This is a genomic window from Deinococcus sp. NW-56 (genome assembly GCF_002953415.1).
Taxonomy (GTDB): Bacteria; Deinococcota; Deinococci; order Deinococcales; family Deinococcaceae; genus Deinococcus.
The window spans coordinates 434,202-489,596 of sequence record NZ_CP026516.1; the positions used below are offsets into that span (position 1 = coordinate 434,202).

Genomic DNA, 55,395 nt, shown 5'->3' on the forward strand with positions numbered 1-55,395 from the left:
ATTGGGTTCGGTCTTCGGCCCCAACTTCTCGGCGTGGCGGCGCAGCGCCCGCACCGCGTCCTCCACATTCACAAAGGTCGTGATCGGGTTCGCAAATCCCTTGCGGCGGGGCACGTAGCAGTACGCGCAGCTCAGCGCACACCCGTTGGCGAGACCCGGCGCGATCCAGTCCGCGCTGCGCCCGTTCTCGCGCAGGGCGAAGGTCTTGCGGACCCCCAGCACCAGCACCTGCCGCTTGATCCGCACCCACTCGCGCACCAGTCCCGCGTTGCCGTGCAGCCCCGGAATGTTCCAGTGCGAGTCCACCAGCGTCCGCTCAGCGTCTGGAAACCGCGCCAGAATCTCCCGCCCCCGCGCGTAGTCCTCGACCCTTGGCTCCAGATAGATGTGCCGGATGTCGAGCAGTGGGCGCGTCATCCGGCTATTTGACCCCAAGCAGGCGCAGGATTCTGTAGCCTTCGCGCCCTCCCAGCGCCAAAAAAAGCCCCCAGCCACGAAGCCGGGGACCTTGGATTGCTGACCGCCCTACCGGTACTCCGCCGCCCGCTCCCGCGCTTCCTCCCGCAGGGCAAGTTCCTCGCGCTGCACCCCGGCGACCGCGTCCGCGAGGGCGTCCTTGAGGTCGGTCAGGCCCAGGGCCTTCAGGGCACTGACGGGAATGCCGCCGGTACGCTCCACCTCGCGCTCCAGCACGTCCGGGTCGGCGGCCTCGGCCTTGTTCAGGGCAACCACAGTGGGCATCTCCCGGAAGCCGAGGTCCTCCAGAATGCGGTTCACCGCGTCTAGGCGGGTGTCGGCCCCCGGCGCCGCCACGTCCACCACATGCAGCAGCACGTCGGCGTCCCCGATTTCCTCCAGCGTGGCGCGGAAGGCGCGGGCGAGGTCCTTGGGCAGGTCGCGGATAAAGCCCACGGTGTCGGTCAAGACCACTGGGCCGATGCCCTCGATGTAGCCCTGGCGACTCGTCGGGCGCAGGGTGGCGAACAGTTTGTTCTCGGCCAGCACCCGGCGCGGTTCCTCGGCCGCGTGGGTAAAGGCGTTGAGGAGGGTGGACTTGCCCGCGTTGGTGTAGCCCACGATGGACACGACGGGCACGTCGTTGCGGGCGCGGCCCTTGCGCCGTTCCTCGCGCCGCACGGCCACTCCCTCCAGTTGCTTCTCCAGAAAGGCGAGGCGGTCGTTGATGCGGCGGCGGTCCAGCTCCAGCTTGGTTTCACCGGGGCCGCGCGTGCCGATGGAGCCGCCCGCCGCGCTGCCCGCCGAGCCGCCGATACGCGAGAGGGCTGCGCCCGCGCCGAGCAGCCGGGGCTTCATGTAACGGAGCTGCGCGAGTTCCACTTGCAGCCGCGACTCGACCCCCTGCGCGTGCAGAGCGAAGATGTCGAGGATCAGTTGCGTGCGGTCCAGAATCTTCAGCCCAGTCGCCGCCTCGATCTCACGGGCCTGAGCGGGGCCGAGTTCCTGCCCGAAGATCAGCAGGTCGGCGTCGAGGTGGTAGGCCTTGCTGGTGAGTTCTTCCAGCTTGCCCGCCCCCACCAACGTCCCGGCCTTGAGGTGGCGGCGGTAGACGAGTTCCTTGTGGACGACCTCGGCCCCTGCGGTGCGGGCGAGTTCGGAGAGCTCCTCCAGCCGCTCCTCGGCGTCGAACTCGCCCTGGTCGATCTGGACGAGGATGGCCCGTTCGCGGTCCTTTTTCGCCTCGCGGGTGCGGGCGGCGCGGGCGATTTCCTCCTCCAGCGCCGACACCTGCGCTCCGAGGTCGAACTCGTCGATCTGGAAGCTGGGCACCGGGTCGAGGATGCGCCAGTCTTCTTCCTCGCCCACCGTGCCGGGCGGGGTGAGGTGCGCGGTGTGGACGAGGCCGGGCTGGCCTTCGTTGCGAACCTCGATGGCTGCCACGGCGTCGAGCCGCTTGAGGAACAGCGTGGAAAGGTCGCCCTTGCTCAGCGCCCCGCCACGCGGGTGGGTGTGCAGCAGGTGGAAGCCCGCCAGCCGGTTCTCGCCCAAACGGAGGTCGGGCAGTTCGGCTCCCTTCGCGTCGGCCACGCTGACCGAGAGCACCCGGCCCCGGCGGTCGATCAGCACGCTGATCTCGCGGCGGATATCAAACGAGAGTTCCGCGAGGTTGCGGGCGAGTTCGGGCGAGCCGACCCGCCCCGGCTCGATGCGGCGGCGGTAGAGGTTCCCGAGGGACTTCAGTTGGGCCGGGCGCAGGCCCGACGTGTTGCCAAGCACTTTATCTATGTGAGGTCACATCCTTTGCAGGGGTGAGAGGGGTGGAAAACACGCACTCCGGGCCGCGCGGTAGGCACCGGGCGGCGGGAGGGAGGCACGTTCCGGCATCACCCCAGGGTACGGCGGGGGAGCGGCGGAAAAGGTGTGCCTTTACTTCAGGAGGTTGATCATCGTGGGGCCAGGATGCCACGTGGGCCGAGGCCAGGGTATCCGCCGGGTGGCCTACCGCGTGGGAGAGTCGAGCAGCACCTGCGACAGCGCGTAGCGCGACCGCGCCACCATCGCCGGGTTGGTGTGGAGGTAATAGGGAATCTCGGCGGCGGCGATGGAGAGTGCCCACCCGCGTCCCCTCGCCCAGGTCGCCCCGTCGCAGGCCACAGCCTCGCGGAACACCGGCCGCGATTCGGCATCCAGCCAGTTCCACGCCACCGCCAGCTCGCACGCCGGGTCGCCCACCCGCAGCGCCCCGAAGTCGATCACGGCGCTGAGTCGTCCATTCTCGGCCAGCAGGTTGTCGGACTTCAGATCGCCGTGAATCCAGACGGGGGCATCGTCCCAGACCGGGACTCGGAGCGCGGCCTCCCACGCCGAGGTGAGCGCCACCCGGTCCAGATCGTCGGGCAACTGGGTGATGTTCTCGCGGGTGAAGGCGTCGCGGCTCAGGAGCGGAGCACCGCGCTCCCCGCTGATTGGGTCTGCCACCGGGCCACCTGCGGTGTCCAGCCCTTGCAGCGCCCGGATAAAGCCCGCCAGGTCCCGTGCCGCCTGTGGAGGGTCGGTCAGGTTTTCCCAGAACGCGGGTTCGCCGGGCAGCCAGCGGTATACGCCCCACGTCAGGGGGTAGCCCTCGCCTGGCTGACCCAGGGCTAGCGGCATAGGGACCCCCAGCGGGAGGTGCGGCGCGAGTCTCGGCAGCCACGCCAGCTCCTTTTCCACCTGTCCAGCCGCCTCGGGCATGCGGGGGAGGCGCACAGCGAGGTCGTCGCCCAGACGGTAAATCGCGTTGTCGCTGCCCGCCGAGGCGAACACGCGCACGGGCAGGTCTGCCCACCCCGGAAACTGGGCGGCGAGCAGGCGCCGCACCAGCCCCGTATTCGTCTCGATCTCGTCGGCGTGGAGGCGGACCGGAGCGTCTGTCATTGCAGCCCAGGGTAAGAGGTCGCCCGTTCGGACCGCGCCCGCCAAAGGGCTTACCGACCACGAAAAACGCCAACCCCTGTTCAGGGCTGGCGTTCCTTTGGCGAAGAGGGTGGGATTCGAACCCACGGTAGCCTTGCGACTACTTCGGTTTTCGAGACCGACCCATTCAACCACTCTGGCACCTCTCCGCGTGTGGCTTTCCGGCTGGGGCCGGTGGGCGACCGGGAGCATAGCACGGCAGTGGGGGGATGTGGAGGGGGGGATATCAGATTTGCGGCCCCGACGCGGCCCTCGCTGCGGCACAGTGGGCAGATGCGGCGACCTCTCCTTCTGCTTGTCAGCGTGGCGCTCTCCAGCATGGCGCTGGCGGCAACCCGTGTGCCCGGCACCTTCACCTACTACTCGGCAGCCCGCGACCCCATCACCGACGCGAATACGGGCAGCGTGGTCATCGACGAGGCCAACGACACCTCCGGCCAGACGCGCTTCGCCCTGCGCTGCGCCGACCGCGACCGCCCGGCGCTGTGGGCCACCCTGACCACCAAGAATGCCCTCCTGAGCGAGGAGGAGGCCTACGCGGGCCTCAAACCCGCCGTGACCCTCCGGCTGGGGGACGACCCCGCCGTCGTGCTGCGCGACTCGGACCTCGTGAGCGTGGTGGACACCCGCGAGAACGTGCTGACGCGCAATATCGGGCTTCAGGGGGCGGTCGTGCGGCAGATCGCCGCCGGGCTGAACGCGGGCAAGCGGCTGGTGGTGCGGGTCAACCGCCGGACCGGGGGACAGGCGCTGACCTACACCTTCCCGGCGCGGGGCTTCGATGTGGCCTGGGCAGGAGTCAACGGGTGCCAGCCCTATGGCCGGGCGACGACGGCCACGCCGCGGGCCACCACCCCAGCGACTTCGGCAGCCGGTGCCCCCAAGTTCACCGAGTGGTACTTCACGACCTGCCGCGACACGGTGAGTGGGGCCTCCCGCGCCGGGCTGGTGGCGGGGCGGGCGCACCTGTGCGACCTCGTCATCGAGACGGTGCCCAACGGGGCGCGTCCAGTCGCCGCCGAGTTCCGCTACGAGCTGGAGTACCGCGAGGGCGGGCGCACCGGCAAGCTGACCCTGCCCGGCGTGGACCGTTGGCCCTCTGCCGGGGGCACCGTGACCCGCTTTCGGCAGGAGGGGAGCCGCCTGATCTTCACCCTGCCGCTGAACGTGCGCGTCCGGGCTGAGCGGGTGTACACCAGCATCAACGTGACGGGCAAGGTGACCTTCGACAACGGCAGCGTGAAGAGCGTGTACGAGCCGCTGCCGGTGCGTCCGGGAAACTGAGCGCCAGGGCGGGCGGCGGGAAGTTGATCCCCGGCCCGCTTGCACTACAGTTGGCCCCGTGACCGTTCCGCCCGCCGCCCCCGATCCCAGCCCGCCGCCCCAGGGTCCGGCCTCGCCCGCTCCGGCTCCGGCCCCCCGGCGCTCGCTGCGGGTGAACACCCTGATCGTGATGGCGGGGACGCTGGGGTCAAGGCTCTCGGGCATCGTGCGGCAGCAGATCATCAACCTGTTCGACGCGACCCTCACCGACGCCTTCACGGTCGCGGTGCGGGTGCCCAACCTGTTGCGGGAACTGCTGGCGGAGGGGGCGCTCGTCAACTCCTTCATTCCGGTGTACAAGACGCTGGACACCGTCGACCGCAAGAAGCTGGCGCAGGCCTTCAGCGGCGTGCTGATCGCGGTGAACCTGCTGCTGATGGCGCTGGGCATCTTCGCGGCCCCGTGGATCGTGGACCTGCTGACCGCCGCGAACTCCAACGTGGACCCGGCGCTGGCGACCTACATGACCCGGCTGGTGATGCCTTTCCTGATGCTGATCAGCCTCTCGGCGGTGGCGATGGGCCTCCTGAACGCCGACGAGCATTTCAAGGAAAGCAGCTTCGCGCCCGTGGCCTTCAACCTCGCCTCCATCGTCGCGCTGCTGCTGTTGCCCGATACGGCGACGTGGTTGGCCTTCGGGTGGCTGATCGGCGGAGTGGCGCAACTTGTGGTGCAGCTTCCGGCGCTCTCGCGCTTCGGGGTGCTGCCCACGCCCGCGCTGCGCGGCCACCCGGCGCTGGGGCGGGTGCTGCGACAGATGGCCCCCTTCACGCTGACGGCGGGGGCGCGGCAGTTCCTGAACGTCTACGTGACCCGGTTGCTCACCAACAGCAGCCAGTTTCCGGTAGGGACCCAGACGGGCTACGCCAACGCGGAGGCCCTCTTCACGATGGCGAACGGCCTCTTTGTGGTGTCGCCCGTGCTCGCCCTCTTTCCGCGCTTCTCGCAGTACGCCGCCGACCGGGACTGGGCAGCCTTCCGGGCGCTGACGGTGCAGGGCCTGCGGACCACCACCTTCTTTGCCGCGCCCATGAGTGCGCTCCTCGTCGCGCTGGCCCCCTACGCCGTGAGCCTCTTCAACCTCAGCCGGGATTTCGAGGCCCCCAAGTTCGCGGCGGGGTCGGGCATCCTAACCGGGTGGGCGCTGGCGCTGGTGCCCTGGGCGGTCGTGACCGTGCTGCTGCGGACCTTCTACGCCCGCGAGCGCACCCGCGAGGCCGTGGTCGTCAGCGCCGTGGGCTTCGTGCTGGAAGTCGGGCTGTACAACCTGCTGGTGCCCCGGCTGGATTTCCTGGGATTTGGCCTGAGTACGGCGATCAGCGGCGTGCTGATGGCGGGAGCGCTGGTACTCATGTACCGCCGCGCCCTGGGCTTCCCCTCGCGGGAGGTCGCCGCGCACCTGCTGCGGGTGGTGCCGCTCGCTGCCGCCGCTGGACTGGCCGCGTGGCTGGTGTCTCTGGTGATGCCCGAGCCCGGCTTTATCGTGCCCGGCGTGATCGGTCTGACGTTGGCCGGGGGTGTGGGGCTGGCCGTCTACCTCGCCGGAGCGCTGGCCCTGCGGCTGCCGGAGGTGGCGGGGGTGCTGCGGCGACTGGGGCGGTGAGCCGTATAGCCCGGAGAGGAGGGTGGGAGACGTTCCGAAGCGTCTCCCACCCTCCTCTATCGCACCCCCACCACCGCATACCCCACCAAAGCCAGCCGCTCCCGCAGCAGGTAGCGCCCGGCGGGGGGCCGACTCAGCGGGCTGGGGCTGGCGTTGGCGGTGACGCCCAGGGCGTGCGCCAGGCCCAGGGCGCGGGGCGTGTGCGCTGGGTCAGTCACCAGGGTCAGCGGCGTGGCAGGGGGCAACAGGGCACGGGCGCCGCGCAGGTTCTCGACGGTGGTGCGGCTGGCCGTCTCCGCGACCAGGGCCGAGGCCGGAACCCCCGCCGCCCGCAGGTACCGCACCCCGACCTCGCCCTCCGAGTGGGGGTCGCCGGGCCGCCGTCCGCCCGTCACCACGACGCGGCGCACTCCACCCGCCCGGTAGAGCGCGAGGGCGTGGTCCAGTCGCCGGGCAAAGGCCGGGCTGGGTGTGCCCGCGTACTGCGCGGCCCCGAGAACCACGACGGTCGGGTAGGGCGCTTTCACCGGGGTCGGAACGCGGGGAAGGAGCAGGAAGCCGAGAACCAGGCCGAGCAGCACCAGCAGCGGCAGCAGCGAAGCGGTGGACCCCCGGTCACGCATGGGAGGCGAGCGTAGCACGGGGGCGGGTGGCCCTTCCTGAGCGTTTGGGACCCTCTCCGCCCCCTCTCCCTGGCGCAGACCGCAATCGCATTCCGCGCCGCCGTCCGTCCCGGAGAGAGCGTGCTACGCTCGGCGCACTTCGCCCCGGTGGAGCCCCCTCTTATGCCCAGAACCCTCGTGATCGTCGAGTCGCCCGCCAAGGCGAGAACCATCGAGAAGTACCTCGGAAAGGGGTACGCGGTGGAGTCCTCCATCGGGCATATCCGCGACCTGCCCAAGAGCGCCGCCGACATCCCCGAGAAGTACAAGGGCAAGGCCTGGGCGCGGCTCGGGCTGGATGTGGAGCATGACTTCCGGCCCCTGTACGTCGTCGCGCCGGAAAAGCGGCAGCATGTCGCCCGCCTGAAAAAACTGGCCGCCGAGGCCGACGAGATCATCCTGGCGACCGACGACGACCGCGAGGGCGAGAGCATCGCCTGGCACCTGTATCAGGAACTCAAGCCCAAGGTCCCGGTGCGCCGGATGGTCTTCCACGAGATCACCAAGGAAGCCATTCAGCAGGCGATCCAGAACCCGCGCGACATCGACACCAACCTCGTGGAGGCGCAGGAGGCCCGCCGGGCGCTGGACCGCCTGTACGGGTACGAGGTCAGCCCGGTCCTGTGGAAGAAGGTCGCGCCCAAGCTCAGCGCGGGCCGCGTGCAGTCGGTGGCGACCCGGATGCTCGTCGAGCGCGAGCGCGAGCGGATGCGCTTCGTGAGCGCGGTGTGGTGGGACCTCGTGGTGACGGGGCGCACGGCGGCGGGGGCCACCTTCCCGGCCCGCCTCACCGACGTGGACGGGGTGCGGCTGGCGACGGGCAAGGACTTTGACCCCCTCACCGGGCGGCTGAGGGACGGCGCGGGCGTGCGCCTGCTGGACGAGGCGGCGGCCCGCGCCCTCGCGGACGGCCTGACCGGGCAGCCCCTCCGGGTGACCTCGGCCGAGGAGAAGCCCTTTACCCAGCGGCCCTACGCGCCCTTTATCACCTCCACGTTGCAGCAGGAGGGGAGCCGCAAGCTGGGCTTTGCGGCCACCCGGACGATGCGGGCGGCGCAGCGGCTCTACGAGGGCGGGTACATCACCTACATGCGCACCGACTCCACCAACCTCTCGACCGAGGCGGTGACAGCGGCCCGCACCCAGGTGAGGGCGATGTACGGCCAGGACTACCTCTCGCCCCAGCCGCGCGTGTACGCCAAGAAGGCCAAGAACGCGCAGGAGGCGCACGAGGCGATCCGGCCCGCTGGGTCCAGCTTCCGCACACCCGACAGCCTGCGCGGGGAATTGTCGGGCGACGAGTGGCGCCTCTACGACCTGATCTGGAAGCGCACGGTGGCCTGCCAGATGGCCGACGCGCGGGGCCGCAGCCTGCGGGTAAAGCTCGCGGGAACAGCGACGACGGGCGAGGCAGTAGGTCTGAGCGCCTCGGGCCGCACCATCGACTTTCCCGGCTTCCTGCGGGCCTACGTGGAGGGAAGCGACGACCCCGCCGCCGCCCTGGAGGACCGCGAGACGCCGTTGCCCCCGCTGAAGGAAGGCGAGCGCGTCACCGCCGAGTCGGTGAAGGCCGAGGACCACGAGACGCAGCCCCCCGCCCGCTATACCGAGGCCTCGCTGGTGCAGGCGCTGGAGGGCGCGGGGATCGGGCGCCCCAGTACCTACGCGAGCATCCTGCACACCATTCAGGAGCGCGGCTACGCGGTCAAGAAGGGGCAGGCGCTCATTCCCACCTGGACGGCCTTCGCCACCTCCGCGCTGCTGGAGGGGCATTTCGGGAATCTGGTGGACTACGACTTCACCGCCCGGATGGAGGAGGCCCTCGACGACATCGCGGGCGGGCGGGCGCAGCGGGTGCCGTACCTGCGGCGCTTCTACCTGGGCGAGGGCGGCGAGGGGATGGCCCTGCGGCCCCTCATCGACTCCAAGATGGGTGAGATCGACGCGCGGGGCATCGCCACCATCCAGGTGCCCCGGCTCGCGGGGAGCGGGATCGAGGTCCGGGTGGGCCGCTACGGGGCTTACATGCAGCGCGGTGAGGAGAAGGTCAACCTCCCCGACGATCTGCTGCCCGACGACCTGACGCTGGAAAAGGCCGAGGACCTGTTCAGCCGCCCCACCGGGGACCGCGTGCTGGGCGAGGACCCCGCGACCGGGCACCCAGTAGTGGCGCGGGCCGGGCGCTACGGCCCCTACGTGACGCTGGGGGATGAAACGCCGCCCATCCGCTCGGCCAGCCTCTTTCCCGGCGATGACCCCGCCACCATTACGCTGGAGCGGGCGCTGCGGCTGCTGAGCCTGCCCCGGCTGGTCGGCGTGGCGGAGGGCGAGGAGATCTGGGCGCAGAACGGCAAGTTTGGGCCGTACCTCAAGCGCGGGAACGACTCGCGCAGCCTCGCCACACACGAGCAACTGTTCACCGTGACGCTGCCCGAGGCCGAGGCGATCTTCATGCAGCCGCGTTTCCGGGGCAAGGGAGTCGCCGCCGCGCCGCTGCGAACCTTCGAGTACGGGGGGGACCGCGCCCCCATCCTGCTGAAGTCGGGTCGCTTCGGGCCGTACCTCACCGACGGCGAGCGCAACGCTACCCTCCGCAAGGGCGAGGACGAGGCCAGTCTGACCGCCGAACGTGCGCTGGAGATTCTGGAGGAGCGCGGCAAGGAGCCAAAGAAGAAGCCGGGGACGCGGGCGGCCCGAACCGGGGCGAGGGCCGGGGCCAAGACGGGCACGGCGAAGAAGGCGGCACCCCGCAAGGCGGCCTCGGGCACCGCGACCCGCAAGACAACGGGGAAAGCCACGGCCAGCAAGACCGCCGCGAAGAAGTCCACGACGAAAGCGGCTGCACCCAAAGCTCCCGCCCTCACTTGGGCCGATCTGAAACCGCACCTCGGCGTCCTGAGCGACACCGAGCGGGCGCTTGTCACCGCCACGCGCGACCAGGGGCGCAAGGTGGAAGACGTGGCCCCGGAACTCGGCCTGGACGTGAAAAAGGCCAAGGGCATGGCCCTGCAAGCCAGCAAGAAGCTCAACCAGGCGGCACGGGGAGGCTGAGGGTTGCCCCTGCGTCCCGCCCGCCCCGAGCCGCCCCAGGCCCTGCACCTCGCGCGGCTGGCGGGAGGCACGCCGGGCGAGTGGGTGGCCCTGCCCGGCGGCGGGCTGCGGGTGCTCGCGCTGCCCGGCAAGGTGGGCGGTCCCCCCGTGACGGGCTGGCTGACCTGCCTCGCGGGAGAGGCGGTCCTCGACCTGCCGCACGGCGAGTTCGTGCGGCTGCGGGCCGCCGAGGGCTACCGGGTCACGCCCGCCGAACCCTGGACCGCCCTTCCCGTCAAGGCGGGAACGGTCCTCCTGCTCGTCCCCGAGGGTGAGGGCCGGGACGCTTGACGCCCCCCGGCGGTGCTAGCGTGCGGGCATGACGGCGGACGTGCGCGTAGGTGTCGGAGTGCTGGAGAAGGCCGCCTCCGGGGTGCGGCTGGAGGCGCAGGAGCTGGAGGCGCTCTACGCCCTGCCCCTTCCCGAGGTGGCGGCGGTGGCGCACGGGCTGCGGCTGGAGCGCTCCCCCGCCGAGGTCGTCACCTTCCTGATCGACCGCAACATCAACTACACCAACATCTGCAACGTGGGCTGCAACTTCTGCGCCTTCTACCGCACCCGCCGCCAGAGCGACAGCTACGTGCTGGACTACGAACAGATCAGCGCCAAGATCCGTGACCTGGAGGCGGTGGGCGGCACCCGCATCCTGCTTCAGGGCGGGGTTAACCCAGCGCTGGGGCTGGATTATTACACCGGGCTGCTGCGGCATGTGCGCGAGCATCACCCCACCATCCGCATCGACGCCTTCTCGCCCGAGGAAGTTCTGTTCATGGAAAAGAGCTTCGGCCTGAGCCTGGACGAGCTGCTCGATACCCTGATCGACGCCGGGCTGCATGGGCTGCCGGGGGCAGGCGGCGAGATTCTGGAGGACGAGGTGCGGGCCAAGGCCGCCCCCGCCCGCATCCGCAGCGCCGACTGGTTCCGCATCATCGACGCGGCGCAGCGCAAGGGGCTCTATACCATCGCCACGATGGTGATCGGTTTCGGTGAGACGGTCGCGCAGCGGGTGCGCCACCTCACCCGGTTACGCGAACAGCAGGACCGGGCGCTGCGGGAGTACGGCGGCAACGGCTTTTCGGGCTTCGCTCTGTGGACCCTCCAGACCGAGCACACCCGCCTCGCGGGCAAGGCGCCCGGGGCCTCCGCCCACGAGTACCTCCAGCAGCTCGCGGTCGCGCGGATCGCGCTGGACAACTTTCCCAACCTGCAAGCGTCCTGGCCGGGGCAGGGCTTCAAGGTCGCGCAGGCCGCGCTGTACTACGGGGCGAACGACCTCGGCTCGACCATGCTGGAGGAGAACGTCGTCTCGGCGGCGGGCGGGCACGGGCGGCACCGGGCCACCGTGCGCGAACTCGTGCGGATCGCGGTCGACGCGGGCTTCACCCCCGCCATTCGCAACAGCCGCTTCCAGATCATTGAGTGGCCTGACGCGGACGCCGTGCTGGGCCGGGCGGCGACCAACCCCGAGGCAGAGCGGGCGGTCGGGGCGTAGGGCGGGGGTCCCTCACCCCCTCGCTGCGCGAGGCCCCTCTCCCAGAGGCAGAGGGGTCTTTGCCTCTACTCCCCACCTGCGGTCAGGCCGGGTGCCCTCCACGCGGCCGGGCGGAGTGCGGCGGGAGTCTTCTCCCAGGCCACCGTCGGGGCCGAGGTTCAGCCGGGCCTGCCGGGCGGCGGCGTGGGCCATCAGCGCGAGCAGGACCATCAGGACGAGGAGTGCGAACATGGGACCAGCCCAGGGGGCGGGCTTCTCATGTGCCTTGCCAGGGCCTGAAGGACGCGGGGGGTCTGGCGGGGGAGGCTGGGTGAACCCCCCCCGAACGCCCCCTCATGTGGCGGCGGGAAGCCGCCCCGCAGACTGACCCCTGTGAATACGCGCATCGCGGGAAAGAAAGTGCTTGCCATCGTCCTCGCCGGGGGCAAGGGCAGCCGCCTCGCTCCCCTCACGACCGAACGGGCCAAGCCCGCCGTGCCCTTTCTGGGCACCTACCGATTGATCGACTTCTCGCTTTCCAACCTCGTCCACAGCGGCGTGCAGGACGTGTGGGTGATTGAGCAGTACCTCCCGCACGGTCTCAACGACCACCTCTCGGGCGGGCGGCCCTGGGACCTCGACCGCACGCGCGGCGGGCTGGTGGTGATGCCGCCCTTTTCCAGCCCCGAGAACGAGGACGGCGAGTTCGCGCAGGGCAACGCCCACGCCCTCGCCCAGCACGTGCCCCTGATGCGCGAATTCGCCCCCGACGTGGTACTGGTCATGAGCGCCGACCACATCTACAAGCTGGACTACTCCGACGTGATCCGCGAGCACGTCCGCCGGGAGGCCAGCGTCACGATGGTGACGACCGACCTCGAAGACGAGGCGCAGGCCACCCGCTTCGGCAACGTGCGGGCGGACGGCGAGGGGAAAGTGACCGAGTTCGCCTACAAGCCCGATGAGCCGCTGGGGAAGACCGTGACCGCTGAGGTCTTCGTGTACGACGCGGCCATTCTGATGGACACCCTGGAGGAGCTGGAGCGGCAGGGCGAAGTGGGCGATTACGGCGAGGAACTGTTGCCCGCCCTCGTCGCGCGGGGGGACGCCTACGCCTTTCCGCTGGAGGGCTACTGGATGGACGTGGGCACGCTGGACGCCTACATGCAGACCCATCAGGACTTTCTGGACGGCCAGGGCTTCCCGCTGGACACGCCCGACTGGCCCTTTATCACCAGTTCCATCGCCCGGCCCCCCACCCGGATTCACGGCTCGGCGCGGCTGGACCACGCCTACGTCTGCGGCGGCGCGGTGATCGCGGGCGAGGTGATCGGCAGCGTGGTCGGCCCCAACGCGGTCGTGGAGGAGGGGGCCAGCGTGCGCGGCAGCATCGTGCAGCCGGGGGCAGTCGTGAAGGCTGGGGCACGGGTCAGCCGCGCCATCGTGGACGTGGGAGCCGTGATCGAAGCAGACGCGGTCGTCGGGGGCCAGAGCGCCAACAGCCGCCTGAGCGTGATCGGGGCGCACAGCGTCGTGAAGTCGGGCGCGAAGGTTGGCCCCGGCCTGATCGTGGAGCCGCGCCAGACGGTCCGCGCCGGGCGGGAGGACGAGGTCGCGCAACCCGCCGAGCGAGACGACAAGGCCGGAAAGTAAAGGCAGAGGAGCTGGGGAGCCGTGGGCCAATGCCTGCGGTTCCCTTCCCATTTGGCCCCGCGCCCACCCCGTACACTGCCGGGCGATGAGCGCCGCCTCCCGCCCTCCCCACACGCTCTCGGTCGCCCCGATGATGGACTGGACCGACCGGCACTGCCGGGTCTTTCACCGCACGTTGACCCGCCGCACCCTCCTCTACACCGAGATGGTCACGACCGGCGCGATCCTGCACGGCGACCGAGAGCGGCACCTGGGGTTCTCCGGCATTGAGCACCCGCTTGCCCTGCAACTCGGCGGCTCGGACTCGGCGGCGCTCGCCGAGTGCGCCCGCATCGCCGAAGACTGGGGCTACGACGAGGTCAACCTCAACTGCGGCTGCCCCTCCGACCGGGTGCAGAGCGGCGCATTCGGCGCCTGCCTGATGGCGACCCCCGACGTGGTGGCCCGCGCGGTGGAGGCGATGCGGGGCGCGACCCGCCTGCCCGTGACGGTCAAGCACCGCATCGGCATTGACGATCTGGACAGTTACGAACATCTGACCCGTTTCGTGTCCACCGTCGCGGCGGCGGGCTGTGAGACCTTCATCGTCCATGCGCGTAAGGCGTGGCTCTCCGGCCTCTCCCCGAAGGAGAACCGCGAGATTCCCCCTTTGCGTTATGAGGTCGTGCGACAGGTCAAGGCCGACTTTCCGGGGCTGACAGTGGTTCTGAATGGGGGCGTCCTGACCCTGGAGGCCGCGCGTGAGCACCTGGGCTGGGCCGACGGTGTGATGATCGGGCGGGCGGCTTACGGGGACCCCTACATCCTGGCGACCGCCGACCGCGACGTGTTCGGGGAGGACGTGGCCCCGCCCACCCGCCGGGAGGCGATTGAGGCTTATCTGCCCTACGTCGCGGCACAGCTGGAGACGGGCCAGCCCCTCAACCGGATGATGAAGCACACCCTGGGCCTGTTCGCGGGCCAGCCAGGAGCGCGGCACTGGAAGCGCACGCTGAGCGAGGAGGGCCACCGCCCTGCTGCTGGGCTGGACGTGGTGCGCCGGGCGTTGGCGGGGGTGCCGGACAGCGTGCTGGACGCTCGGCCGGGGGTAGGGGAGGAGCAGGCGGTTTGACCGCTGCAAACCTTTGACAGACGGACAGCAGCGAAAACAAAAAACCCCCTCACCAGTCGCCCAGTGAGGGGTCTTGCTTCGTCTACCGTTCTAGCTCTGCTTCCCCGCCCGGCGCAGCACCACGCCTGCCACCACCGTCCCGGCGAGGCTGAACAGCGCCGCCATGTAAAAGGCCGCGCCGGGTTCGTGGTACGGGTTGCCGGGCCGGGTAAACGCCGCGAAGACGCTGGTGGCGACCAGCGGCCCGACCACCCCGACGAGGCTCTGCACGCTGGTCAGGGCACCCTGCACCCGCCCCTGCTCGGTGGGGTCCACCCGGCGGCTGATCAGGCCCTGAATGGACGGCCCCGCGATCCCCGCCAGCGACCCCAGGACGATGGAGGCGTACAGCATGGCGTCCGTGCGGGCCGCGCCCAGCAGCAGGTACTGCACGACGCCCAGCAGCAGCCCGGTGATGATGGCCCCGCGCTCGCCCAAGACCCGCACCGCCGTGCCCACCAGCCCCGCCTGCACGACCGCCGAGAGCAGGCCCACCAGCGCGAGCGCCAGCCCGTTCTGGGTGGCTGACCAGTCCAGCACCCGCTCGGTGAACAGCACCCAGGTGCTGAAGATGACCTGCTGCGCCATCCCGATCAGCACGAACGCGGCGGCGAGGTTGCGCACCAGCGGGTAACGCCCCAGCACGGTCAGCGGCGCGAGGGGATTGAGGCGGATGCGCTCGGGCGTGCCCCGGCGCTCCGGCGGCAGCGACTCGGGCAGGATGAAAAAGCCGTAGGCCGCGTTCAGCAGCGCGAGCACCGCCGCCACCAGGAAGGGCAGCCGCGCGTCCACGTCGCCCAGCACCCCGCCCAGGGCCGGACCTAGGATGAACCCCACTCCGAAGGTGGCTCCCAGCAGCCCGAACGACCGGGCGCGGTTCTCCGGCGCCGTGACGTCCGCCAGGTAGGCGTTCGCCACCGTGATGCTCGCCCCGGTGACCCCGGCGATGACCCGGCCCACAAAGAGCCACCACAGGTTCGGCGCGAAATACAGCAGCAGGTAGTCCAGCCCCAGCCCCAGCAGGCTGAGCAGCAGCACCGGCCGCCGCCCATAGCGGTCCGACAAGGCCCCCAGGATGGGCGCGAAGATGAACTGCATCAGCGCGTAGACGGCCGTGAACACGCCCAGCAGCCGCGCCCCCTGGGTGGGATCGCCCGCGAGGTCGCTCACCAGCCCTGGAAACACCGGGATAATCAGCCCCACCCCCATCACGTCCAGCAGGACGGTCAGCAGGATGAAGGGCAGCGCGGCACGCCGGGCCGGAGCCGGGGAGGGGAGAGGGGGGGAAGTCACCCGCCGAGTGTAGGCGCGGGGCTGGCTGTCGGCCATCCGCCAAAACGCCATGTGCCCAGCGAGCGACCCCGCCGCAATCCGGTCTCAGCGCAGGAACTCCTCCCCGCCCTCCAGCCGCCGAATCCACGCGGCGATGATGTCGGTGCAGGCCTTCACGTCGCGGACGTCCACCATCTCGGAGGGCGAGTGCATGTAGCGGTTGGGAATGCTCACGACCGCCGTGGGCACGCCGGAGCGCACCAGCGTCAGGGCATCGGCGTCGGTGCCGGTGTAGCGCCCGCTCGCGCTGAGGGTGTAGGGAATGCCTTCCTCGCGGGCGGCGTCCTGCATCTGGCGCAGGATGGCGGGGCTGGTCATCGGCCCCACGCTGAGGTTCGCGCCCGAGCCGAAGGGCACGGTGCCGTACTTCTTCTCGGAGACGCCGGGCTGCCCTGTCTCGTGGGTCACGTCCACCGCCACGCCCGCGACCGGATTCAGGCGGTGCCCGCTGACGTGCGCCCCGAACACGCCGATCTCCTCCTGGCTGGTGCCCACGGCGACCACCCGGTGCTTCAGGTCGGTGTCCTTCAGCGCCCGCAGGGCTTCGAGCACGATGAAGCCGCCCACCCGGTTGTCCAGCGCCCGGCTGACGATCTTCTCGCCCACCCGGATCGGCCCCTGCTCAATGACGCCGTAGGTGCCCACCGGAACGCGCTGCTGGACCTCCTCCTTACTCAGGCCAACATCGATCCAGAGGTCTTCGAGCTTCGAGGCGTTCTTGCGGTCCTCGGGTTCCATCACGTGAATCGCCTTCTTGCCGATCACACCCAGAAGGTCCCCGCCCGGCGCGAGCAACCGAATGCGCTGGCCGACCAGCACCTGCGGGTCCCAGCCACCCACGCCCAGCACGCTGATCAGCCCGTGGTCCCCGATGTGCGACACGATCAGCCCGATCTCGTCGAGGTGCCCCATCAGCGCAATTGTCGGGCCGTCCTCTGGGCCGAGTTCGGCGTACACGTTGCCGTAGTGGTCTTCCGAGACGCGGGCAAAAGAGGCCGCTTCCTGCTTCCACACGTCGGCGGCGCGGCGCTCGCAGCCGCTGGGGGCGGCCTCGCGCAGCAGGGCGAACAGGAAGTCCTCGTTGATGGTGGCGGGGGCACTGCTGGTCGGATTGTCCTGGGTCACGCGGCCCAGTCTAGGCTCCCCGGCTATCCTCGCCCCATGAGCCATCCTGCCTATGCCCCCACCCCCGACGTGCGGGTCCGCGTGGAGGTGAGTTATCTCGCCGCGCATTCGGCGGCGGGGCGGCACCTCTTCGCCTACGTGATCCGCATCGAGAACCACTCGGACGACACCTGGCAACTGCTCGCCCGGCACTGGGACATCGTGGACGGTTCGGGCCGTCACACGGTCGTGGACGGCGAGGGCGTGGTGGGCGAGCAGCCCGTGCTGGCGCCCGGCGGCGTCTTCGTCTACGACTCCTTCGTCACCCTGGAAGACCCGCCCGGCCAGATGAGCGGCCACTACGTGATGCAGGACGCCTGGGGGGTGCGGGCGCGGGTGCCGATTCCGGCGTTCGGGCTGGTGGGGGAGGCGGGGGGGCGGACGCTGAACTAGGGAGTACTCAGCAGGGGTTGAAGCTCGCGCCACTCGGGGTTGAAGTCGTCCTGCCAGGGGTATAGTCCCTCGCTATCCGGCCACACGCATTGCAGGGCCTCAAAAGGTTGTTGCCCGTAGAGCCACAGGGCAGTCCCCAGATACTCCGTGAAATGGCCCGCCGCGACCCTGACAAAGGCGCAGTCATAGCCCTCCAGAAGTTCTGGGGACCGCTGACCATCCTCGAAACCCTGCTGTCCAGTCTGCACGGCGTCGCCAATGAGGTTGAGGACGTGGTGCATCAGGTCAAGATCGAGCCCTACCATGACCATTTCCGGGTGGTTGTAATTGCCCCACAGCCCCACTGTGAAGGCAAAACCTGGGCCTTCCTCGTCCTCAGGAACTTTAACGACCGCCCAGCCATACGTTTGAATGTTGCTGAGCAGTTCGCGCTCGAAGTCGTCCTCGGGAATGGGAAAGGCGAACGCCATCCGGCAGTCTGGCATGGCCGCTCCCAGGAGGCCCTCACGCCTGCGGCACCTCCGCCTCCACCAGCGTGCCGTGCCCCGGCTCGCTGAGCACGCGGTACTTCCCGCCCCGGCTCTCCACCCGTTCGCGCATCTGCATCAGGCCCAGGCCCCCGGCGCTGCTCACGCGGCCCGACACCTGCTCAGGGTCGAAGCCCGCGCCGTCGTCCTGCACGCGCAGGGTGACCCGGTGGCCCCCGTGCAGGCTGACGGTGACCTCGCGGGCGCGGGCGTGTTTGGCGACGTTGTTCAGGCTCTCCTGCAGGATGCGGAAGACCACCGCCTCGTCTCCCGGCGCGAGGTGGATGTCCCCGGTGATGTTCAGGGTGGTGCGGACATCATTTTGCTGGCCGAAGTCCTCGACGTAGCGCCGCACCGTCTCCAGCAGCCCGTAGCGCTCGAGGTCGATGGGCCGCAGGGCGAAGATCGAGCGCCGGACCTCCTTGATCTGCTCGCGCAGCAGGACGGTGGCGGCGCGGACCTCCTCTTCGGCCTTTTCCGGCTCGCTGTGGACCTGCCGGGCCACCACGTCGAGCTTGAGGGCGGCAAAGGCCAGCGACTGCGCCACCCCGTCGTGAATCTCACGGGCGATGCGGGCGCGTTCGTCGCTGATGGCGAGTTCTTCCGAGTAGAGGTAGGCGCGGGCATTGCGCACGCCCAGCGCGGCCTGCGCCGCCAGCAGCGCGAGGAGGGGGAGGCGGGCGTCCTCAAAGGCGCCGGTCCGCTCGTCGCCCAGCACCAGCACGCCCACCAGCCCCTGCTCGTCGCGCATGGGAAAGCCCAGGGCGGAGGTCGCGCCGGGAAAGACCTCGGCAGCCTCGCCGTCCTCCGCGACCAGGGGAGTCCCGGCCTCGGCCACCCGCTCCACGAAGGCGGGGGCCAGCGAGCCGCGCCCGCCCTGCTCACCGGTCCAGTCCTCGGCGTATTCCAGCCGCAGCAGTCCGTCCTGATCGCGCAGGTAGGCCGCCCGCGCCCCCGCCTGCACCCGCTCGGCCATGTTGCGGGTCACGCGGGCGAGCAGGCGGCGCATGTTGCGCTCGGCGCGGATGGATTGGTCCACGCTGTAGAGGGTCATCAGGTCCAGGGTGCGCTGCCGGGCCGCCTCCACCCCGGTCGCCACCTCGGCGGCGATGGCCTGCGCGAGGGCCTCGGTCTGGGGGGTCGGGGGTTCGGTGAAGTGCAGCGCGAGTGCTCCCCCGCCGGGGATAGGCACCCGCAGCGGAAAGCGGGCCTCCCCCATCCCGCCCTCGCCTGCCGCCGCCGCGCTGAGGCCCCCCGGCACCGTCAGGGTGGCGTGTGCGGCCCCGGTCGCCCGTACCGCGCCCCGCGCGGCGACCTCCACCACCGCGCCGAGGTCCGGTGCCCCGCTGAGGTCACGCATCAGCTCCTGCACCGCCTGAAGCTGCCCGTGCGAGGCGCTGAGCTGCGCGTAGGTGGCCCGCAGTTCACGCTCGGCCCGCTCGCGGGCGCGGGTGCCCTGCGCGATCCACTCCACGCTGAAAAAGGTCGCCGCCGGGCCGACCAGTCCGTAGAACAGCAGGTGTGCCCAGACCTCGGACCGTGGATTCTGAAGGCCCGCGATCAGCAACTCCACCACCGCCACCACCAGCACGATCAGGGGCGGCAGCACGTTGCGCAGCAGCCGCACCCGGCGCGACAGCGGCCAGTCCCTCACCGGGAGGGCGGCGGGCGCGGCAGGGGGGGCAGGCAACTCGGTCATGGGGGACAGTGTAGGGAGGGGGTGGTCCCGCGCTCCGTAATGCTCGGCGCCGTGGGCGTCAGTCCGGAGTGGCCCCGTCCGCCGGAGGGGTGGTGGTCCCCTTCCCCTCTACCGTGCCGCGCCGCGCCGCGTCCCCCACCTTCCACTCCACCTGCCGCAGCAGCCCCCGGAAGAGGCGGCTCTCCGCGCTGCTCATCAGCGAGCGGTCCAGCATCGCCCGCCACAGCCGCAGCGTGTGCCGCGCCCGCACTGCGTCGGTGTAGCCGATCAGGTGCATGGTCTGGTGCAGGTGGCTGTACATCGCCTCCATTTCCTCGCGGGTCGCCGTCTTGCGCTCGCTGGCAGGCACCTCATCTTGCGCCTGCAAGAACTCGTAGCACACCAGCAGCACGGCTTGCGCGAGGTTCAGGCTGGCGTAGTCCCCGGTGGGCACCCGCACGGTCACCTGACACTGCTCCAGGTCCGAGTTCACCAGCCCCGTCTCCTCCGGCCCGAACACCAGCGCCGGGGCCGAGGCCGCCCGCACCAGCGGCCGCACCTGCGCGGGGTGGCGGGGCGCGGGGAGGTCCGCGCGAATCCGGGCCGAGGTCCCCACGCTGAGGTCGCGGTCGGCCAGGGCGTCGCGCAGGGTGGGGTAGACGCGGGCTTCGCGCAACAGGTCCGCCGCGTGGACCGCCATCGCCACCGCCTGCGAGTCGAGGTGGTCGCAGCGTGGGGCGACCAGCCGCAGGTCGCGGGCGCCCATGTTCAGCATCGCGCGGGCCGCCGAGCCGATGTTGCCGGGCGTTTTAGGAGACACGAGGACGACGGCGAGGTTCACGCCCGGGATGCTAGCGCGGCCCGCCCGGCTCAAGGCCCGCTCAATGGCCCTTCCGCTCCCGGCGCCCTAGCCTGACTCCATGACCGCTCCTGCGCCCCGCACCGTCCTGCTCCTCCACGCCTACCCCCTCTCCGCCGCCATGTGGGACGACCAGCGGGCGGCGCTGGAGGCCGAGGGATTCCGGGTCGTCGCGCCCAACCTCCCCGGCTTCGGGGGAGAAGAGGGGGCGATCACGACGCTGGAGGACGCGGCCCGCGACCTGCTCGGGACGTTGCCGGAAGGTGACCCCCTCGCCGTGGTGGGCCTGAGCATGGGCGGCTACCTGGCGATGGAACTGCTACGCCAAGCTCCGGAGAGGTTCACCCGCGTGGTGCTGGCCGACACGTCCCTGCGGGCCGACGACCCGGAAAAGGCGCAGGACCGCCGTGATCAGGCGGACCGGGTGGAAGACGAAGGCCGGGACTTCATCCTTCACGCGGCGGACAAGGAACACTCGCCCGCGACCTTCCGCCGGGTGCGCCCGATGATGGAGGCGGCCACCCGCGAGGGGATCGCCGGAGCGCTGCGGGCGATGGCCGTGCGGGGCGAGCAGCGCGACACCCTCCGGGGGCTGGAGGTGCCCCTCCTCGTGCTGGTGGGCGAGCAGGACCAGATCACACCTGTGGAACTCGCCCAGGAGATCGCGGACGCGGGGCGCGGTGAGCTGCGGGTCCTTCCGGGGGCCGCGCACCTCTCCAACCTCGACAACCCGGACGCTTTTAACGGGGCGCTGCTGGCTTTCCTGCGCTGACCCTGCCATACAGGTCGAGGTAATGCCGGGCGGGGTTCTCCCAACCGAAGTCCAGTTCCATGCCGCGAATCATGCGGGCTGCCCAGGCGGGGCGGTCCTCCAGTTCCCGGCGGGCCTCGGCGCACGCGGCCGTCAGCGCCTGCGGGCTGGCCTCGCTGAACAGGAAGCCCACGTCGCCCGGCACAGTGTCCACCAGTCCCCCGGTCGCCCGCACGACGGGCAGGGTGCCGTAGCGCAGGGCGATCATCTGCGACAGGCCGCAGGGCTCGAAGCGGCTGGGCATGGCAAAGGCGTCCGCTCCCGCGTAGATGCGGTGCGCGAGGGGCTCGTTCATGCCCGACACGAAGGCCACGCGCGGGTGGTGCCCCCACCCCGTCAGCGCGGCGGTCAGCAGCGGGTCGCCCCCCCCTAACACGACCACGTTCCACTCGCGCACCAGTTCGGGCAACGCCATCAGCAGCAGGTCCATCCCCTTCTGGTCCGCGAGGCGGCTGACCACCCCCAGAACCGGGGCCGTGTCCAGCCCGAACTCGGCCCGGAGACGCTCGCCGTTGGGCACCTTTCCCGCCGGGTCACGGAAGGGCTGAATGTCGGGGTCGGTCGCCGGGTTCCAGCGGTCCTGGTCCAGCCCGTTGAGGATGCCGCTCAGCCGCCCTTCCAGCGTCAGGCGCACCAGCAGGCCGTCCAGCCCCTCCCCGTACTCGGGCGTGGTGATCTCCTGGGCATAGGTCGGGCTGACCGTGGTCACCGCGTCCGCGAAGGTCAGCCCCGCCTTCATCAGGTTGAGGTCCCCGTGAAACTCCACCCCCTCGGAGGAAAAGGCCCACTCCGGCAGCCCGGTCCACGTGCGGGCCTCGGGCAGATTCCAGCGACCCTGGTACTGGAGGTTGTGGATGGTGAAGGCGGTGCGCCAGCCCGCCAGATGGGCATGCGCGACGACCAGCCCCGCCTGCCAGTCGTGGCCGTGCAGCACGTCCGGCCGGGGGTCCAGCGCCTCCAGCACCGGCAGCGCGGCCCGTCCAAAGGCGCAGAAGCGCTCCACGTCGTCCGGGTGGTAGAGGCCGGGGCGGTCAAAGGCAGGGAGGCCCAGGAACAGGAAGCGCACGCCGCCCTCCCGCAGCTCGCCCACCCGCGCGGGGCCGACGCCGGGCACGTCGCCGCGCCAGACCTCGTCCGGCTCGCCCGCCAGGGCCGCGTACCACGGCGAGAGGACCGCCACCTCGGCCCCCAGCCGCGCCTGCTCGGCGGGAAGGGCCGCCAGCACGTCGCCCAGCCCGCCCGACCGGGAGTAGGGAAAGACCTCGGACGCCACGTGCAGGACATGCATGGCCCGCACGCTACCACCCCGGACCTGGCCCCAGGTTTGACAAGGGGCGGCCCCCCCCGGTACACTTCCCCTCGCTCGCCCGGCCCAGGGGCTCTTAGCTCAACGGTCAGAGCAGTCGGCTCATAACCGATTGGTTGCCGGTTCAAATCCGGCAGGGCCCACCACCAGCTTCAGCATCAGGGCGGTTAGCTCAGCGGTAGAGCACTCGCTTCACACGCGAGGGGTCGTAGGTTCAAATCCTATACCGCCCACCACACAGAAACCTCGGCTCAGCCGGGGTTTTTTCTTTTGTTGCGTGCTGTGGCCAGAGCCGCGTGACAGACAAGTGACAGACAACGGGCTTTTATGCGCCCTGCCTTGCATACGTCCGAGATCAACCGACCCGGACACCCGCAGATGTGCGTCACCGGATGACGCCCGGACGTGGCATGGTAAAGGAGCCATGAACATGAGCAGCGTCCGGCCCATACGGAGGCCGGTCTGGAAAAAAGGGAGCGCCCGATGAGCGCGGCCCGTTACCTGATGTCGGGTGAGGAACCGGAACCCAGGTCAACCTCCGTCCCGGTGATGACTGTGGAGGAACTCTCGGAGGTGCGGCGTGTGCTGGACCCGCAGACCAAGAGTCTCCAGCCGCGTTTTCAGGGCCGTCAGGGCCTCGTGGATGTGCGCCAGAGCCGTCTCGCGCTCTTCCAGCCCAGTGTAGGTGAGGTCGATGTCGACCGAGAGCCGGGGCAGGTCCTGCACAAAGAGGTTGATGGCGGTGCCGCCCTTGAGGGCCAGCCGGTCCTGGTCGCCCAGCTCGGCGAGCACACGCACCAGCAGGCGGACCTGCGCCTCGTACATCTCAGAAGCCATGGGCCTCCTCCCGCCGTGGCACCGTGATCAGGAACTCCGGGTCCAGGGTGCCGCCGGGCACGAGCTGCCGCTTGCCCTGTCCCAGGTCAAGGGCGTCCAGATCCAGCCGATCCAGCCAAGGATGCCCACTGGTACGGGCGAGGTGCAGGAAGACGCGGCGGGTGACCTTCCTGGTACTCGAAGTCAGGAGCTGCTGCACCAGGGCCGGACGGAGCGTCGTCAGGCCGGTGAACGTTTCGTAGGCCATGTCCCAGCTCTCGCCACGGGTGAGGCCGGCGGCGAGTTCGATGGCGGCCCGTTCCGGTGACGAGGTAAACACGGTCCAGCCATCCTGAAGTACAGGGACGATGCCAAGGAGGCTGGCAACGGAGACGTCGAAGCGAGGCTCACGCAGGTTGTCGGAGACACGCTCCGCTGGGAGGGTTTCGCGGATGACCGTTTCGTGGTGCCAGAGTGCGGGGAGTGGCAACCGCTGGAGCCACTCTGGCGGCCGGGCGCGCATATAGAGGTGTGCGGGTGTCTCCTCGCCGAGTGGCAGGTAGTGGGCCATACCCTGCAGGCTCAGAGCACTGAGGTGGCCCAGGTGTACAGCTGAGCCCGTCTGCTGGGCGCCGTAGAGCACGGCAGGCCAGGCCAGTGGAGGCCCGGGTCGCTGATAGGCACGCCCTGGCAGGGAGTGCAGCCACCCGCCCTGCACCTGGGCGTACACCGCGGCGCTGCTGAGGCCCAGCATCCGTAGCCAACCTATAGGTACAGGAACGCCCTCCGGCAGGCGGGTCTGCAAGAGGGCAAGTGGCTGGAGCATGGTTTAACTTTAGTTGAGAAAGTCGATACTGAGTTGATATAGCTGCAACTTTTTAAACTCGCCTCACTGGTTGGAGTGGGTTGGTGAAAAAGGCCTCCTAGCCCAGACCCATCTGCCGGGCTGCCGCCGCCGTGACGGCGATCTGCCGACTGCGTGAGCGCTGGGCGTACCGGAGCGTCATGGTGATGCTGCTTCCTGTTTCACCGCCAGTCGCCGGTAGGCCGCCAGCGCTGCCGCTTTTGCCTCCTGCGCCACCAGCGGGAACGTGCCCAGGATGTGGGTGAACTCGGCTTCCGTCAGGCCGTAGAGGTGTGCGACCCGAGCGTCTAGTTCAGCGCGAAGCGCGGCGCGGTCAGCCTCACCCTTCACGCCATCCATGTGACCGCGCAGGCCCGCTGCCCTCGCCAGATCATCGAACTCCGGCGTCGTGCAGATCAGCCGCGCCGCCGCCGTCACGATGGGCTGGAACTCCGGGTCGGCAGCGGTGAGGCGGGGAACGGGGAGTTGGTAGACGTAGAACATGTTGATGTTGGCCGACACCTTCTGGCGCAGGAAGTAGTCCAGCACGAAGCTGTTCATTACAGCGGTGAAGGCCAGGAACTCAGCAGGATCAAGACCCTCGCCGAGGTTGAAAGACTCCGAGGCAAAATTGTTGCTGGGGATGAGGGTGGATATCAAAGAACGCTCATTGGTGCTGCTTGCGATGCGTCGCATGGCGAAGCGAATGGACTGATATCCCAGTACTTGGCCTATATCCTTCTCTCGGCCCAACACGCCTTGCCGCCCCTCCGTCTCATTAACCCAATAGCGTGGCTGGCCCCAGTCATGTCGGAATTGGTGCATCATCTTGCCCTCGAATAGCGGCAGGCGGCCCGGTCCAGGCTCGGTGCGAAAGAGGTGGCTGTCGTTGGTCATGTCGAACTCGCGGGTCAGCTTCAGGTTCCAGGTGCCATCCAGTGGCTCGCCCAGCAGCGGGAAGCGCAGCATCTTCTCGGCGATCTCGGCGTCCTGCTCACTCTTGAACTCCATCACGCTCAGGCTGCCCGGCGAGAGGCGGCGCACGGTGTCCACGCTCAGTGTCATGCCCACGCCACCGGGGAAGTCCTGCAACTCGGCCACGTCATGCCGCATAAAGGCCGCCGGGAACTCGGTGGTCGCGCCGCCCTTGCGGAAGCTCAGGACGACGAACTTGAAGCGGCTGTCCACGTTCTCGAAGATCGTCTTGCGGTTCTCGAAGCAGAACAGGCCCGTCACCTCGGTGGCGTCGAACAGCAACTCGCGTAGACCCTTGGCACCCAGGTCGGTGTAGATGCCGCTGGGGATGACGATGCCGCACTCGCCGCCGTCCCGCAGCAGGCGGTAGCTCTGTTCCAAGAAGAGCTTGTACAGGTTCAGGTCGCTGCCGGTCTTGCGCCCGTTCACCGTGCTGCTCTGGTGCGTGAACTGCGGCGCGGTAGTAGGCGCTGACGTGCGGGAAGGAGGACTGGTAGGCCAGCCACTCGGCGCGGATGGCGTCGTCCTTCATCAGCTTCAGCTTTTCCTTCTCGAAGTCCTTGATGGTCATCTTGTTCTTGCTGACCGCCTGCGAAAAGGACTCCAGGAACTCCTTGCCGTTGGGCTTCACGATGTCCCAGGGTGGGTTGGCGATCACTGCATCGAAGCCTCCGCGCTCCATCACCTCGGCGAACTCGAAAGCCCAGTGAAAGGGCTTCAGGGCCGTGATGTCGGCCAGGGTGAGCGCCCGCTTGGTGGGCTTGCCCTCCTTGCCCTTCGCTGCGTCCCAGGTCGCCTGCTCGAACTTGATGCCCAGATCGTGGAACTGCTTGTGCAGCAGGGCGTCGAGCGTCTGGTAGGCGGTCTCCCGCTGCTGCTCGATCTCCTGGCGCAGGGCGGTCAGGTCGCGGATGCCCAGGCGGGCGGCGTGGCGGTAGTCGCGCAGCAGGCGCTGGCGCTCCTGTACGATGTCCCGGTAGGTCACGGCGCCCACGCCCAGCATCGGCGTCATGGCCGCGCCCCGGCCCCCGCCGCGCTGCGCGTTGTACGCCCGCTCGTCCACCTCCAGCAGACCCACCAGGCTGTTGCCCGCGAGGATGTTGAAGTCGATGTTGGGCAGGGGTTCGAGGTCGTCCAGCGTGTGGGCGCTGCTCACCAGGCTCAGGAAGAGGCGCAGCTTGGCGATCTCGGCGGCCTCCTCCATCAGGTCCACGCCGTAGAGGTTCTCGGTGATGATCTTCTTTTTCAGGTTGTAGTGGGCGCTCTGGTGGCCGCCGCGCAGCTTCTCTTCCCAGTCCAGCAGGGTGCGGTCGTTGAGCGAGACGATGCGGCCCATCAGGGCGCTGTAGATGTCCAGCAGGGTCTTGAGGGCCGCCACCAGAAACGCACCGGAGCCGCAGGCGGGGTCCAGCAGGCTGACGCTCTTCAGGCCGTCCTCGGCCAGCAGCAGCGAGCGCACCAGGTCCGCGTCGGCGCGGGCGATGGCGTCGTTGAGGTTGTGGTGCAGGTGGTGCTCCAGGGGGCGGCGCTCCCGGATCTTGTCCAGCACCAGCCGCCGCACCGTCTGCTCGCAGAGGTACTCGGTGATCTCCGGGCGGGTGTAGTACGCCCCGAAGCCCTTCTGGTTGATGTACTTCTCGAAGATGTGCCCGAGCACGTCGGGGTCCAGGCCACCCGCGTGCTTGTCCTGGTCACTGAGGTTCCAGGTGTAGCGCCCGAAGAGGTCCAGCACCTGCCCGAAGGCCCGGTCAGGGACGCGGATGCCGGAGTACTTCAACTCGATGCCGTGCCGCAGGAAGAGGCCGCCGTTGAGGTAGGGGATCTGACCCACCATGGCGCTGACCTCGGCGCTGCGCTGCTCTTCTGGAGCGGCGAAGGCGTCGAAAAAGAGGGTGCTCAGAAACTCGCTGTAGTAGCGGTCCGCCCCGCGCTTCTTGCTGGCGGCCAGGTGGTTCTGCAGGTACTGCCGGTCGCCGTCGCTGCGTGGTGTGGGGCGGCCCAGGAAGCCCTTACCCTGCAAGAAGTAGATGAACATCAGGCGGTTGAGCAGCACGCTCGCGTACCAGGCCCGGTCGCGGTCGTCGGAGATGCCGCCGATCTGGTCGGCGAAGTCCTCGCGCAGGGTGCGGAACTCGGTGTAGAAGCGCTTGACGACGCCCTCGGTGTCGAGTGCACTGCTCAGCCGCCGCGCCGCCTCGGTGACGCTGAGGTCCCCCTCGTCATCCAGCTCGGCCAGGTCGACGAACAGCCCGCTGAGCTTGGCCACGAAGAGGTCGTCGGGCTGGCCCTTGACGTAGGTGTGGGTGCGGGGCTGCACCTTGCGCTTCTCGCCGTCCAGCCCTCGCTTGACCCAGTACCAGTGGCTCTGGGTGCGCCCGGCGTCCACGAAGATCAGGACGTGCTCGCGAGACGTCTTGACCACCTCGTCGCTGACCTTGCGGCGCACCGGCTCCAGGGGCAGGGCAGTGGGGTCCTCGCCGCCGGTGACCTCGATGACCTGCACGCCGCCCAGCTGCGCGACGGGGGTCAGGCGGAAGGTCTGGCCGTCGGCGGTGACGGTGCGCGCGCCGCTCGCGCGGTTCCAGCCCAGGACGTTCATGACCTCGGCGAACTCGAAGGCACGCAGGTGCCCGCGCAGGGTCTTGAGTTCGGTGGTGCTCAGGGTGGCGTGGCTCATGGGGGGTCCTTTCTGGGGAGGGTCAGGCGGGGCGCAGGCCCAGCGAGCAGATGATCTGGGGTTCCTGGGGGGCTTCGTCGTCCTCAGCCCGCAGGCTCAGGCGGTCGTCATCGCGCAGGCTCAGGACCAGCGCGGCGAGGGTGGCGTCGTCGATGCCGGTGCGCAGCTGCCGCGCCAGGGTGTCGGCGGCCGCCGCGCGCAGGGGATGGCGGTAGATGTCGTCGATGGCGCGCTGCAACTCCGGGGAGGCGTAGAGCGACCCTTCCAGGCTCTCCCAGTAGCGCTTGAGCCGCTCGTAGGTGCGCGCGCGCGGGCCGTTGGGCCGGCCCAGCTCCCCACCCGCCAGCCCGGCTTCCTGGGTGGTGATGTGCTCGACGCCCTGGCGCACCAGATCGTGGTGGTGCGGCAGGCGCGGGACGGCCGGCGTGTCTGGGGAGCACTCGGCGGCCTGCAGCACCCGGAGCTGGCTCTGGGTCACGCTCTGGCCGTGCTCGTCCATCCAGGCCAGGGCGTCGTAGCCGCTGGCGGTGCGGGTGTAGACCAGGACGCCGGGGGGACCATCTTCACCCGGCGCCAGGGCCTTGGTGCTGTAGACCACGTCGGGCAGCGCCGGAATGCGGGCGTTGAGGGTGGGATCTGCCTTGACCGCGTTCTGCCAGATCTGGAACGCATAGCTCGCCAGGTCCACCTCGTGGTCGGGTTCGCTGTCCAGCAGGCCGGACTTCTCGTTGTAGAGGTCGACCAGCTTTTCCGCCTCGTCGTCCTCGAAGAAGCGCTCGTCGGTGCCGACCACCTCGGCGTTCTCCTGAAGGCGCTGGCGAACCCGCGAGCGCAGCTGGATCAGGCGCTCCACGCCCTCGGCCGGCAGGAAGGAGTACACCTCGATCTCCCGCGCCTCCTGCCCGATGCGGTCCACGCGCCCGGCGCGCTGGATCAGGCGGATGATCGCCCAGGGCAGGTCGAAGTTCACGATGATGTGGGCGTCCTGGAGGTTCTGGCCCTCGGAGAGCACGTCGGTGGCGATCAGCACGCGGATCTCCTGATCGGGCGGGTAGCTCTTGCCGTTGCTGCGCGGGGAGAAGCGCCAGGCCAGGGCGGTGGGGTCCTCACTGGCCCCGACCGCGCCCTCGACCTGGGTCAGGCCGCGGGCGCGCAGCTGCTCGACGAGGTACTGCACCGTGTCGGCGAACTGGGTGAAGACCAGGACCTTTTCCTGCGGGTGCCGGGAGGTCAGCAACTCGACCAGGGCGAGCAGCTTGGGGTCGCTCTCCGGGTGCCACGCGCCGGCACTGGCGAGCACGCCCATCAGGGCGCGGGCGTCCTGACGCAGGGCGGTCGCGAGCTTCTTCGTGAACAGCTCGGCGCGGGCCCAGCGGAAGCGCCGCTTGTACAGGGTTTCGTAGCTGGCGTAGACCTGCGCAGCGCGCGTCCGGTAAGACGCCTCGGTGGGGGCGAGCGCGTCCAGGTCCTCACCCACCACGGTGTCGGCCAGCTCGCCGGGCGCGGTCTCCTCACCCTCGGGGCTGAACAGCGTCTCCTCGTCGTCGTCGCGCTCGTCGAGCAGCTCAGCGTTCTGCGACCCGATGGGCAGGGGCTTGCCGGCTTCCAGGGCGTGCAGGAACACGTAGTTGCGCAGGATATGGCGCTCGAGCGACTGGACGAAGGTGAAGCCGCCGCTTTCCAGGCGCTTGAACAGGCCGGTGCGCGAGAAGCCGATCAAGCGCTTGCCGGCGCGGCCCAGGTTCAGGAGCAGTTCCTTCTCGGCGGGCGTGGCGCTCCCGCGCGTCTTGTCGTTGATGTAGTTGCCCAGCCCATACCGGGGCAGGGCGAGCTGCCCGATGGTCTCGACCACGGTGGGCGCGTACAGGCGGGCGTAGGCGTCGTCCGGGTTGCCCTCGTCGACCGTGAAGGTCACGGTGCGTGGCCGACGTACCGGAAAGTACGCCCGGCGCCCGTCCCCGAAGGTGAGGTAGCGCCGACTGTCGGTGTCGTCGACCTCGGCATAGTTCGCCTGCACGAAGCTCCGGGTGCGCCGGACCAGGTAGAGCCGCATCAGGTCGCGCCAGTCGTCGGGATAGGCGCTCTTCTCGAAAGCGGCGATGCTGCGCACCGGCGCCTGGTGCTGGGCGCGGAAGTCCGCCTCTCCCACCTCGCGCATCAGCAGCTCGGGGCGGATACCCAAGTCGGCGTCCTCGGGCACGAAGAGGCGCAGCTGCGCGCCTAGGTCCGCGTAGCTTTTGTTGTAGGGCGTGGCCGACAGCAGGATCACCTTGCTCTCGTTGAAGGCGACGTACTCCTGGATCGCCCGGTAGCGACGTCCCTCGCGGTTGCGCAGGTTGTGGCTCTCGTCGATCAGGACCACCTGGTAGCGCCGCTCGTCGGGCAGGACCGTGGTGACCCGGCTGATGGGGAGCACCTTGGCCAGGAGGCCGTAGCGGTGGACGTAGTCCTGCCACATCGGCACCAGGTTGACCGGGCAGATGATCAGGGTGCGGACGTCCTGCGCTTCTTGCATCACCCGCACCAGGGCGGTCGCCATCAGGGTCTTGCCCAGGCCCACCACGTCGCCCAGCATCACGCCGCCGCGCTTGTTGAGGTGGTGCGCGGCGATCTGGACGGCGGCGGTCTGGTAGGGGAAGAGGATGCGCGCCAGGTCGCGGGGAATGCGGAACCCGCCGACGCCGGCGCGCGCCTCGCGCGAGAGGTGGTAGGCCATCTTCAGGTAGATCTCGTGGGGCGTGTGGCCGCGCTCGCTCGCCCAGCTCTCATCGATGATCTGCGCGAGCTCCAGGGTGATGTCCAGCGCCCAGCGGTCGTGCCAGCGGTCCTCGAACCAGTCGGCGAGCTTCTTCGTCGAGTCGCCGTCGAGCACGTCGACGTTCAGCTCGCCCTGGCGCTTGAGGCCCGCGAAGCTCAGGTTGCTGCTGCCGACGTAGGCGACGCGCGGCGCGGCGTGGTCCTGGCGGTGCAGCAGGTAGAGCTTGGCGTGCAGCAGGTGGCCGAGGAACAGCTTGACCACGACCTTGCCGCTCTTGAGCTGCCGGCTCAGCCGGCGCAGGCCCGCCTCGTCGCTGTCGGTGGGGGCGCCCAGCATCAACTGCTCGCGGAAGGCCTCGGCGGCGCGGCGCTTGAGCCGGGCGGCGGCCTTGTTGTCCAGGCCGCCGGGCTGGTCGCGCAGGGTCAGGGCGGCCCGCAGCTCGTCCTTGGGCAGCTCCTGCATGCCCACCAGCAACCGGGTGCGGGCGTCACCCTGACCGCTCCACAGCTCGGTGAGGTCGTCGATCAGCTTCCAGCCCCGCAGGTTGAAGTAGCCGACGCAGAAATCAGCGCGCACGGCGGACTGCATCGACACGCGCAGGTCGTCGATCAGCTTGAGGTCGATGTTGTCGAGGATCTTGGGCATGCCGGCTCAGGGGCAGGCTATCCCAGGAACTCCGGGAAGGCGTGCCAGGTTGCGGCGTGGATCGCGGTGCGATCTGTAGCTCCAGATGCGGGATCCAGTGACATGGAGCAGAGGTGGGGCAGGCGGGTTCGCCAGCTTCCTTACTTCATCGGGCCAGGTCGCATGATGGAGCCATGCCTGCGTTGCGTCTGCCTCTGCTGCTCGCCGCCCTGCTGTCGCCGGTGCCCGCGCAGGCGGGTGGGCAGAGCAGCCCGGCTCCAGGAGTGTCCCGCATGACCCAGACCACCCTGAACACCGCTCTTCTCGCCGCCGCCGAGGTGGGCGACGCCGCCCGCGTCCAGACCCTGCTGCGTCAGGGAGCCTCGCCAAGTGCCCGCCGTGCCGACGGCCGGACCGCCCTGACCACCGCGGCGCTGGGAGACCATGTGGAGGTCGCCCGCCTGCTGGTCGGCGCCGGGGCCGATCCGGAGCCGCAGGACACGGACCGCAACAACGCCCTTCTCGTGACCGGACAGACGGGCAGCGTGGCGATGTTGCGCGAGGTGCTGCGGGCGGGACCCGACCTGACGCGCACCAACCGCTTTGGCGGCACGGCCCTGATCCCAGCGGCGGACCGCGGGCACGTCGAGTACGTCCGCGAGATCCTGAAGACGGGGATCGACGTGGACCATGTCAACAACCTGGGCTGGACTGCGCTGCTGGAGGCGGTGATCCTGGGCGACGGGGGCGCACGGCATACCGAGATCGTGCGGCTGCTGCTGGAGGCTGGGGCCGACCCGAACCTGCCCGACGGCGAGGGGGTGACAGCCCTGGATCATGCCCGGTCACGGGGCTACGCGGCGATGGTGCACCTGTTGAAAGAAGCGGGCGGACGCTGAAAAGTCACAGACCTTCCCGGGTGTCGTCTGATTCCAGCAGGAACCGGAGACGCTCTCCGCTGACCGGAAGGCCCAGGGTAACGAGACCGTCGGCCACGGCCTGCGGGCTCATCGGCGGCCTCTGAAGAGCTGTGCTCAGACGCCTGACCACGGCCACGACCTCATGCGGCCACTCTTGCAGCCAGGCCAGCAGGGCCGCATCCGGGTGGACAGGCGTGATGCCGTGGGGCTGGAGGACGGACACCGGAAAGTCCCGGAGGTTGAAGGTCAGCAGATGGGTCGCCTCGCCGGTGATGGCCGCGGCCAGGACGTGACGATCCTCCGGGTCGGGCAGGGACAACGTGGGGACGAGGGGCTCGTACCCGGTGACCCGTGCACCCTCCACCGCTCCTTCCATCCGCTGCCGGGTGCGCTCCAGGGCGGCTGGGGAGAGGTCCGGTCGGTGCTCCAGCAGGTTGCGGATCCACTCGTTCTGAACCTCGTCACTCCAGCGCAGCTCCACGAGGTCAGCGCCAGCCAGCCGGATCAGCAGATCCCGCAGGAGGGAGGGGTACAGCACGTTGGCGTCGCAGAAGACTCGCCTGGTCACGTCAATACAGGCCCATCTGCTGTGCCTCGGCGGTCAGCTCGTCGGCCAGCGCCTGGCGGCGTTCCTGCTCGGCCTGGTAGGCCAGCAGGTCCGAGAGCGCGATGCGCCGGTGACTGCCCACCCGGTGGTGGGGCAGCTTCCCGGTGTCCAGCAGCCGGGCGATCAGGAACGGGCGGCTGACGTCCAGCAGGCGGGCTGCCTCGTGGGTGGAGAGATGCTGCTCGGTGGGGATCAGGGTGACGGCGTGACCACGGGCGAGCTCCTGCGCGGCCTCCTGGAGCAGGCGGGCGAGGGTCGGCGCAACCGCAAGCCCTCCTGCCTGCCCAGGGATACGGAGCTCCAGCGTGCCGTCCTGCTCACCCAGGGCCTGCACCAGGGCCATAAGCTGGGCCTGTTCCTGCTGATCTGGAAGGTAGGAGGCGGTCATGCCTGAGTCTGACATAAGTGCAACAAGTGCAACATGGTGCGGCTTACCTCCCCTCCTCGTTGACAGACCGTTGACAGACAAGTGACAGACAACGCTCTGCCGCATACGGGTGAGCCCTGAGGCGCTCTCATCCAAAAAGTCCAGAAACACGGTGTCTTGCGGCGGGCTGAGGCAGAAAAAGAGACCCGACGCTCGCTTCACACGCGAGGGGTCGTAGGTTCAAATCCTATACCGCCCACCACACAAAAGACCTCGGCTCAGCCGGGGTTTTTTCGTCGGTGTATGAGCTTCGGCGACATGGAGGCCCGTCTGCCCCCTGCCGCCGAGTACGCTGCCTTTATGTCCCTGCTGCTGCTCTCGCTGCTGGTGTTGGGCCTCGCCTCGCTGGTCCGCCTGTCGGCCCTGGGCCGGGAGGTGCGGGGGCTGCGTGACCGCCTGGAGGCGCTGGAAGCCCAGGCGGGGGCGCGGGTCGGCGTCTGGGCGCCCGCACCGGACGCGGCGGCCGACCCGGAGCCGGTCGCTCCTTCCGCTGCCGCGCCGCCTTCCGGGTGGCCGGAGGACCAGCGCAGCGGAGCGTCGCCGCGTCCTGCCCGCGCTCCTATCCCGTCGCGCACGGTGTTTGCGGTGCTGGGGGCGGTGGTCACGCTGGTGGGGGCGGCGTGGTTCCTCGCGGCGCTGGCCCGCAGCGGCGTCCTGACCCGTGAGGTGCTGCTGGGCCTGGCCGCCGCGCTGGCCGTAATCCTGTACGCGGCGGCGGGACGGGCCGCGCCGGTCATCGGGGAGGCGATGCGGGGGTTGGGGTACGGGCTGCTCGCCCTGTGTCTGGGGGCGCTCGTGGGGGCAGGGGTGGCCTCGGCGGGCACCGTCCTGGCCGCGATTCTGGCGCTCAGCCTGGCGGTCGGGCTGCACGGGGCCGCGCGGGGCCGACTGCTGGGAACGGCCACGGCGCTCAGCGGGGCGAGCCTCTCGACCTGGCTGCTGGCCGACAACCTGGGGGAGCCGACCTTTCCGGGGCTGGCGTTGCTGGGGGTGGCCGGGGCGACGGTTCTGGCCGAGCGGCGGCTGCGTCCTGCGGGCAGCGGTGTGCTGGCCCCCCTTCCGGCGGTGGGGCTGCTGGGGCTGGTCGTCACCACACAGCTTCATGGGCAGCCGGGCCACCCGCTCCTGTGGGGCGGACTGCTGCTGGGGGCGCTGAGCGCCGCGCTGGCGGTCGGGCTGCGGGGCGAGGCGACCAGCGCGGCGGCGTCCATCCCGGCGTGGCTTCCGGCGCGGACCACCCTGGGGGCCGCCGGGGTCCTGCTCGCGGGGCTGGCGGGGACAGCGCCGCTGCTCGCGGCCCTGGAGGGTGGCCCGGGCGCGGCGCGGCCCGGCGTGGTCGCCACCCTGCTGGGGGTCGGGGCCGTGTGCGCGGCGCTGGCGCTGGGGCTGCACCGCCGGGGGCCGCCCGGCATCGCCGCGCTGCGCGACGCGGTGCTGGGGGTCGGCGTGGGGACGCTGGGCGGGGCGCTGGCCTTTGGGCTGGACGGCTGGCGGGCCTCCACCCGGCTGCTGGGGCTGGCGTCGGGGGTGGCTGTCCTGGGAGCGTGGCTGCGCTCGCCCGTGTGGCGGGGCGTGGGCGCCGCCGGACTGGCCCTGGTCCTGGCCGACCACCTGCTGCGGCCCTGGCCGTCGTCCACCGTCGTGGCGGGGCTGGCCCTGGGCGGCAGCCTGGTCCTGGGCGGGCGGACCGGGCGGGGGGTGGCGGGGGTGGCCGGGGTGACGCTGCTGCGGGCCGTCTCCGCACGGACCGGCCTGATCGGGGACCTCGGCCCGGAGGCGCGCTTTCTCGTCGCGGCGGGAGCCGTCGCCGTCCTCTCGGCCGTGACGCTGGCCCTGCACCGCGCCGGGCGGGAGCGGGTCGCGGGCACGCTGGTGTGGAGCGCGGTGGCGGGCGCTCTGTTCCTGATCCCGCTGGGGCTGGCCCACGCCGAGAACGGGGCGGAGGTCGCGGCGTTCAGCCTCCTGTCGGGCGGTCTGCTGTATGCCGTCGCCGGGGTGCACCGTCCCCTGTTCTCCGCCCGGGTGCGCCGGGGGCTGGAGGGGGTGGCCGTGGCGACCGCCGCCCTGGGCCTGCCCGTCTGGGGAGAGGTGGACGGGGTGCCGGAACGGGTGGCTCCCGGCCTCGCCGTGCTGGCGGTGGTCCTCGCGGCCCTGCCCGGCGAAACCCGGCCCTTCTGGCGGGCGTGGCCGGTGGTGGGCCTCGCGGTCCTTGTGAGCGCAGCGGTAATGCTGGACGGGCCTGACTCCTCCAGCGCGGGCCTGTGGCGACTGCTGGGCGCGGCGGCGACGGGCGCGGGCCTCGCCCTGCTGGGCACCCCCGCCGGGTGGGGGTGGCTCAGGCGTGAACCGGACCCCCGGGGCGACCGCGACGGGGCGAGGCGGCGGCTCGCTGTTCCGGCGGTGCGGGACGGGCTGTTGCCTGGCCTGGCCCTCCTCCTGCTCGCGCTGGCCGGACGCACGGCCGAGTTCCTGCTGGGCGGTGCGGGGCCGGTCACCCTGACCTCGACCGCCGTGCTGCTGGCGTCGGCGGTCGCGCTGCTGGTGCAGGCCCGGCGGCTGCGGCGCCCGGTGCGCTGGTGGCTGGCGCTGGCCGCCTTCGGGGTGGGGGCGCTCAAGCTGGTCTTCCTCGACCTTGATGACCTCGGCGGGCTGCTGCGGGGGGCGGCCACGGCCGTGATCGGCTTGCTGCTGCTGGGCATCGGGCAACTCGCGCCTCGCCCGGACGAGGAGGCCACGCCGGACCCCGCCGCCTGAGCGCCGGGCCAGCCCCCGCGCCGGGCTTCCCGTATGCTAGGCCCCAATGAGTGCCGTGATTCACCTGCAAGCGCTGGGCCTGACCGAGTACGAGGCGCGTGCCTATACCGCCCTGCTCGCCCTCGGGCGCGCCGTGCCCGCCCGCGTGGCGCGGCAGGCAGGCATTCCCCGGCCCAAGATCTACGAGACCCTGGAACGCCTCGAAGGCCGGGGCCTGGCCGCGCGGGTGGGCCAGAACCCGCTGGAATACGCCCCCCTGAGTGCCCGCGAGTACCTCGCGCGGGCGCGGCGTTCCTTCGACGACCGCCTCGGCGCGCTCGACCGCGACCTCTCGCGCCTCGCCCCCGACCCCGCTCCCGAGGCGGTCTACCACCTCTACGGGGAAGCGGCCATCCGCAGCCTGTGCGAGGACCTCACCCTGAATGCCCGGCAGCGGGTGTACATGGCGGGCGAGACGCCCCTGGCCGAGCGGCTGGAGCGCCTGACCCCCCGTGGGGTCGAACTGCGCCGCGCCGCGCTTGCGGGCCTGCCCTCCATCGCCGCCGAGGGCCAGCGGGCCTTTTTGCTCGCCCGCGACGGCGAGGCGGCCGTGATCGCGCACTTTATCGAGGAGGGGAGCAGCGGCGAGGCCCACGGCGTGCACACCCACAACCCCGTCGTGGTGCACCTGATCGAGGGGTACGTGGAGCTGGCGGCCCGCAGTGCTCCGGGGACCGTTGACAAGTCGGGAGACCCACTGTAATCTAACCGGGCCTTCGGGGCTGTGGCGCAGTTGGGAGCGCGTCTGAATGGCATTCAGAAGGTCAGGGGTTCGAATCCCCTCAGCTCCACCAAAAGGCCCCGCCACTGCGCGGGGCACTTTTCAAGGCGATGTAGCTCAGCTGGTTAGAGCGAACGACTCATAATCGTTAGGTCCCCGGTTCAAGTCCGGGCATCGCCACCAAGAGGCATCCGCGAGGGACCCGTGCGCGTCTGGCACGGGTCCCTCGCTTTGTTTTGAGGGCGAGCGGATGAGGCTTGAACACTCCGGCTGCCAGCGACGTTTCTGGAGTCCCGACTCTGTTACTCCCGGCCCCCCGAGGCCAGGAAGTAGGCGCTGATCTCGCCCACCGTTCGGAATCCCAGCCGACGGTAGATGCCTTCACCCTGGGGCGAGGCGGTCAGGGTCGCGTGACGGTGCCCGGCCGCCCGCGCGAGCCGCACCAGTTCGGCGGTCATGGCTGTGCCGTACCCCAGTCCCCGCGCGTCGGGACCCGTGACGATGTCCTCCACCGCTGCGGCGTGCGTGCCGTGAAAAAGGGCGCCGCACACCAGCGGCTGCTCGCCCCGCCATCCGAGGTAGTGCGTGCGCCGCGCCGGGTCACGCGTCGCGGCCTCGTACAGCGCCTCCAGCGAGCGCCGCACGTCCGCTCCCGTGTCCAGCCAGCGCAGGGCGATCCAGGCCCGCAACTCCTGCAGCGTCCCCACCGGCCGGATCACCAGGTCCGTCTTCGGAGCGCCCTCCTGAACGGTCCCGAGGTCAAGGATCATGCCCGGCTCCGTCTCGACAGGCACCAGTCCAGCCCGCGTGAGCCGGGTGGGCAGGTCCGTAGGTGTGGTCATCGGCCCCGTCCACCAGAGCGCTTCAGCGCCCGACGCGCGAAGCTGGTCGCACGTCCACCGAATCCGGTCGTCCGCCGTCCTGGGGTCGAACTCGGCATGGATCACCCCATTGAAGGTGTCGTAGGGCAGGGCCAAGGTAAACCAGCGCACGTCACCCTCTGTGTGCAGGGCACCGCCGGGCAGCGAGGCGAAATGCTCAAGCAGCTCCATCTTGGTGAAGTGGACGGTCTGGGGGGGTTCGAGCGTGGTCACGGTCACCCGCCCATCTGACCGGAGGGCAGCCCCCTGGGCAAGGGCACGATGGCCTATGGCCGAATGTGAGGGCAGTGTTCGAGGTGAGCTGTCCAATCTGATGGCTGTTATGGCTCTGCGACTTGTCAAAACTTCTTGACAAGCCAGGTATTGACGCATATGCTCCTGCCATGGCTCACCTACTGCGTTTCGCCCGCTTTGCCGCCCTCCTCCTGATCCTCGCCGGGTTCGCCACTATCCTCGCGGGTCACTTCGAGTCGGGCCGCTCGCTGTGTGTTCTCGGGCTGGCTGCCGGTCTGCCTTCGGTTCTGCTGCCGTCCAGACGCCCGGCCCGGAGGAGCTGATGCGCAACCGGATTCGGGAGCTTCGCACCGGGCGCGGCTGGTCTCAGGCCGACCTCGCCGCGCACCTGGGGGTCTCCCGTCAGACCATCAACAACTTCGAGACGGGCAAGCACGATCCCAACCTTCTCCTCGCCTTCCGTCTCTCCTGGCTTCTCGAGCAGCCGCTGGAGGCGATCTTCAGCGTCGACCCCGACGAGCATGAGCAGCTGGTCGGCGAACGCTGGGAGTACCAGGACCGCCTTGCAACGGCGTTCGATGAGGTCAGCGTGCTGGGCGAGATGGGCCGCGAGGGCTGGGAACTCACCGGCTTTGGCCCGCTGGTGCTGCACTTCCGCCGCCCCGAGGACGCCAGCCTGCGCCTGACCTGGGCGTATGAGCGGCGGGCCGGACTGCTGGCCGGGCGCGTCCGCAAGGAGCTGGAGGCGCAGGGCTGGACCTACAGCGGGACCTGGGGCACCCTGCACTACTTCAAGCGGCCCGCCTGAACGGGCGGCGTGTGGCTCTGTAGCTCCCTGCGCGGCGAGGGCTTCGGAGACGGGGGACACGCGGACCTCTTCTCGGCCCGGCCCGTCGGCACAGGGTCTCGCGGAGGGACATGGGGTTGAGTGCAGATTCCCCTCAGCGCAGCCTGGGCGAACGGTGCCGCCCACCCCCCGCGCCTACCTGTGCGGCCAGAGCACGGCGACAGCGGTGTGGAGAGGGTGTGACGGTCTGGCTGGGACGCAGGCTGGCCCAGGTGAACCCGGCCACAGGGCGACCAAGGACGACCTCTTGGAGACCGAGGGCAGATGAGGGCTGTCGTCCCCAGAGTAGAGACATAGGCTCGGCGGCCCTGCCCCTTACCCTCAGCCTATGACTTCTCTGATCTCTGGCCTCGACCACGTCCAGATCGAAGCGCCTGCCGGGTGCGAAGCGGCGGCGCGGGCCTTTTTCGATGACTTTCTGGGTCTGCCCGAGCTGCTCAAGCCGGAAGCGCTGCGGGCGCGGGGCGGCGCGTGGTTCGGCCTGCCCGACGGGCGGCAGGTGCATGTCGGCGTGACGCCGGACTTCGTGCCGCGCGAGAAGGGGCACCCGGCGCTGCGCTGTCCGGACCTCGCCGCGTTTCAGGCCCAGTGCGAGGCGCACGGCGTGGCCTACCGGGCCGACGCCGAGGCCGGGGTGCCGCGCGTCTTCCTGCGGGACCCCTTCGGCAACCGGCTGGAGGTGGTCGGGGGCGGGCATGAAAGCGTGGTCCGGGACGTTCCGCTCTGAGGCCCCGCGCCTAGAATGCCCCCCATGACCGACCCGACCCCCCGGCCCCCCCAGACCCAGCGCGGCCCTGCCTCCCGAGGAGAGGTCGAACGCGACACGCTGGTCCGCTGGCTCAGCGACTACCTCCAGATCGGGGCCTACCCCGACCCCAGCCTCAACGGCCTCCAGATCGAGGGCACGCCGACCATCCGCCGGGTGGCGGCCAGCGTGGATACCAGCGTCAAGACGCTTCAGGCGGCCGCCGACAGCGGGGCCGACCTCCTCATCGTCCACCACGGCCTGTTCTGGGGCCGCCCGCTGCCCCTCACCGGGCCGCACCGCGAGCGGGTCCGCACGGCGCTGATGGCCGACCTGAACCTCTACGCGGCGCACATTCCCCTCGACGCCCACCCCGAGGTCGGCAACAACGCGATGATGGCCCGTGCCCTGAGCCTTCAGAACGCGCGGCCCTTCGGGAACTGGCAGGGGCACCAGATCGGACTGGCGGGCGAACTGCCCTTCGCCCAGTCGTTGCAGGACTTCGCCGACCGGGTGCAGAAGCTGACCGGGGAAATCTGCCTCGTCCACGGCGGCGGCCACCCGGAAGTCCACCGCCTCGGCATCCTCAGCGGGAGTGGGGCGGGCGCGGTCGCGGAGGCCGCCGCCCTGGGCCTCGACACCCTCCTCACGGGCGAACCCGAGCACAAGCACTTCCACGACGCCTTCGAGTACGGCGTGAACGTGGTCTACGCCGGACACTACGAGACCGAGGTCTTCGGTGTGCGGGCACTCGCCGCCAAACTGGAAGACGAGTTTGGGCTGGCGTGGCAGTTCCTGCACCATCCGACGGGGCTGTGAGGGCACGGAGCGCCGGGTCGGATGGTCCAAGGGTTCAAGGGGTCAAGAACGCTGGCCCCGGCCTCTCCTTCGGCCGTGTAACGCTGCGACACTTAGACCGCACCACAGGTACCTCATGACCCCCCTGTTTCTCACCTTCGAGGGTCCCGAGGGCGCGGGCAAAAGCACGCAACTGCGGCGGCTCGCGGTGCGGCTGGCGGCGGCGGGGGTTGCCCATACGGTCACCCGCGAGCCGGGCGGGACCGGGCTGGGCACGCGGGTGCGCGAGGTGCTGCTCGACCCCACGCTCGACATGGACCCCCTCCCCGAGTTCCTGCTGTACTCGGCCAGCCGCGCCCAGCTCGTGCGCGAGGTGCTGCGCCCGGCGCTCTCTCGCGGCGAGGTCGTGCTGTGCGACCGCTACGCCGACTCCAGCCTCGCGTACCAGGGGGCGGGGCGAGGACTGGACCCGGCCTTCCTGCGCCCGCTGACGGCGGAGGTCACCGGGGGCCTGACCCCTGACCTCACCGTGCTGCTGGACCTCGACCCGGCGCTGGGCCTCCGCCGGGCGGCGCAGCGCGGGCAGCCCGACCGGCTGGAGCAGGCCGACCTCGCCTTCCACGAACGGGTGCGCCAGGGCTTTCTCGACCTCGCAGCGGGGGAGCCGGGGCGTTTTCTGGTCCTTGACGCGGCGCGGGACGAGGCCGAGCTGTCGGAGGCGATCTGGCGGGTGGTGGGGGAGAGGGTGGCGCAAGCCGGAAGACAGGTGCAGGGCTGAGTCCCCCTCCCCCGCGTGCTCGGCTCAGGGCTTCTTGACGGCCACCGCCGTCACGCCCGGCACCTTGACCTCGAACAGCACGGGCCAGCGCTTGCCGGTCAGCAGCAGGGTGCCGCGCTCGGGCACGTAGGCGATGCCGTTGGGCACGTCGTCGAAGGTCAGGGGGCGGCCAGAGCGGTCGGCGCGGTCGCTCGCCTCTTCCAGCAGCTCACCCACGTCCAGCCACGCGGTGACCCGGCCCGTGCGCGGGTCGATGCGGGCGATGCGGTCGGTGAGCCACACGTTGGCGTAGATCTGGCCCTGCACGTACTCCAGCTCGTTGAGGTTCTTGACGGGCTGGCCCCGGTCGGTCACCCGCAGGGTCCGCGTGACCTCGAAGGTGCGGGGATCGCGCCAGAACAGGTTCGGCGAGCCGTCACTCATGATGAGCTGGCGCCCGTCGTGGGTCAGCCCCCAGCCCTCGCCCGAGTAGCGGTAGCGGCCCTGCTCGCGCAGCGTTCCGCCATCGAGCGCAAAGGCCACGCCCGTCTGCCAGGTGATGTGGTAGGCCACGTCGCCCAGCAGCGTCACGCCCTCTCCGAAGGCGCTGGCGACCGGCGTGGGCACCTGCAGCAGTACCCGCCCGGTTCGCAGGTTGACCCGCCGCACCCCCGACTCGCCCACCTGCCCGGTGCTTTCCAGCAGGGTGCCGCCGCCGAGGTACTGAAGGCCCTGGGTAAAGGCCCCCCGGTCGTGCGGGTAGCGGGCGGTGACGGTGGGCTTGAGCACCGGTGGCGCGGCAGTCTGCGCGGCCTCCGCCGTGACGGAGAGGGCCAGGAGCGCCGCGAGGAGGGGCAGCAGGGGAGAGCGGGGGCGCATGCCCCCATGCTAGCCGCGCCGGAAGAGGGGCGCGTCTTGAGTTCGCCTTTAGCGCTGAAAACCCCCCGGCTCCACAGGGAAGCACCGGGGGCGGCGGAGAAGGGGCGGCTCAGCCCTGCTCCTGGCCCTCCACGGCGGGCTTCACGAAGGCCGCCGAGTCGTAGTAGGTGCGGAAGGCCTTCACCTTCTGGCCGTCGTGCTCGATCACGCTGCTGCCCCGGTAGGCGATGTCGTGCCCGCCCGCGAGCTGCCCGGTCGCCTCCCACTCCATCAGGCCAGTGTGCCCGTCGTCGGCGTGGTGGAAAAACTCGCTGTGGATGGTGCTGAAGTTCTCCAGGTAACGGGTCCAGAAGTCCCGCGCCCCGTCCAGCCCGCTCCATTCCTGGGTGGTCATGTTGCGCAGGGTGCAGCCCTCGGCGAAGAGTTCGACCAGCGGCGCAGGGTCGCGGCTGTCCTCGGTGGTTCGCAGGGCCTGCATGAACTGTTCGGTCAGGGTCGCCATGCCCCCCACCTCATCACGTCCGCCCGGCGCTGACGAGTGGGAAAAGACTCAGAGTTGCCCTCATGAAGTCAGGGTCAAGGTCCGCGCTGCCGTGTCTCGCACGGCCTCGTGGGGGTCGTCCAGCAGCGGGCGCACCTGCCCCGTCTCGCCCCACTGCCCCAGCGCCCACGCTGCCGCCTCGCGGACCTCCCAGGCGGGGTCTTCCGCCCCGGCGAGGAGGAGGGGCCAGCCCTGGGGAGCGAGGCCATGATCCGGGGATAGGTTGCCCAGCACGGTGAGCGCGTTGCGGGCCATGCCCTTGCGGCGCGGGCGCAGGAAGGCGGTGCCCGCGAAGCGCCGCTCGAACCCCCGCTCGCTCACGCCGAAAAAGGCCGAGAGGTCCGGGTGCGCCAGCTCCGGGTCGGGCTTCAGGAGCCGGGCGAGCGGCCCCGCTTTCTGGCTCCAGGGGCACACCTCCGAGCACACGTCGCAGCCGAAGAGCCAGTCGCCCACGCCAGGGCGAAGGTCGTGCGGCAGCGGCCCCCGGTGCTCGATGGTGAGGTAGGAAATGCAGCGCCGGGCGTCGATCTTGCGGTCGTTTCCGATCGCCCCGGTCGGGCAGGCGGCCACGCAGCGGAAGCAGCGGCCGCAGCGGTCAGGATGAGTCTCAGGGGTGGCCTCGAAGGGGAGGTCGGTCAGCAGCACCGCCAGGGTCACGAAGGCCCCCAGCCGCGTGCTCACGGTCATGCCCGACTTGCCCCGCCAGCCCAGGAAGGCCCCGGCCGCGAAGAGGCGCTCCATCACCGGGCCGTGGTCCACGTAGCCCCGCGCCCGGAGGCCCAGCCGCGCGGCCTCCTCCTCCAGCCGGGTCAGGACGGGTTGAAGCTGGTCGTGGTAGTCGGGGGTCCAGGCATAGCGGGCCACCTGCCCCACCCGCACGCCGCCGGGGGGAGGGCCAGGGTCCGCGAAGGCGTGCGACACGCCCAGGACCAGCACGCTCCCCGCCCCCTCCAGCCGCGAGGCCGGGTTCGAGCGGGCCGGAAGCTGCCGCTCCAGATAGCTCATCCCCGCGTGCCGCCCCGCCGAGAGCCAGCCCGCGTATTCGGCCACCGCCGGGGCCGGAACCTGCGCGGGTGCCCACCCCACCGCGTCGGCCCCGAGGGACACGGCGAGGTCGGAGAGGACTTCGGCAGCGTTCACGGAAGGCAGTGTGCCACGCGCCGCCCGCCGCGAAAGAGAGCTTCAGCCTCCCCGCTCGGCCTCCAACTGTGCCCGCGCCAGCGCCCAGGCCCGCTCGAAGACCTCGCGGCGTTCGGGGCGGGCCATCACGCGGGCGAGGCCCTCGGCCAGGGTCATGCGGGGGACGTTGAGTTCGGTCCGGCGGGTCATGCCCGGCCATTCGCACCCCGTCCGCACGAGGTCGCCCCCGGCCGCCGTAAGCGTGAAGCGCACCCCCTCACCCCGCAGGGTGACCCCGCACAGGTCGCCGTTCTCGCGTCCGCAGTCGCCGGGGCGGTAGGTCACGCCGCCGAGGTCCGGCCAGCCCAGCGTGCTCGCCACCCACCCGGCAAAGAGGCGGGCGGGGAGGTCGTTGTGCCCGGCGTAGGTCAGTTCCAGCCCGCGCACCCGGGCGAGCTGCCGCGCCGCGTCGGGGCTGTCGAACAGTTGCGCGAGGCCCTCGCGCCACCCCGCCGAGCGGCTCCAGCCCAGGTCGGCCAGGGCGTAGTGCCGCGCCGGGGGAATGTCGAGGGTGAGGCTGTCCGCGATGACCTGATCGGCGATCTCGGTGAGTTCGGAGAGCAGCACCCCCTCCGGGCGGGTGTCGGCTCCCCACCACACGTGGTTGACGGTGGCCGGGCGCAGCAGCGGGAGAATCGCCCCCTGAAGGCCCTCGGGGTCGGCCGAGAGCCGGAGGCGCTCGACATACAGCCCGCCCGGCTGCGGCACGAGGCTGACCTGCACCCGGACCTCGCCCCCGGGCGCGTCCATCACGCCGATAATCTGCCGCCCCGCGTAGCGTCCCTCCAGCCCGGCGAGCGCCTCCTCCACCCGCGCGAGGTGACCGCCCACCGTCAGCGCGATGATGTTGCCGGTGTAGGCCCGCGTCTCCACCTGCGTCTGCGCCCAGAGGTCGTCGAGCGCCCCCTGCGCCCCCCGCACCGAGGTCTCGACCGGGCCGAGGATGGGAAGGTCGGTGGGGGAGGTCATGGGGCGTCCCCTGGCACACCGCGAGTCCCGCTCACAGCCGCCTCCAGCGCCGGTCCGGGCCGATCAGCCGGTCGGCGGCCTCCGGTCCCCACGTTCCGGCGGGGTAGTTGGGGAAGTCCTGCGCGGGCGTGCCCTCGGCGGTCTCCAGCAGCCCGGAGACGAGTTGCCACGCGCAGTCCACCTCGTCCTCGCGCGGAAAGAGGGTGGCGTCGCCCAGCATCGCGTCGAGCAGCAACCGGGAGTAGGGGCTTTCCAGCGGTGCCCCAAAAGCGTCGTAGCGGAAATCCATGACCACCTCGCGCAGCACCATCTCCTGCCCCGGCGACTTGGAGGAGAACTTCAGGCTGACCCCCTCGTCGGGCTGGATACGGAAGGCCAGCACGTTGCGCTCCAGCCCGCCGGGAAACATGCCCAGCGGCGGGCGCTTGAAGACCACAGCGATCTCAGTGACCTTTTTGGGGAGCCGCTTGCCCGTCCGCAGGAAAAAGGGCACCCCCTGCCAGCGCCAGTTGTCGACCTCCAGCTTGACCGCCACGTAGGTCGGGGTAGGGCTGCCTTCCTTCACGCCGGGTTCCTCGCGGTAGCCGGGCACCGCCTCGCCGTAGAGGGTGCCGGGACCGTACTGGCCGCGCACGGCGACCTCCGGCACGCGCCCCGCCGGAATGGGCCGCACCGCCCGCAGCACCTTGACCTTCTCGTCGCGGATGGCGCCCGCGTCAAAGGCGACGGGCGGCTCCATCGCGGTGAGCGCGAACAGTTGCAGGAGGTGGTTTTGCAGCATGTCGCGGATGACTCCGGCTTCCTCGTAGTACCCGGCGCGGCCCTCCAGCCCCAGGTCCTCGGCGGCGGTGATCTGCACGTGGTCGATCATGGCGCGGTTCCACAGCGGCTCGAAAATCGCGTTGCCGAAGCGGATCGCCATCAGGTTCTGCACCGTCTCCTTGCCCAGGTAGTGGTCGATGCGGTAGACCTGCGACTCGTCCCAGACGCGGTGAATGGCCGCGTTCAGCTCGCGGGCCGAGGCGAGGTCGCGTCCGAAGGGCTTCTCGATCACCAGCCGCCGCCACCCCTCCGATTCGTCGGCGAGGCCCAGGCGCCCGAGGCCGTTCGAGATCGGCTCGAAGAGGCTGGGCGGCGTGGAGAGGTAAAAGAGGGCATTCTTGCGCCCGCCGTGCGCGTCCTGCGCCCGGTCAAGCTCCTTGCCCACGAGGTCGTACACCTCATCTGCACCGAAGTCGCCGTATTCGTAGTACAGCAGCTCGCGGAACTTCTCCAGACTGCCGGGCTGCGGGGCGTCCGTCTCCTTGCTGCTCTGGAGGGCCTCCAGTGCATAGTCCTTGAACTCCTCGTCGGTCATCTCCTGACGGCCCACCCCGACGATGTTGAAGGCACTCCCCAGCAGCCCGTCCTGCCACAGCCCGAACACGGCGGGCAGCAGCTTGCGCCGGGCGAGGTCCCCGGTGGCCCCGAAAATCACCAGCGTGGCGGGCTCGGGAGCGCGGCTGCGGCGCATGGCGGCCCGGAAGGGGTTGTGCCCATCCGCTCCGGGGCCGTCCTCGCCGGGAGCCTGGGGTTTCCGGCCTGCGGTCACGCTCCGTCTCCCGTCACGCGGGTCTGGCCCGTCTCGCCGAGCTGACGGTCCTCTTCACCGACCGAGACCGGCTGCGCGGCCTCCACCGGGATGTTCTGCGGGGCCGCCGCCGCCGGATGCTCGCCGGGCTGCACCTCGGGTACCACGGCTTCTTGCCGGGTGGACTCCAGAATCTTGACCGCGTGCCCACCAAAGGCCCGGCGCATCGCCGAGAGCATCTGCCCGGCGTAGCTGACCTCCTGCTGCGAGCGGAAGCGCATCTGGGTCGCCAACGTGATGACCGGGGTGGGAATCCCGAGTTCGATGGAGTCGATCACGGTCCAGCGCCCCTCGCCCGAGTCGGCCACGTAGTCGGAGAGCTGCGAGAAGTCGGCCTCGTTGGCAAGGGCCTCGGCGGTGAGGTCGAGCAGCCACGAGCGGATCACCGAGCCGTGCCGCCACAGTTCGGCGATCTGCGCCATGTCCAGCCCGTAGTCCTCGCGGGCGTGCAGCAGCTCGAAGCCCTCGGCGTAGGCCTGCATCATCCCGTATTCGATGCCGTTGTGGACCATCTTGACGTAGTGCCCGCTGCCCGACGGCCCCATCCGGCCCCAGCCCCTGTCGGGCGCGGGCGCGAGGGCTTCGAGGAACGGGCGCAGCCGCTCCACCGCCTCACTTGGGCCGCCCACCATCATCGCGTAGCCCTCCTTCAGGCCCCAGATGCCGCCCGAGGTGCCCACGTCCACCATGTGGATGCCCTTCTGGGCGAGGGCCTCGGCCCGGCGCATCGTGTCCTTGAAGTTGGAGTTGCCCCCGTCGATCACGATGTCACCGGGCGCGAGCCTCCCCGCGAGGTCGTCGATCACCGCCTGCGTGATCTCCCCGGCGGGCACCATCACCCACACCGCCCGCTGGCCGGGTTCACCCAGTGCGGCGATCAGCTCGTCCACCGAACGGGCGCCCTGCGCTCCACCCTGCTCGATCAGGGCCACGCTCTCCTCGCTGCGGTCGTAGCCCACGACGGGCTGCCCCCCCTGCACGAGGCGCAGCACCATGTTCCCGCCCATCTTGCCCAGCCCGATCATTCCGAGTTTCATAACAGCCTCCCGGCACGGGGGAGGGATGCGGAAGCGGCCTCCTGCCCCCCGGCTCATCTAGGGGGCATCATACGCGCGGGCCTGGCGGGGCGGCTCCGGCGGGGCGTTGTCTCAGGGCTGGCTCAAGGGCGGCGGGCAGATGCGGCCGGGCGGTCCTCGCCGGGGCACTACAGTCGGGGCATGACCGCCGCGCCCGAGCCCCCCCGTCCCACCCGGCTCCAGCGCGTGCTGACGGTGCTGATGGTTCCGCTGCTGGTCTTCAACCTCGTGGGCATCGCCCGCGCCGTGTGGGACTCGCGGCCGGTGCAGATGTGGCGGGCGCAGCAGAACGGCCTGCCCGTCTACCTGCGGGGCGGCGGCCTCTACGAGGGCCTCGACCACGCCGCGCAGTCGCCGGACGGCCGCTGGGTGGCGATTGGAGGGAGCCGCAAATACGGGGAGAGCTTCACCGCGCGGGTGGCGCTCTGGGAGGCGGCCACGATGGACCGGCGCTGGACCACTGACCGCCCCACGACCGACTTTCGCAGCGTGAACGGTCTGGTCTGGTCCCCCGACAGCCGCACCGTCTGGATTCACGACACCGAGGGCCGGGTCACCGCGCTGGACGCGGCCGGGGGAAAGGTGCGGGGCGAGTGGCGTTCCTTTGAATATCAGCCCTGCGTGTTCGCCGCGCTGCCCCAGGGCCTGCTGCTCACCGACGCGGCGGGACCGGGGCGCGACCGACCCGTGCGCCTCACCCTGCGGCGCTGGTCGGACGGGGCGGTGGTGTGGCGGGTGCCCTTCGCGTGCTGGTGGGAATCGGGGGGCAGCGTGGACGCGGCTGGAAGGACGCTGGCCTACAGCCCCCGGCGCGGCGAGGTGGCTCTCTACGACCTGAAGGCGCGCCAGCCCCGCCCTGGGCGCTTCCGCTCCGGAGGCGAGGGCGAGGAAGGCCCCTACAGCCTCGCCCTCACGCCGGACGGGACGCGGGTGGCCGCCGGGTGGCACGGGGGCACGCTGACCGTCTGGGACGGGGCGACCGGGCGGGAAGTGTGGCGAACCCGGCCCCACCGGGGGCTGGTGCGGGCGCTCGCCTGGAATCCGGCGGGAACGGCGCTGGCCTCGGCCGCGTTTGGCGGCTGCGGCGGCTGGCGCAGCGAGTGCGTGGTGGTGACCCGCGCCGCCCCGGACGGCCCGCGCAGTCAGGTGGTCTGGTCCCGGCGGTACAACGTGCCCGACACGGTGCAGTGGCTCGGCCCCGACCGGTTGCTGCTGGGTCAGGAGGAGGGATCGCGGGTGGTGGCCGTGCCGGGGGAGTGAGGGAACGCGGGCCGCTTCAGAAGGCGTCCAGCTCGACCCTCACCCGCGAGAAGTCCCGCCGCGCGAGGTCTTCTGCCCTGATGAAGAACCCGATCCACCCGCCCAGCCCGCCAAACTCGCCGTAAATCTGCCCGCCCACGTCGTCGCCGTCGAACTGGAAGAGCAGGCGCCAGTCCTCGGCAGGCGGGAAAGCCGCGTTGATGAGCATGGCGTGACCGCCCAGGCGGTGCCCGTTGACATGAAGCTCCGTCATCCCGCTCTCCGGAGTCGTCTCCTCCAGCCACTCCAGGCGCCGGTCTATCCCCGACGGGAACTCGCGGTCGTTCAAAAAGGCAAGGGTACGTTCGGGCGGATTGAACATCTCGGCCTGAAACTCGTCGGTGAAGGCGGGAACTTCGCGGGTCAGCGCCGCCTCGTCCTGCACGACTTCCGGCCAGTACAGGACGCGGGCGACCGGATTGCTCCTCTCCGGGTCCGCGACCGTCTCCTCGTAAGAGGCGTCCGAATTGGCCACGAACAATTGCAGCAGGCCCCGGCGCGGCAACTCCGGCAGGTGGCCCTGGGCGTTGGCTGCGGTCAGATCGATCTGCGCTACGAAGTAGAGCGGGCTGCCGGACGGCTGGGTGGGCCACGCCGCTCCCCTGGGGCGGTAGGGAACGCCTCCCAGCTTGCTGTCCCAGGGGGCAGGCGTGCCGGGCACCACCACCGGGCGCACGACGGGCCACGCCCACTGCTCCAGCCGCTCCCGCTCCTCCTCCGGCGCGGGCGGCAGCCACAGCGAGCCGTCAGGGCAGCGGGGGCTCATTCGCACAAAGCCCTCCCGCGCGAGTTCCCGCCCCTGCTCCTCGAAGGGCATCTCGGCGGGGGGTGGGGCGATCTGGACGTTTTCCGCCATCACCGCCATCAATTCCGCGAACCGCTCGCGCATCTCGGGCGTGGGGTTCCACAGCAGGGAATCGGCGGGGGTGTCCTCGGAGGGAAGGGTGCCCGCAAACGCCCCATCGTCGGTGTGAACGGTCGAAGTCGAACGGTACTCCGCCGGAACCGTCGGCGGGTCCTTCATCCCTGTCTCCCGCTCGAAGGCGTCCAGTTCCTCCCAGAGCCGGGCCGGGAAGCCGAGGTCTTCCATGCGCAGGGGTCGCCCATCGTCCAGCAAGGTTCCCGCCTGCGCCATGTCGCGCAGGATTCGCAACTCGAACGGGTTCCAGCCCCAGGTCTGAAACTGTGCCCGCGTCTCCTCCCGCATGGCGGCCTCGTCAAAGGGGGGCGGCGTGGTCTCGCGGACCTGCCCGCCGCGTTCCAGCCGGGTCACGCCCCCCCCGAAGGTCAGTGTGACCCGCTCGCCCGTCACGGGCTGCTGCCAGGCTTGCCGGAGGGTCATGCGGCTGCTCGGTTCGGTCATGTCCAGTCTCCTCTCCGCGACCTGCAGGTTACAGGCGACGTACAGCAGCCCTGCCCCCAGCAGCAGGGTCAATGCCAGGGCGGCCCGGCCCGGCGGCTTCAGCATTCCGCCCCCGCCGCCCGCACCTCCTCGCAGTCCAGCCCCTGATACGGGTCGGTGAGGGGCAGGGTCAGGAAGGGGTCGGCCAGAGACCGCCGGAAGTCCTCCTCGCTGATGGCGAGCCGCGCTGGGTACTCCATGAACCCGTTCTGCACCATGAACAGCAGATAGGGCTGGCCCGTTTCCGGATGACGCCCCAGCGTGAGGCGCAACTCCGGGTTCCGGAAGACGGCCCCGTCCCGCAGGTCCCAGAGGTCCACGTTCCCCGCCTCCTACCTGCGCCGCCGCGCCGCTTTGGCCGCTTCCTTGGCCGCCTTCTGCTCTTCTTTCTGCTTGCGCTGCATCTCGCGGCCCATGTCTTCCATGAGTTGGGCGCCGGGGGCGTCGACCTGCCGCTGGAGCGCCGTCAGGGTGCTGATGACGAGGTTGTGCATCAACCGCTCGACGGGTTTCTGGACCCAGCGGTAGCGAACCTTGCCGTTCATGCCCAGGGTGACCTCGGTGCCGCCGGGCATCGCCTTGAAGGTCCAGCTCTGGGTCAGCCGCTCGAAGGGGCCGACGTGCCGCACGCTCTCCCAGCCGCCGCGCAGCGGGGCCTGAAGCTGGCCGTACTTGGCGGTGAAGCTCAGGCCGAACAGCCGCCGCGAGAACTTGAAGCGCACCCGAACGTTGTTGCTCAGGCGGGTGCTTTCGCCGCCCTCGTACTCGGCCCGCGCGAGGTTGGGGTCCCACCGGACGCGGCGCCGGGGCTCCAGCGCGAGGCGGTACAGCACGTCCGGACGCGCCCTGACCACGATGCTCTGCCTGATGTGGATGTCCTCGGCCATATGTCGGGGTCACTGTAGCGCGGGCCGCCGCGCCGCACGTCCCGCGCCCTCAGTCCAGGTACTCCCGCGCCCGCAGATGGCTCGCCCGCAGAGTGAACCTCTCCGCGTACTTCACGCCCGCCAGCCGCCCGATCTGCGCCCGCGTCTCGCGGAACTGCTCGGCGGACCACGCCCACTTGTAAAAGTCGCGGTAGTAGCCCGCCACGTCCGCCGCGACCTCGAAGGTCTCGGAGGTGTCCACGAACACCTCGGGGTAGGGCGAGGCGGGCGCGTAGTACTGGTAGAAGCGCACGGGCTCGCGCCACGCTTCGAGCCGGGCCACGTCCTCGCCGCTCTCGACCGCCTCGTCGCCGCTGAGGTCGGGCGCCGGGGGCATCAGCGCCCCGCCGCCCGACTCGTTGACGATCTTGGGGATGCGGGCCAGCGTGACGGCATCAAAGGCGATCTTGGCGGTCATGCGGTGGTCCGGGTGGGGGTGGTCGTCGCTCCAGGTGATCACCGCGTTGGGCCGGAAGCGGGCATACAGGCGGGCGAGTTGCAGGGCCTCGGTGCGCCCGCCTGTCATGCGGCTGTCGCCCATGTCGAAGAAGTGGTGCCGCGCCCCGATCCTCTGCGCCACCCACGCCCCGTGCTCCTGGCGGACGCGGGTGACTTCCTCGTGTGGGGCGTCTCCGAACTGGGAGGCGAGTTCCCCCAGGGTGGTCCACACCAGCAGCACCTCGTCGCCCCGCGCCGCGTGCCTGGCGAGGGTGCCGATGCAGCCGATCTCGTCGTCGGGGTGGGCAAAGACGGCCATGAGTCGCATGGGGGAAAGGATAGGGCTTGAGGCGCGTCGCCTGTGGCCCGTGGGAAACCGAAGCGGAGGCTCTGGCCCGTCCACAAGTGGCACGCCACACGCCGCCTAGCGGATGAAGCGGATGCTCAGCGGATACCGGTACGTCCGCCCCTGGTTCACCCGGATGACCGCCAGCAGCATCACCACCAGCGGAAAGGCCCACAGCACCAGGCTGGCCGGAATGAAAAAAGCGAAGAAGGCCGCGAGGCTGCCGAACAGCGCGAAGGCCCCCAGGTCCGGGCTGCCCGCCGCCGCCCCCGCCGCGCCGCCGATCAGCCCCAGGCTGAACAGGCCGAAAAACAGCAGACCCGCGAGCAGCGAGTACAGCCACACACTGATCTGAAAATTGACGACCTCCTTGCCCTGCGCGTCCAGCACCGCGTGGCGGTCGCGGTACCCCAGCCACGCCGCGAGCGGCCCCAGCACGTTGCCCAGCCCCGGCAGCACCAGCCCCAGCAAAGGCGAGAGGTGAATCAGCAGCGCGGGCGTGCGCTCCGGCTCGGGAATCACGCCAGGATCACCGCGCAGGTTGGGCGCGGAAGTCGGGGAGCGGGGGTCGGGGAGGGTCATGTTGACAGTACGGCTGCGGGGTGCCTACAGTTCCGGGGTTATGACGCGCCCCGGCGGGAAGCCGCACTTCAAGAAGTCCGCCGCCCAGAAGGCGCAGGACGCCGCCCGCGACCTCCTCCCCATCAAGGCGGGCATCCAGCCTGCGGTCCCGGTGGCGGGCGAGGAGGTGGACCTCTACAGCGACGGGGCCTGCGACACCGGGGCCGGACACGGCGGGTGGGCGACCATCCTGCGCTACAAAGGGCAGGAACTCGTCCTGAGCGGCAACGAGCGCGACACCACCAACAACCGCATGGAGCTGCGCGGGCTGCTGGAGGGATTGAAAACCCTCAAACGGCCCTGTCAGGTGCGGGTGGTGACCGACAGCCAGTATCTGCGCAAGGCCTTTACCGACGGCTGGATTCTGAAGTGGCAGCGCAACGGCTGGAAGACGGCGGGCGGCGATCCGGTCAAGAACAGGGACCTCTGGGAAGAGCTGATCGCCCAGGCGCAGACGCACGCGCTGACCTTCGTGTGGGTGCGCGGCCACAACGGGCACGGCGAGAACGAGCGGGTGGACAGGCTCGCCGTGGAGGAACGCAAGAAGCTCCGGGCCGGGTGAGGGTGACCTGGGAGGACCTCTGGCCGGAGCCGCTGCGGGACGCCGCGCCGTACCGGGGGCGGGACTTGACCGACCTCGCCGCCGACGTGGACGCCCTGCTCGCGGCCTGTGGAAAGACCATCATCCGCGAACATGTGCCGCGCGTGGCCGGGGAGGCGGAGGCGCTGGCCGGGCGGTTCGGCGTTGATCCCGCCCTCGCCCAGGAGGCGGCCCTGCTGCACGACCTCGGCGGGAGTGTGCCCCGCGAGGCGATGCTGCCCCTGTCCGAGCGGCTGGGGCTGCCCGTGTGCCCCGAGGAGCGGCAGGTGCCCCTGCTGCTGCACGCGGGCCTGAGCGTGGTCATCGCCCGGCGGCGCTACGGGGTCCACGACCCGGCGGTGCTTCAGGCCATTCGCGTTCACACCACCCTGCACGCGCGGCCCACGCCGCTCGACCTCACGGTCTTTCTGGCCGATAAGCTGGAATGGGATCAGGGCGGGGTGCCGCCCTACGGCGCCGAGCTGCGGCGGGCGCTGGACGGCGGGCTGCTGGCGGGTGCGCGGTGGATGATCGCTTGGATGGCCTCGCCGGAGGCCCGGCTCCTGATTCCCCACCCCGACCTGCGGGCCGCGTGGGAGGCGTTCGGTATTCAGGCGCCGATCTCTACCCCCGGCGAAGCGTGACCCGGTACCGGGCGCGGCCTCCCCTGGGTGGAGCGGGCGTGACCTCGAACCCGGCCCGGCGGTAGAAGCCGACCGCCCCGTCGTCTGTCTCCGCGACGAGCCGCTCGGCGCCGAGATGCCCGGCCAGCGCGTGCAGCAGCGCCCGCGCGTATCCGCGTCCCTCCTCGCCGGGCCGGGTGGCGAGGTGAAGCACCTCGGCGGTCTCGCCCTGGGTCCGGAGGCCCGCCGCGCTCACCAGTCGGTCTCCCTCTGTCCAGACGAACACCCGGCGCTCCGGGTCTGTGCGGTAGACCTCCAACGTGCGGGCGATACGTTCCGGATCGGGGAACATGGCGCGGGCCAGCAGGGTCCCGGCCTCGGGGGTCGGGGTGGGGAGTTCAGTCAGCATGGGTGCAGGGTAGGGCGGCCTGGCCGTTGCCCCGCCATCCGGCAGAGTGCTCGCGGCTTGATTCAGCCCCGGCAGCCCGTGCTGGAGAGCCCCAGGGTCGCCTGACCAACCCCGTCTTAATCAGCCCCGCCCACCTCCCAGAATCTCCTCACGTCATCACAGGTCAGCCTCTAAACTGCCGGGCATCATGACATCTCCCTCCCAACACGCCCCGGCGGGCTGGCGGACGTTTCTGCTGCTGTGGGGATCGCAGTCGGTGAGCCTGATCGGGTCCTACGTGGCGTGGTTTGCCCTGAACGTGTATGTCGCGCAGGTGCTCTACCCCGGCGAGGACCAGAAAGCGCCGCTGGCCCTGGCGCTCGGCGCCCTCGCCATCGCGTCCACCCTCAGCGCGGTGCTGCTCGCGCCGGTTGCCGGGTCGGTGGCCGACCGCACCGACCGCAAGCGGGTGATGCTGCTCGCGGGCGTGGTGTCGGGCCTGCTCACGCTGGGCATGGCCGCGCTGATGTTCGGAATGACGGTGCCCTTCTGGTTGCTGCTGGCCTTTGTGATCGTCACCCAGTCGCTGAGCCACTTCCACGAGGCCGCGCTGGAAAGCAGCTACGTGATGATCGTGCCCGAGGGCCAGCTCACCCGCGCCAACGGCATGATGCAGACCACCCGGCAGTTTTCCAGCCTGCTCGCGCCCACGCTGGCGACCCTGCTGGTCGGCGTGCCCGCGCTGCTGGGCTGGACTGGGGGTCTCGCGCCGCTGGCGCAGGGGGTGCCCTTCGCGCTGCTGGTGGACGGGGTGAGCTTCCTGGTGGCGGCCCTGATTCTCGCGCGGCTGGCGATTCCCAGCCCGCCTCCGGCCGAGAACCACGGCAGCGCGGCCGCCAACCTCAAGGCCGACACCCGCCTGGGCTGGACCTACCTGCTGCGCCGCCCGCCGCTGCTGCAACTGCTGATCGTGGCGGCGGCCCTGAACTTCGCCACCGCCGCGATTCCGGTGTATCAGACCCTGCTGACCACCTTCACGCTGGAGGCCGACCGCACCGCGCGGGGCCTGAGCTTCCCGGCGACCCTGGCGATCATCCAGACCGTGACCAGCCTGGGGATGTTCCTGGGCGGGCTGGCGATCAGCACCTGGGGCGGGTTGAAGCAGCGGCGCATCCTGGGCATCCTGCTGCCCGCGCTGGTGTCGGGCGCCGGACTCGTGTTGATGGGGCTGTCGGGCAACCTGTACCTGACGGCGGCGGCCTTCGCCCTGACGGTGTTCGTCATGCCGATCACCAATGCCCACAGCGGCGGCATCTGGCAGTCGCAGGTGCCGCGCGAGATGCAGGGGCGGGTCTTTGCCGTGCGCCGGGTGGTGGGCCGCGTCACCGTGCCGCTGGGCATGGCCTTCGTGAGCGCCCTGTCCACCAGCCTGCCCCCTGGCCCGGTGATCGCGGGGATGGGCCTGCTGGTCGTGCTGATCTGCGCCGTGCAACTCCTCAACCCCACCGTGCAGCGGGTGGAAGACCGCGACTATGTGGAGGGGCTGGCAGCGGCGCGGGGGGGGTAAACGGAGCAGGAGAGAGGCCCGGACATTCGCCGCGTCCGGGCCTCTTTTGTTGCGGTACAGTGGCGCTGTCC

Annotated in this window: 50 protein-coding genes, 5 tRNA genes and 1 pseudogene (1 of these 56 cut by a window edge); 24 read left to right on the forward strand and 32 right to left on the reverse strand. The window is 70.4% G+C overall.

Annotated elements, in window-relative coordinates:
- The 4 genes from C3K08_RS02325 to C3K08_RS02340 form a co-directional block, all read right to left on the reverse strand.
- Positions 1-417, reverse strand: the start of a protein-coding gene (locus tag C3K08_RS02325; RefSeq protein ID WP_104989863.1) for a spore photoproduct lyase family protein. The gene continues 645 nt to the left of window position 1, outside the view; 417 of the gene's 1,062 nt are visible here — the first part of the coding sequence; it begins with the start codon at positions 415-417; its stop codon lies beyond the left edge, outside the window.
- 108 nt (positions 418-525) lie between these two features.
- Entirely contained in the window at positions 526-2,235 is a 1,710-nt protein-coding gene (hflX, locus tag C3K08_RS02330) for a GTPase HflX (RefSeq protein ID WP_199776969.1), read from the reverse strand.
- Between the two features lie 222 nt (positions 2,236-2,457).
- The gene (locus tag C3K08_RS02335) at positions 2,458-3,375 is read right to left on the reverse strand and encodes an aminoglycoside phosphotransferase family protein (RefSeq protein ID WP_104989864.1); all 918 of its coding nucleotides are present in this window, start codon (positions 3,373-3,375) and stop codon (positions 2,458-2,460) included.
- A 98-nt stretch (positions 3,376-3,473) separates the two neighbouring features.
- A tRNA-Ser gene (locus C3K08_RS02340) sits at positions 3,474-3,563 on the reverse strand.
- Positions 3,564-3,687: 124 nt separating this feature from the next.
- Here C3K08_RS02340 and C3K08_RS02345 point away from each other — a divergent pair.
- Entirely contained in the window at positions 3,688-4,698 is a 1,011-nt protein-coding gene (locus tag C3K08_RS02345; protein ID WP_104989865.1) for a hypothetical protein, read from the forward strand.
- Between the two features lie 169 nt (positions 4,699-4,867).
- Complete coding sequence (murJ, locus tag C3K08_RS02350; RefSeq protein WP_234009212.1) at positions 4,868-6,340, forward strand: murein biosynthesis integral membrane protein MurJ; 1,473 nt, start codon at positions 4,868-4,870, stop codon at positions 6,338-6,340.
- Between the two features lie 56 nt (positions 6,341-6,396).
- Here the strand turns inward: murJ and C3K08_RS02355 are convergent, their stop codons facing one another.
- Positions 6,397-6,963 carry a YdcF family protein gene (locus C3K08_RS02355; protein WP_104989867.1) on the reverse strand — a complete coding sequence of 189 codons (567 nt, stop codon included), beginning with the start codon at positions 6,961-6,963 and terminating at the stop codon, positions 6,397-6,399.
- A 162-nt stretch (positions 6,964-7,125) separates the two neighbouring features.
- Between C3K08_RS02355 and topA the strand changes: the two genes are divergently transcribed.
- From topA to mqnC, 3 genes are read left to right on the forward strand one after another with little or no spacing between them, the layout of a single operon-like run.
- Positions 7,126-10,053 (forward strand): type I DNA topoisomerase, encoded by a 2,928-nt coding sequence (gene topA / locus C3K08_RS02360; protein WP_104989868.1) that lies wholly within the window; start codon positions 7,126-7,128, stop codon positions 10,051-10,053.
- Between the two features lie 3 nt (positions 10,054-10,056).
- A complete protein-coding gene (locus tag C3K08_RS02365; RefSeq protein ID WP_104989869.1) occupies positions 10,057-10,383 on the forward strand; it encodes a hypothetical protein in 327 nt (108 codons plus the stop codon).
- Positions 10,384-10,411: 28 nt separating this feature from the next.
- Positions 10,412-11,584 (forward strand): cyclic dehypoxanthinyl futalosine synthase, encoded by a 1,173-nt coding sequence (gene mqnC / locus C3K08_RS02370; protein ID WP_104989870.1) that lies wholly within the window; start codon positions 10,412-10,414, stop codon positions 11,582-11,584.
- A 12-nt stretch (positions 11,585-11,596) separates the two neighbouring features.
- Here the strand turns inward: mqnC and C3K08_RS17795 are convergent, their stop codons facing one another.
- Positions 11,597-11,815, reverse strand: a complete 219-nt coding sequence (locus C3K08_RS17795) for a hypothetical protein (protein ID WP_158679814.1) — start codon at positions 11,813-11,815, stop codon at positions 11,597-11,599.
- Positions 11,816-11,956: 141 nt separating this feature from the next.
- Here C3K08_RS17795 and C3K08_RS02375 point away from each other — a divergent pair, with 141 nt between their 5' ends.
- On the forward strand, positions 11,957-13,216 hold the full coding sequence (locus tag C3K08_RS02375) for a glucose-1-phosphate adenylyltransferase family protein (RefSeq protein ID WP_104989871.1): 1,260 nt from the start codon (positions 11,957-11,959) through the stop codon (positions 13,214-13,216).
- Positions 13,217-13,301: 85 nt separating this feature from the next.
- Positions 13,302-14,327, forward strand: a complete 1,026-nt coding sequence (gene dusA, locus C3K08_RS02380) for a tRNA dihydrouridine(20/20a) synthase DusA (RefSeq protein ID WP_104989872.1) — start codon at positions 13,302-13,304, stop codon at positions 14,325-14,327.
- A gap of 90 nt (positions 14,328-14,417) precedes the next feature.
- On the opposite strand, the gene C3K08_RS02385 is transcribed toward dusA, so the two are convergent.
- The gene (locus C3K08_RS02385) at positions 14,418-15,659 is read right to left on the reverse strand and encodes a TCR/Tet family MFS transporter (RefSeq protein ID WP_234009134.1); all 1,242 of its coding nucleotides are present in this window, start codon (positions 15,657-15,659) and stop codon (positions 14,418-14,420) included.
- Between the two features lie 84 nt (positions 15,660-15,743).
- Positions 15,744-16,823, reverse strand: a complete 1,080-nt coding sequence (locus tag C3K08_RS02390) for a M42 family metallopeptidase (RefSeq protein ID WP_234009135.1) — start codon at positions 16,821-16,823, stop codon at positions 15,744-15,746.
- Positions 16,824-16,859: 36 nt separating this feature from the next.
- On the opposite strand from C3K08_RS02390, the gene apaG reads away from it, so the two are divergent.
- Positions 16,860-17,255: a Co2+/Mg2+ efflux protein ApaG gene (apaG, locus tag C3K08_RS02395; protein ID WP_104989875.1), complete on the forward strand. Its 396-nt coding sequence runs from the start codon at positions 16,860-16,862 to the stop codon at positions 17,253-17,255.
- Here the strand turns inward: apaG and C3K08_RS02400 are convergent.
- Genes C3K08_RS02400 through C3K08_RS02410 form a run of 3 tightly spaced genes read right to left on the reverse strand, consistent with a single transcriptional unit; the run spans position 17,252 to position 20,301 of the window.
- A complete protein-coding gene (locus C3K08_RS02400; RefSeq protein ID WP_158679815.1) occupies positions 17,252-17,725 on the reverse strand; it encodes a DUF4262 domain-containing protein in 474 nt (157 codons plus the stop codon). The two genes, apaG and C3K08_RS02400, sit on opposite strands and share 4 nt — an antisense overlap.
- 34 nt (positions 17,726-17,759) lie before the next feature.
- Entirely contained in the window at positions 17,760-19,481 is a 1,722-nt protein-coding gene (locus tag C3K08_RS02405; RefSeq protein WP_104989877.1) for a GAF domain-containing sensor histidine kinase, read from the reverse strand.
- Positions 19,482-19,539: 58 nt separating this feature from the next.
- Positions 19,540-20,301: an RNA methyltransferase gene (locus tag C3K08_RS02410; RefSeq protein WP_199776970.1), complete on the reverse strand. Its 762-nt coding sequence runs from the start codon at positions 20,299-20,301 to the stop codon at positions 19,540-19,542.
- Between the two features lie 79 nt (positions 20,302-20,380).
- Between C3K08_RS02410 and C3K08_RS02415 the strand changes: the two genes are divergently transcribed.
- Positions 20,381-21,091, forward strand: coding sequence for an alpha/beta fold hydrolase (locus C3K08_RS02415; protein ID WP_104989878.1), 711 nt, complete (start codon positions 20,381-20,383; stop codon positions 21,089-21,091).
- Here C3K08_RS02415 and C3K08_RS02420 read toward each other — a convergent pair.
- A complete protein-coding gene (locus tag C3K08_RS02420) occupies positions 21,060-22,418 on the reverse strand; it encodes a glycogen synthase (RefSeq protein WP_104989879.1) in 1,359 nt (452 codons plus the stop codon). The genes C3K08_RS02415 and C3K08_RS02420 overlap by 32 nt on opposite strands.
- Positions 22,419-22,506: 88 nt before the next feature.
- On the opposite strand from C3K08_RS02420, the gene C3K08_RS02425 reads away from it, so the two are divergent.
- Together C3K08_RS02425 and C3K08_RS02430 are read left to right on the forward strand one after the other, a co-directional pair.
- Positions 22,507-22,582: transfer RNA gene (locus C3K08_RS02425), tRNA-Ile, on the forward strand.
- A 15-nt stretch (positions 22,583-22,597) separates the two neighbouring features.
- Positions 22,598-22,672 (forward strand) — tRNA-Val (locus C3K08_RS02430).
- 295 nt (positions 22,673-22,967) lie between these two features.
- On the opposite strand, the gene C3K08_RS02435 is transcribed toward C3K08_RS02430, so the two are convergent.
- The 5 genes and pseudogenes from C3K08_RS02435 to C3K08_RS02450 all read right to left on the reverse strand — a co-directional run bounded on the left by C3K08_RS02435 (position 22,968) and on the right by C3K08_RS02450 (position 31,151).
- Positions 22,968-23,273 carry a nucleotidyl transferase AbiEii/AbiGii toxin family protein gene (locus C3K08_RS02435; RefSeq protein WP_104989880.1) on the reverse strand — a complete coding sequence of 102 codons (306 nt, stop codon included), beginning with the start codon at positions 23,271-23,273 and terminating at the stop codon, positions 22,968-22,970.
- Complete coding sequence (locus C3K08_RS02440) at positions 23,263-23,823, reverse strand: type IV toxin-antitoxin system AbiEi family antitoxin domain-containing protein (protein WP_234009136.1); 561 nt, start codon at positions 23,821-23,823, stop codon at positions 23,263-23,265. Before C3K08_RS02440 ends, C3K08_RS02435 begins: the two co-directional genes overlap by 11 nt.
- A gap of 39 nt (positions 23,824-23,862) precedes the next feature.
- Positions 23,863-24,078: pseudogene (locus C3K08_RS18865) on the reverse strand (AbiEi antitoxin N-terminal domain-containing protein); the annotation flags it as partial.
- Between the two features lie 1,120 nt (positions 24,079-25,198).
- A complete protein-coding gene (locus C3K08_RS02445) occupies positions 25,199-27,748 on the reverse strand; it encodes a DNA methyltransferase (RefSeq protein WP_199776971.1) in 2,550 nt (849 codons plus the stop codon).
- 22 nt (positions 27,749-27,770) lie between these two features.
- Positions 27,771-31,151 (reverse strand): helicase-related protein, encoded by a 3,381-nt coding sequence (locus tag C3K08_RS02450; protein WP_104989882.1) that lies wholly within the window; start codon positions 31,149-31,151, stop codon positions 27,771-27,773.
- Positions 31,152-31,324: 173 nt separating this feature from the next.
- Here C3K08_RS02450 and C3K08_RS02455 point away from each other — a divergent pair, with 173 nt between their 5' ends.
- Complete coding sequence (locus C3K08_RS02455) at positions 31,325-32,029, forward strand: ankyrin repeat domain-containing protein (protein ID WP_234009137.1); 705 nt, start codon at positions 31,325-31,327, stop codon at positions 32,027-32,029.
- Positions 32,030-32,033: 4 nt separating this feature from the next.
- On the opposite strand, the gene C3K08_RS02460 is transcribed toward C3K08_RS02455, so the two are convergent.
- Together C3K08_RS02460 and C3K08_RS02465 are read right to left on the reverse strand one after the other, a co-directional pair.
- Positions 32,034-32,618 carry a PIN domain-containing protein gene (locus C3K08_RS02460; RefSeq protein WP_158679816.1) on the reverse strand — a complete coding sequence of 195 codons (585 nt, stop codon included), beginning with the start codon at positions 32,616-32,618 and terminating at the stop codon, positions 32,034-32,036.
- Position 32,619: 1 nt separating this feature from the next.
- Positions 32,620-33,045 carry a helix-turn-helix domain-containing protein gene (locus tag C3K08_RS02465; RefSeq protein ID WP_234009138.1) on the reverse strand — a complete coding sequence of 142 codons (426 nt, stop codon included), beginning with the start codon at positions 33,043-33,045 and terminating at the stop codon, positions 32,620-32,622.
- A 282-nt stretch (positions 33,046-33,327) separates the two neighbouring features.
- On the opposite strand from C3K08_RS02465, the gene C3K08_RS02475 reads away from it, so the two are divergent.
- The 4 genes from C3K08_RS02475 to C3K08_RS02490 all read left to right on the forward strand — a co-directional run bounded on the left by C3K08_RS02475 (position 33,328) and on the right by C3K08_RS02490 (position 36,781).
- The gene (locus C3K08_RS02475) at positions 33,328-35,838 is read left to right on the forward strand and encodes a hypothetical protein (RefSeq protein ID WP_104989884.1); all 2,511 of its coding nucleotides are present in this window, start codon (positions 33,328-33,330) and stop codon (positions 35,836-35,838) included.
- A gap of 46 nt (positions 35,839-35,884) precedes the next feature.
- Positions 35,885-36,580, forward strand: a complete 696-nt coding sequence (locus C3K08_RS02480; protein ID WP_104989885.1) for a TrmB family transcriptional regulator — start codon at positions 35,885-35,887, stop codon at positions 36,578-36,580.
- 15 nt (positions 36,581-36,595) lie between these two features.
- Positions 36,596-36,671: transfer RNA gene (locus tag C3K08_RS02485), tRNA-Ala, on the forward strand.
- Positions 36,672-36,704: 33 nt separating this feature from the next.
- Positions 36,705-36,781: transfer RNA gene (locus C3K08_RS02490), tRNA-Met, on the forward strand.
- A gap of 119 nt (positions 36,782-36,900) precedes the next feature.
- Here C3K08_RS02490 and C3K08_RS02495 read toward each other — a convergent pair.
- Entirely contained in the window at positions 36,901-37,698 is a 798-nt protein-coding gene (locus tag C3K08_RS02495) for a GNAT family N-acetyltransferase (protein ID WP_158679817.1), read from the reverse strand.
- Between the two features lie 337 nt (positions 37,699-38,035).
- On the opposite strand from C3K08_RS02495, the gene C3K08_RS18870 reads away from it, so the two are divergent.
- The 4 genes from C3K08_RS18870 to tmk all read left to right on the forward strand — a co-directional run bounded on the left by C3K08_RS18870 (position 38,036) and on the right by tmk (position 40,881).
- The gene (locus C3K08_RS18870; protein WP_104989887.1) at positions 38,036-38,521 is read left to right on the forward strand and encodes a helix-turn-helix domain-containing protein; all 486 of its coding nucleotides are present in this window, start codon (positions 38,036-38,038) and stop codon (positions 38,519-38,521) included.
- A gap of 367 nt (positions 38,522-38,888) precedes the next feature.
- Positions 38,889-39,287 carry a glyoxalase gene (locus C3K08_RS02505; RefSeq protein ID WP_104989888.1) on the forward strand — a complete coding sequence of 133 codons (399 nt, stop codon included), beginning with the start codon at positions 38,889-38,891 and terminating at the stop codon, positions 39,285-39,287.
- Positions 39,288-39,311: 24 nt separating this feature from the next.
- Complete coding sequence (locus tag C3K08_RS02510) at positions 39,312-40,124, forward strand: Nif3-like dinuclear metal center hexameric protein (RefSeq protein WP_104989889.1); 813 nt, start codon at positions 39,312-39,314, stop codon at positions 40,122-40,124.
- 115 nt (positions 40,125-40,239) lie between these two features.
- On the forward strand, positions 40,240-40,881 hold the full coding sequence (gene tmk / locus C3K08_RS02515) for a dTMP kinase (RefSeq protein ID WP_104989890.1): 642 nt from the start codon (positions 40,240-40,242) through the stop codon (positions 40,879-40,881).
- A gap of 24 nt (positions 40,882-40,905) precedes the next feature.
- Here the strand turns inward: tmk and C3K08_RS02520 are convergent, their stop codons facing one another.
- The 6 genes from C3K08_RS02520 to gnd all read right to left on the reverse strand — a co-directional run bounded on the left by C3K08_RS02520 (position 40,906) and on the right by gnd (position 47,095).
- Positions 40,906-41,739, reverse strand: a complete 834-nt coding sequence (locus C3K08_RS02520) for a glutaminyl-peptide cyclotransferase (protein ID WP_104989891.1) — start codon at positions 41,737-41,739, stop codon at positions 40,906-40,908.
- Between the two features lie 109 nt (positions 41,740-41,848).
- Complete coding sequence (locus C3K08_RS02525; protein WP_104989892.1) at positions 41,849-42,241, reverse strand: nuclear transport factor 2 family protein; 393 nt, start codon at positions 42,239-42,241, stop codon at positions 41,849-41,851.
- 60 nt (positions 42,242-42,301) lie between these two features.
- Entirely contained in the window at positions 42,302-43,420 is a 1,119-nt protein-coding gene (gene queG, locus C3K08_RS02530) for a tRNA epoxyqueuosine(34) reductase QueG (RefSeq protein ID WP_104989893.1), read from the reverse strand.
- 42 nt (positions 43,421-43,462) lie between these two features.
- Positions 43,463-44,428: a glucose-6-phosphate dehydrogenase assembly protein OpcA gene (locus tag C3K08_RS02535; protein WP_199776972.1), complete on the reverse strand. Its 966-nt coding sequence runs from the start codon at positions 44,426-44,428 to the stop codon at positions 43,463-43,465.
- A gap of 31 nt (positions 44,429-44,459) precedes the next feature.
- Positions 44,460-46,019: a glucose-6-phosphate dehydrogenase gene (zwf, locus tag C3K08_RS02540; RefSeq protein WP_104989894.1), complete on the reverse strand. Its 1,560-nt coding sequence runs from the start codon at positions 46,017-46,019 to the stop codon at positions 44,460-44,462.
- On the reverse strand, positions 46,016-47,095 hold the full coding sequence (gene gnd / locus C3K08_RS02545; protein WP_104989895.1) for a phosphogluconate dehydrogenase (NAD(+)-dependent, decarboxylating): 1,080 nt from the start codon (positions 47,093-47,095) through the stop codon (positions 46,016-46,018). The genes zwf and gnd overlap by 4 nt, the downstream gene beginning before the upstream one ends.
- 180 nt (positions 47,096-47,275) lie before the next feature.
- On the opposite strand from gnd, the gene C3K08_RS02550 reads away from it, so the two are divergent.
- On the forward strand, positions 47,276-48,394 hold the full coding sequence (locus C3K08_RS02550) for a WD40 repeat domain-containing protein (protein ID WP_104989896.1): 1,119 nt from the start codon (positions 47,276-47,278) through the stop codon (positions 48,392-48,394).
- 16 nt (positions 48,395-48,410) lie between these two features.
- Here C3K08_RS02550 and C3K08_RS02555 read toward each other — a convergent pair whose 3' ends face one another.
- From C3K08_RS02555 to C3K08_RS02575, 5 genes are all read right to left on the reverse strand, one after another.
- Positions 48,411-49,901, reverse strand: a complete 1,491-nt coding sequence (locus C3K08_RS02555) for a YwqG family protein (RefSeq protein WP_104989897.1) — start codon at positions 49,899-49,901, stop codon at positions 48,411-48,413.
- Positions 49,895-50,155 carry a hypothetical protein gene (locus tag C3K08_RS02560; RefSeq protein WP_104989898.1) on the reverse strand — a complete coding sequence of 87 codons (261 nt, stop codon included), beginning with the start codon at positions 50,153-50,155 and terminating at the stop codon, positions 49,895-49,897. The genes C3K08_RS02555 and C3K08_RS02560 overlap by 7 nt, the downstream gene beginning before the upstream one ends.
- A 12-nt stretch (positions 50,156-50,167) precedes the next feature.
- Positions 50,168-50,722, reverse strand: coding sequence for an SRPBCC family protein (locus C3K08_RS02565; protein ID WP_104989899.1), 555 nt, complete (start codon positions 50,720-50,722; stop codon positions 50,168-50,170).
- Positions 50,723-50,771: 49 nt separating this feature from the next.
- A complete protein-coding gene (locus tag C3K08_RS02570) occupies positions 50,772-51,527 on the reverse strand; it encodes a PIG-L deacetylase family protein (RefSeq protein WP_104989900.1) in 756 nt (251 codons plus the stop codon).
- Between the two features lie 96 nt (positions 51,528-51,623).
- Entirely contained in the window at positions 51,624-52,127 is a 504-nt protein-coding gene (locus C3K08_RS02575) for a DUF4870 domain-containing protein (RefSeq protein ID WP_104989901.1), read from the reverse strand.
- A gap of 40 nt (positions 52,128-52,167) precedes the next feature.
- Here C3K08_RS02575 and rnhA point away from each other — a divergent pair, with 40 nt between their 5' ends.
- Together rnhA and yqeK are read left to right on the forward strand one after the other, a co-directional pair.
- The gene (rnhA, locus tag C3K08_RS02580) at positions 52,168-52,728 is read left to right on the forward strand and encodes a ribonuclease HI (protein WP_104989902.1); all 561 of its coding nucleotides are present in this window, start codon (positions 52,168-52,170) and stop codon (positions 52,726-52,728) included.
- The gene (gene yqeK / locus C3K08_RS02585; RefSeq protein WP_158679818.1) at positions 52,725-53,390 is read left to right on the forward strand and encodes a bis(5'-nucleosyl)-tetraphosphatase (symmetrical) YqeK; all 666 of its coding nucleotides are present in this window, start codon (positions 52,725-52,727) and stop codon (positions 53,388-53,390) included. Before rnhA ends, yqeK begins: the two co-directional genes overlap by 4 nt.
- Here yqeK and C3K08_RS02590 read toward each other — a convergent pair.
- Entirely contained in the window at positions 53,371-53,778 is a 408-nt protein-coding gene (locus tag C3K08_RS02590) for a GNAT family N-acetyltransferase (protein ID WP_104989904.1), read from the reverse strand. The two genes, yqeK and C3K08_RS02590, sit on opposite strands and share 20 nt — an antisense overlap.
- Before the next feature lie 187 nt (positions 53,779-53,965).
- Between C3K08_RS02590 and C3K08_RS02595 the strand changes: the two genes are divergently transcribed.
- Positions 53,966-55,324, forward strand: a complete 1,359-nt coding sequence (locus C3K08_RS02595) for an MFS transporter (protein ID WP_104989905.1) — start codon at positions 53,966-53,968, stop codon at positions 55,322-55,324.
- Positions 55,325-55,395 lie beyond the last annotated feature (71 nt).

Excerpts from the sequence above, each read along its gene's own strand:
- C3K08_RS02335 (WP_104989864.1), bottom strand. The coding sequence starts at position 3,375 with ATGACAGACGCTCCGGTCCGCCTCCACGCCGACGAGATCGAGACGAAT.
- C3K08_RS02345 (WP_104989865.1), top strand. The coding sequence starts at position 3,688 with ATGCGGCGACCTCTCCTTCTGCTTGTCAGCGTGGCGCTCTCCAGCATG.
- murJ (WP_234009212.1), top strand. The coding sequence starts at position 4,868 with ATGGCGGGGACGCTGGGGTCAAGGCTCTCGGGCATCGTGCGGCAGCAG.
- C3K08_RS02355 (WP_104989867.1), bottom strand. The coding sequence starts at position 6,963 with ATGCGTGACCGGGGGTCCACCGCTTCGCTGCTGCCGCTGCTGGTGCTG.
- topA (WP_104989868.1), top strand. The coding sequence starts at position 7,126 with ATGCCCAGAACCCTCGTGATCGTCGAGTCGCCCGCCAAGGCGAGAACC.
- mqnC (WP_104989870.1), top strand. The coding sequence starts at position 10,412 with ATGACGGCGGACGTGCGCGTAGGTGTCGGAGTGCTGGAGAAGGCCGCC.
- C3K08_RS17795 (WP_158679814.1), bottom strand. The coding sequence starts at position 11,815 with ATGTTCGCACTCCTCGTCCTGATGGTCCTGCTCGCGCTGATGGCCCAC.
- dusA (WP_104989872.1), top strand. The coding sequence starts at position 13,302 with ATGAGCGCCGCCTCCCGCCCTCCCCACACGCTCTCGGTCGCCCCGATG.
- apaG (WP_104989875.1), top strand. The coding sequence starts at position 16,860 with ATGAGCCATCCTGCCTATGCCCCCACCCCCGACGTGCGGGTCCGCGTG.
- C3K08_RS02400 (WP_158679815.1), bottom strand. The coding sequence starts at position 17,725 with ATGGCGTTCGCCTTTCCCATTCCCGAGGACGACTTCGAGCGCGAACTG.
- C3K08_RS02405 (WP_104989877.1), bottom strand. The coding sequence starts at position 19,481 with ATGACCGAGTTGCCTGCCCCCCCTGCCGCGCCCGCCGCCCTCCCGGTG.
- C3K08_RS02415 (WP_104989878.1), top strand. The coding sequence starts at position 20,381 with ATGACCGCTCCTGCGCCCCGCACCGTCCTGCTCCTCCACGCCTACCCC.
- C3K08_RS02420 (WP_104989879.1), bottom strand. The coding sequence starts at position 22,418 with ATGCATGTCCTGCACGTGGCGTCCGAGGTCTTTCCCTACTCCCGGTCG.
- C3K08_RS02435 (WP_104989880.1), bottom strand. The coding sequence starts at position 23,273 with ATGGCTTCTGAGATGTACGAGGCGCAGGTCCGCCTGCTGGTGCGTGTG.
- C3K08_RS02440 (WP_234009136.1), bottom strand. The coding sequence starts at position 23,823 with ATGGCCCACTACCTGCCACTCGGCGAGGAGACACCCGCACACCTCTAT.
- C3K08_RS02445 (WP_199776971.1), bottom strand. The coding sequence starts at position 27,748 with ATGAGCCACGCCACCCTGAGCACCACCGAACTCAAGACCCTGCGCGGG.
- C3K08_RS02450 (WP_104989882.1), bottom strand. The coding sequence starts at position 31,151 with ATGCCCAAGATCCTCGACAACATCGACCTCAAGCTGATCGACGACCTG.
- C3K08_RS02455 (WP_234009137.1), top strand. The coding sequence starts at position 31,325 with ATGCCTGCGTTGCGTCTGCCTCTGCTGCTCGCCGCCCTGCTGTCGCCG.
- C3K08_RS02465 (WP_234009138.1), bottom strand. The coding sequence starts at position 33,045 with ATGACCGCCTCCTACCTTCCAGATCAGCAGGAACAGGCCCAGCTTATG.
- C3K08_RS02475 (WP_104989884.1), top strand. The coding sequence starts at position 33,328 with ATGAGCTTCGGCGACATGGAGGCCCGTCTGCCCCCTGCCGCCGAGTAC.
- C3K08_RS02480 (WP_104989885.1), top strand. The coding sequence starts at position 35,885 with ATGAGTGCCGTGATTCACCTGCAAGCGCTGGGCCTGACCGAGTACGAG.
- C3K08_RS18870 (WP_104989887.1), top strand. The coding sequence starts at position 38,036 with ATGCGCAACCGGATTCGGGAGCTTCGCACCGGGCGCGGCTGGTCTCAG.
- C3K08_RS02505 (WP_104989888.1), top strand. The coding sequence starts at position 38,889 with ATGACTTCTCTGATCTCTGGCCTCGACCACGTCCAGATCGAAGCGCCT.
- C3K08_RS02510 (WP_104989889.1), top strand. The coding sequence starts at position 39,312 with ATGACCGACCCGACCCCCCGGCCCCCCCAGACCCAGCGCGGCCCTGCC.
- tmk (WP_104989890.1), top strand. The coding sequence starts at position 40,240 with ATGACCCCCCTGTTTCTCACCTTCGAGGGTCCCGAGGGCGCGGGCAAA.
- C3K08_RS02520 (WP_104989891.1), bottom strand. The coding sequence starts at position 41,739 with ATGCGCCCCCGCTCTCCCCTGCTGCCCCTCCTCGCGGCGCTCCTGGCC.
- C3K08_RS02525 (WP_104989892.1), bottom strand. The coding sequence starts at position 42,241 with ATGGCGACCCTGACCGAACAGTTCATGCAGGCCCTGCGAACCACCGAG.
- C3K08_RS02535 (WP_199776972.1), bottom strand. The coding sequence starts at position 44,428 with ATGACCTCCCCCACCGACCTTCCCATCCTCGGCCCGGTCGAGACCTCG.
- gnd (WP_104989895.1), bottom strand. The coding sequence starts at position 47,095 with ATGAAACTCGGAATGATCGGGCTGGGCAAGATGGGCGGGAACATGGTG.
- C3K08_RS02550 (WP_104989896.1), top strand. The coding sequence starts at position 47,276 with ATGACCGCCGCGCCCGAGCCCCCCCGTCCCACCCGGCTCCAGCGCGTG.
- C3K08_RS02555 (WP_104989897.1), bottom strand. The coding sequence starts at position 49,901 with ATGCTGAAGCCGCCGGGCCGGGCCGCCCTGGCATTGACCCTGCTGCTG.
- C3K08_RS02565 (WP_104989899.1), bottom strand. The coding sequence starts at position 50,722 with ATGGCCGAGGACATCCACATCAGGCAGAGCATCGTGGTCAGGGCGCGT.
- C3K08_RS02570 (WP_104989900.1), bottom strand. The coding sequence starts at position 51,527 with ATGCGACTCATGGCCGTCTTTGCCCACCCCGACGACGAGATCGGCTGC.
- C3K08_RS02575 (WP_104989901.1), bottom strand. The coding sequence starts at position 52,127 with ATGACCCTCCCCGACCCCCGCTCCCCGACTTCCGCGCCCAACCTGCGC.
- rnhA (WP_104989902.1), top strand. The coding sequence starts at position 52,168 with ATGACGCGCCCCGGCGGGAAGCCGCACTTCAAGAAGTCCGCCGCCCAG.
- C3K08_RS02590 (WP_104989904.1), bottom strand. The coding sequence starts at position 53,778 with ATGCTGACTGAACTCCCCACCCCGACCCCCGAGGCCGGGACCCTGCTG.
- C3K08_RS02595 (WP_104989905.1), top strand. The coding sequence starts at position 53,966 with ATGACATCTCCCTCCCAACACGCCCCGGCGGGCTGGCGGACGTTTCTG.